This is a genomic window from Mesorhizobium sp. M1004, from assembly GCF_040318795.1.
Lineage (GTDB): Bacteria > Pseudomonadota > Alphaproteobacteria > Rhizobiales > Rhizobiaceae > Mesorhizobium.
The window spans coordinates 110796-166675 of the sequence record NZ_JAMYNB010000004.1 but is presented as its reverse complement, the minus strand read 5'-3'; the positions used below and the strand labels follow the sequence as shown (position 1 = coordinate 166675).

Here is a 55880-nt window from a genome sequence, read left to right as displayed (position 1 = left end):
AGGAACTGCATGGTTCTGAGCGCCCAGTCGGTGGGCTCTTGCGGCCAGGCGAAGATTCCGGCGGCGTCGCCGCCGAACTTCACGTCATGGCAGACGAAACCGACCTCGACCTTCCAGGATCGCAGCGTCACGCCTGGCGGCGGGTAGGGCGGGTCGGGAAGCTCGAAGTAATTGGCGACCATGAGCTTCGTCGGCTCCGCCGGCTCGATCCCCTTGGCCTTGAAGGCGGCAATGGCGTCGTCGCCAAAGCGCTCGAGCAGACCGTCTCGCGACAGCCTGAAGGTCGAGCGAAAGAAGCCGCCGGCCCAGACGGATTCGTTGTTGCCGTTGGAGATCAGCAGCGAGGCGCGGAAGCGGCGCAGCCTGGGCGCGAGAACTTGCCAGTTGCATTCGGCCGGCATCGACGGCGTCGCAATGAAATCGTCGAGTAGATCGCTGCCGCGCACTCCGGCGTTCAGCACCGAACAGTCTTCGCCATAGAGGTGCCAAAGCTGGCGTAATTCGGTGGCTGTGAGGCCAGGCTTGCGCAATTCCTCCACCGAGGCGCGAACCCGCGCAATCGCATAGGCCGTCGCCGCCCCCAGCTTCTCGAAGCCGGAAATCAGATGCTCGCCATCCGGCTCGCCGGTCTTGGCCATGTCGAAAACGACAACGGCAAAAGGCGGTTCGCCGGGATTGGACATTCAACAATTATCCTAGTCTTGCCCGCGCCTTCGCCGTCCAGGCATTGAACAGCCGGTCGGCGACGATGCCGATAAAGGCTATTGCCAGCCCGGCGACAATGCCGCGGCCGGAATCGGCTTTCGACAGCGCGATGAACACTTCCTGGCCGAGATCGCGCGTGCCGACCATGGCGCAGATGATGATCATCGCCAATGCCATCAGGATGGTCTGGTTGACGCCGAGCATGATCTCGGGGAGCGCCAGCGGCAATTGCACGCGAAAGAACGTCTGGCGCGGCGTGCAGCCGGAAACCTTCGCCGCCTCGATCAATGCCGGCGGCACCTGCCTTATGCCATGATTGGTGTAGCGGATCGCCGGCACCACGGCGAAGGCCACCGTGGCGATCATGGCGGTGACGTCGCCGACCCGGAACAGCATCACCACAGGAATGATGAAGCAGAAGGACGGCAGCACCTGCAGCGTGTCGATGATGGGCGTGACGATCTTTTCGAAGCGGTCGCTGCGCGCGGCCATCAGGCCAATCGGGATGCCGATCAGGCAAGCGATGAAGGCCGAGATGCCGCAGAGATAAACCGTCGCCATAGTCTTTTCCCAAAGGCCGGTGACGGCGCAGAAGGCGGTCAGCGCCGCGACAAGGGCGGCCAAACGCAGGCCACTGAGCTGATAGCCGGCGAGGCCGAGCAGGGCCACCGCGCCGAGCCACGGAAAGCCTTCGCAGAAGGCGCGCAGCGGGTTCAGTACATTGAGGATGAGCGCCACGCGAAACGCTTCGATCACGTCGAAGAAGTTGATCGTCACCCAGCTCACCGCCGCCTTCCACAGTGGCGCGGTGGTGAAGGTGATCTCCTTCGGCACCGCTGCGAACGCCGGTACGAACAGGCCGAGCAGCGTCGTCACGACCAGGATGGCGATGGCCAGCGACAGATTGGGATAGCGCCGCCAAACGCTCTGGTTCGCCTGCCGTTGAACGTGGCCTTTTGCCTGCTTATGCGCGATCGCCTGGCTCAGCCGGTCGAGCGCGATTGCGAGCGCCACAATGGCGAGCCCGGCTTCCATCGCTTCGCCGACCTTCAGCGCACGCAGCGCCAGCAGCACATCATAGCCGAGGCCGCCGGCGCCGATCATCGAGGCGATGATCACCATGTTCAGCGCCAGCATGATCACCTGGTTGACGCCGATCATCAGTGTCGGCCGCGCCGACGGCAGCTGCACGCGCCACAATTTCTGCCGCGCCGTGCAGCCGGCCATCTCTGAGAAATCGTCGATCTCGGAGGGCACCCGCGACAGACCCAGCATCGTTGCCCGCACCATGGGCGGCGTGGCGAAGATGGCGGTGGCGATCATCGCCGAGACCGGGCTGTTGCCGAACAGGAGCAGCATCGGGATGAGATAGGCGAAGGTCGGGATGGTCTGCATCAAATCGAGGGCAGGGGAGATGATCAGCCGCTCGGCCCATGGCTTGCGCCACGCCCAGATGCCGGCGAACAGGCCGGTGACGATGCAGAACGGCACCGCGATGGAAATCAGTGCCAGTGTCAGCATGGCGCTGGTCCACTGGCCGAACAGCGCGGTGTAGAGGAAGCAGCCGCCGACCAGCATGCCGAGTTTTCTACCGCCCACGGCGTGCCCGGCGATGAAGGCGGCTACGCAGACGCCGATCCAGGACAGGCGCGGCAGGACATAGGCATCGGCACCGTGACCAATCTTGAAATTCTTGGCCAGCAGGTCGAGCGCGAAATCGAGGGGAACGCCGAGCACCGCGGTGATCGAGCGGGTCAGCCAGGACAAGTTCGACTTGATCCAGCGCATCAGCGCACTGACCCAGTCGGCGACGGGAACGACCGCATCGGCCGGATAGTCGACCGCCCATGGCAGCCTCTCCTGCAGCAGGAATACCACCAGCACGGCGGCCAGCGCCAGCGCCCAGATCAGCAGCCAGCGCTGAACCGGTGGCCTCGTTTGGCTGGCGCTTGCAGTCACCGTCATGCGCCGGCTCTTTGCTTGTCGATGCCGGCCAGCAGTCCGATCACGGCTTGCGGCGTCACCTCGCCGATCGACTTGCCGCTGCCGTTGACCACCGCGAACGGTTTTCCCGAAGCGACGATGCTGGCCGAGAAGCTGGCGATCCTGGCGTCGGGCGAAACCGTGCCGCCATGCTCGGAGCCATCCAGGGCACGCATCAGGCTGCGCGCCGAAATCACCTTGGCGCGGTCGACATCCCGGGTGAATTCGGCGACATAGTCGGTCGCCGGATTGACCACCAGTTGCTCCGGTGTGCCGATCTGGATGACCTCGCCGTCCTTCATGATGGCGATGCGGTCGGCCAGCCTGATCGCCTCGTCGAAATCATGGGTGATGAAAACGATGGTCTTGTGCAGCATGGTCTGCAGCCGCATCAGTTCGTCCTGCATCTCGCGGCGGATCAGCGGGTCGAGCGCCGAGAACGGCTCGTCGAGGAACCAGATCTCCGGCTTGGTCGCGAGGCTGCGGGCAATGCCGACGCGCTGCTGCTGGCCGCCGGAGAGTTCGCGCGGATAGAAATGCTCGCGGCCGCGTAAGCCCACGAGATCGATCACCTCCCGCGCTCTCGCTTCGCGCGTCGGTCGGTCCTGGCCCTGGATGCTCAGGGGAAAGGCAATGTTGTCGAGCACGTTAAGATGCGGCAGCAGCGCAAAATTCTGGAACACCATACCCATGCGATGACGCCGCAGTTCGATCAGCGCCGCATCGGAAATCTTGAGCAGGTCGTTGCCTTCGAATTCGACCTTGCCGTAGGTCGGCTCGACCAGCCGCGACATGCAGCGCACCAGCGTCGACTTGCCGGAGCCGGACAGCCCCATGATGATGAAAATCTCGCCCTGGCGTATTTCGAGATCGACGGCGCGCACCGCGCCGACCAGTCCGGCCGCGGCGATGTCGGCCATGCTGGCCTTGCCGTCACGCTCGCGGATGAAGCTGGCCGCGTTCGATCCGAACAGTTTCCAGACATTACGGCAGGCAAGCTTTATCGGCCGCACATCTTTGGGCGTGCCAGCCGCCTGCGGTTCAGTCGCTTCCGTCATCCAATGGCCCTTCTGGAAAATGAAGATATGGACCCGGCCGTTACGGCCGGGTCCGGCCTTCAGTCGGAGCCATCACTGCGCCCAGGCTTTCCAGTCGGCTTCGTGGGCGGCGATCCAGGCGGCGGCGACGTCTTCCGGCGTCTTGCCGCCAAGATCGATCTCGCCGCTCATCTTGTTGAGCTCATCGGTGTCGATCGTGTAGGCCTTGGCCACCTTGTAGGCGATCGGCCATTTGTCCTTCATGCCGGACCAGGAGTATTTCCAGATCTCGCCATGCGGCTTGCCGCAATCATATTTGGCATCCGGGTTGGTGCCCCATTTCGGGTCGGTGTAGCACTCGGGCGTATACTCCGGGAATTCGACCCACTCGCCCTTGTACTTGGCCGGCGCCCAATGCGGCGAATAGATCCACAGCATGATCGGCGCCTTGCGCTGATAGGCCGAGTCCAACTCGGCGAACATCGCCGCGTCGGTGCCGGCATGGATGACGGTGAAGGGCAGCTTCAGCGCCTCGACGCGCTCGTCGTCAAAGCCTTCCCAGGTTACCGGGCCGCCGAGATAGCGGCCCTTCGGCGCCGTCTCCGCCGTCGAGAACGCCTCGGCGCATTTCGGGTCCTTCAGCGCCTCCCAATTGGGCAGGCCCGGGCATTTCTCCTTCATATATTCGGGAAACCACCACTCTTCCTTGGCCTTCGGCCCGAGCTTGCCCAGCCGCTCGGTCTGGCCGGTGGCGTCGGAGGCCTTCATCGCCTCGCCGGCCGTCGTGTCCCAGAACTCCAGGCCGACATCGAGGTCGCCATTGGTGAGACCGGTGGTCAGGCTGGAGAGGTAGTCGGCTGTCGGATATTCGACGGTATAGCCGAGCTTTTCGAGGATACCGCCAAGGATCTTGGCGTTGAGATTGACGCTGGTCCAGTCGAACAGCGCGATCTTGATCGGGTCGTTGGATTCGGGTGCTGCTGCCTGGACCGGCGATGTAAGCGAACTTGCGGTGGCAAGCGCAAAGGCTCCCATTGATAGGTTCGAAATCACACTGCGAAATGACATGCTTGTTCTCCTGTCAAACCATGTGGAAATTTCTTGATCGTTCCCTTCTTGCGTCTTTTCTTGATTGTGTTGGAAAGGCGGGTCGTTACGCAAGCTCGTTCGCACCAAGCCAGTGCCGCAGCCGCAACTTGCGCAGGCGAAATGGTTGCTCGACTTGGCGTTTATGTGATGCCGGGCGGGCCCGCGTCATGGCATCGGATGGATTGCTGCGTGAGCAATCGTCAACAGATCGATCGCCGCTCCAGCGGCGCTCTCAGACGTGCGAGCCATCAAGGTCCCATGGTCTCGGCCGGCGAGCCCCATCCCCGCCAAGGCCGTTTCATGAGATGAAATTATATATACCAACGTTCATGCGGCGCAACGGCTGATGCCCTGTGCACTGCGGAATTTCAGACTGGTCGATTGCCAACCGCCAGAGCTGACGTTCACGACATGATCAGGCCGCCATCGACATTGATGGTTTGGCCGGTGATGTAGGTGGCGTCGTCGCTGGCGAGAAAGCTGACCAGGCCGGACACGTCCTCGCCGCTGCCGGCGCGTCCCATCGGGATGTTCTTCACCCATTCGGCCATCAGCTCGCCGGGCTTGTAGTCACCCATCAGCTTGCCCCAGGCGGCGTCGTTGTAAGCCCACATGTCAGTGTCGATAATGCCGGGGCAAATCGCGTTGACGGTGATCTTTTCCTTGGCTACTTCCTTGGCCAGGCTCTGGGTGATGCCGACGACGCCGAACTTCGACGCCGCATAGTGCGGCGTGTAGATGAAACCCTGCCGCGCCTGGCCCGATGCCGTGTTGATCAGCCGGCCGCCATCGCCATGCTTGCGGATGCGCGCGATCGCTTCCTGGCAGCACAGGAACACGCCCTTGGTGTTCACTGCCAACACCTTGTCCCACTCGGCTTCGGTCATTGCCTCGATCCGGGCGATGGTGATGACGCCGGCATTCTGCACCGAAATGTCGACGCGGCCGAATTCCTTCTCGGCGAGGTCGTACAGCGCGGTGACCTCGTCCTTGTTGGTCACGTCCATGCGCATCGACGCGACCTGGGCGCCAGCCGCTTTGAGGCCGGCGGCGACCTCTTCGACGCGGGCATCGATCGCGCTGACCACGACCGCCGCACCTTCTTCGGCAAAGCGCTTCGCCATCGCCGCGCCGATGCCGCCGCTGGCTCCGGTGATCACAGCAGTCTTGCCTTCAAAACGCTTCTGCACTTTTCTTCTCCTACCAGCAGACAAAGCCGCCATCGACGATCAGGTCGATGCCGGTGACGTAACTCGCGGCGCGGCTGGCCAGGAACACGGTCGGGCCGACCATCTCTTCCGGCGTCGCCATGCGGCCCATTGGTGTGTCGCGCTCGAATATCTTGATCTGTTCCGCGACCTCAGGCCGTTTGTTCATCGGCGTCAGCGTGTAGCCGGGGCTCACCACATTGACGCGCAGGCCGCGATCGGCCCATTCCATGGCGAGGCTCTTCGACATATGGATGACGGCCGCCTTCGACGAATTGTAATGCGCCTGGGTCAGGCCGCGATTGACGATCGAACCCGACATGGAGGCGATGTTGATGATCGAGCCCTTGCGTCGTGAAAGCATGGCGCGCGCTTCGGCCTGGCAGGACAGGAACACGCCGCTGACATTGACGTCGTAGATTTTCTGCCACGTCTCCAGCGGCAGCGTCTCGGCCGGCTCGGCCCCGGCGATGCCGGCATTGTTGACGGCGATGGTCAACGCGCCGAGTTCGTTCTCGGTGCGCTCGATCGCTGACGCGAGATCGGCCTCCGACGTCACCGTGCCGGTCAGCACCAGCGCCTTGCGGCCAAGTGCCGAAATCTTGTGCGCCGTCTCGTCCAGCCCGCCCTTGGAGGTGTGGCCGAAACAGACGACATCGGCGCCGGCTTCGGCCAATCCAATGGCGATCGCTTGCCCGATGCCGCTGCCGGCGCCTGTTACCAGCGCTACGTCGCCGCTGAGATCGAATAGTTTCATGTTGTTCCCCCTCCTGAAATGAAGGGCGCCAGTCTTTGCTGGCGCCCCGCGCGGTCCGGTCCTTGGGAGGATACCACCTGCTGCGCTTTGTTCCGACTCCTGTCCTCAGCTCGTGGCAAGTTCCATCACCGCGACATTGCTCGCCTCGCTGCGGTCGAGAATGCCGCGCTGGCGGCCGCGGCTCAGCACCAGCACGCGGTGCGACAGGCCCAGCACCTCCTCGAGGTCGGAGCTGACCACTACCACCGCCATGCCGGAGCGGGCGAGGTCGGCAATGACGTCGTAGATTGCCGCACGCGCCCCGACATCGATGCCGCGCGTCGGCTCGTCGAGGATGAACACCTTCGGCGGCCGCGACACCCATTTGGCGATGATCACCTTCTGCTGGTTGCCGCCGGACAGTTTTGACACAGCCTGGTTCGGCTTGCCTTTGACGCCGAGCCTTGCGATGCCGGCCTCGGCGAATTTCTGCACCGCTTTCGGGAACACCCAGCCCTTCGGCGCGACATGGTCGAAATTGCCGAACGCCAGATTCTCGCCGATTGTCTGGTCGAGCACGACGCCTTGCGCCTTGCGGTCTTCCGGCACCAGCACGACGCCGGCCTTGATCGCCGCCGCCGGCCCGCTGAGATGCACCGGTTCGCCGGCAACACGCACCGAGCCGGACGAGATCGGATCGGCGCCGGCGATCGCCCGCACCAGTTCTGTGCGGCCGGCGCCGATCAACCCGGCAATGCCGACAATCTCGCCTGCTTTGACCGAGAAGGAGACGTTGTTGAAACTCTTCTCCGGCGAAGACAGGTTCTCGACCTCGAGCAGTGTTTCCTCGCGCGGCGGCGTCAGATGCGGGAACATCCGCTCGACCGAGCGGCCGACCATCTGCTCGACCACTGTGCGCACGGGAATATCGGCGCGCTCGTGGCGGGCGACGATGCGTCCGTCGCGCATCACCACCACGCGGTCGGCAATCTGCGCGATCTCGTCGAGACGATGGCTGATATAGATGAAGGACATGCCTTCCGCCTTGAGCTTGCGGATCTGCTGGAACAAAAGCTCCGTTTCCTCGCCGCCAAGCGCTGCGGTCGGTTCGTCGAAGATCAGCAATTCGGCATTCAGCGTCAGGGCCTTGGCGATCTCTACCTGCTGCTGGGCGGCGATGCGCAGCGTGCCCACATTGCGCTCGGGCGAGACGTCGAGGCCAAGCCGCTTCAACTGCGCCGAGGCCTTGGCGTTCATTGCTGCGCGGTCGATGCGGCCGCCGCGCATCGGCAGGCGCCCGACATAGACATTCTCCGCCACCGACAGGTCCGGCAGCAACTTCAGTTCCTGGTGGATCATGCCCACACCGGCATCGATTGCCGCGGCAGGCGAGGCGGGGGAATAGGGCTTCCCCCGCCAGATGATGGTGCCCGCGTCTGGCCGGGTCGAGCCGGCGATGATGTTGGACACCGTCGACTTGCCGGCGCCGTTTTCGCCGAGCAGCGCCACGACCTCGCCCGGCCGCACCTCGAAGCTCGCATCGGCCAGGACCTGGACCGGTCCGTAGCTCTTGCAGAGGCCGTTGACGAAAAGCCCGTTGTGCGGGCGTTCGCTGTGGCGAGGATCAGGAGACATCGTGGCGCTCTCTCTAAGCGGTGCGGGTTATTACGGGTGCTTGGCGATGAACTGTTCGACATTGTCCTTGGTGGTCAGCGTCGCATCCTGCAGCTGCTCGGCCGGAACGCTTTCGCCGGCCACCAGCTTGATCGCCGCATCGACGGCGAGCCGGCCCATGCCTTGCGTCTGCTGCGTCGCGGTGACGTCGAACACGCCGTCCTTCAGCGCCTTGAGTGCGGCCACGTCGCCATCGAAGCCGGCGACCCAGACCTTGTGGCCGGGATTGGCGACCTTGACCGCCTGTGCCGCGCCCAGCGCCAGCGCATCGGCCTGGCCGATGACGATGGAGACATCGGGATGCGACTGCAGCAGGTCCTGCGTCAGCTTGAAGCCTTCGTCCTGGTGCCAGCCTTCGCTCCACAATTCGCCGACCACCTTGATATCGGGATAGGCCTTGAGCGCTTCGCCGCAGCCCTTCGAGCGATCGACTTCCGGCGTGGTGCCCTTCTGGCCGTGGATGATGATCAGTTCGCCTTTGCCGCCGGCCTGCTTGGCGATGTAGTCGCACACCGCCTGCGCCGAGGCGACACTGTTGGTGGCGATGAAGGTGTCGCCGGGCGCGCCGTCGGCGTTGCGGTCGACATTGACCACCGGAATGCCGGCAGCCTTGGCGGTCTTGGTCGGCACGGTGGCGGCTGTGGCGCCGGCCGGAATGTAGATCAGCGCGTCGATGTTCTGCGTGATCAGATCCTGGACCTGGCTGACCTGGGTCGCTGAATCGCCCTTGGCGTCGACGGTGACGATCTCGATGCCCTTCTCCTTGCCGTAGGCTTCGACCGACTGCTTGATCTGGTTGAAGAAGTCGGCCTGCAAATTGGCCACGGCGAGGCCGAGTTTCTTGGCCTCCTTGGCCGAGGCCATGTCGGTCAGCCCGAGCATAGGAATGATGGCGGCAGCGGCGAGCAGCAGTGAACGTTTGGTCAGCATGTGTTTCCTCCGTTGATAGTCAAACTGTCCCGCCAGCGCATCGCGCCCCTTGGAACATCCCAGTTTCGGATCGACCGATCCGTCTATCGCCCGGACGCTCCGGGCGAATTCTCAATTGTGCCCCGTTCTCTATCGCGCCCTGCGCCGCCAGGTATCGCTGGCGACCGCCAGCGCGATCACCACGCCGATCACCACCTGCTGGATGAAGGGCGAGACGCCGAGCAGATTGAGCCCGTTGCGCAGCACGCCGATGATGAGTACGCCGACCGCGGTGCCGCCGATCGAGCCGATGCCGCCCGACAGGCTGGCGCCGCCGATCACCACCGCCGCGATGGTGTCGAGCTCATAGCCGAGGCCGGAACTCGGCTGCACCGAATCCAGCCGCGCGGCGAGCACGATGCCGGCAAGACCCGCAAGTACGGCGCAGATGGCGTAGACCCAGTTGGTCAGTGACTTCACCGGAATGCCGGAGAGCCGCGCCACCTCGGCGCTGCCGCCGATGGCGTAAAGGCTGCGGCCGGTGGCGCGGTAGTTGAGGAAGATGGCGAAGACGATCGCCAGCACCATCATCACCCCGACTGTGACCGACAGGAAGCCGAAATGGCGGATGATCGACAGGCTGGTGAACCAGTCGGGAAAGCCGACAATCTGCGAACCGTCTGTGATCATATTGGCAAGACCGCGCGCCACCGACATCATCGCCAGCGTCGCGATGAACGGCGGCAGCCGGGTGACGGTCACCAGCAGGCCGGACACCAGTCCGCAAAGGCCGGCGACGACCAGTGCTGCAACGACGCCGGCCGCAAGGCCGAGATTGAGATAGTCGGGGTGGGAGACAAAGCCCATCACCATGGCGGCCAGCGCCAGCACCGAGCCGACCGAGAGATCGATGCCGCCGATCAGGATCACCAGCGTCATGCCGATTGCCATGATGCCGAGCACGGTGATCTGGTCGAGTACGTTGAGGATGTTGCGCACGGTGAGGAACGTGTCGGTGGTCAACGTCAGCGCCAGGCAAAGCAGCAGCAGCCCGATCAGCGGCCCCATGGTTCCGGCAAACAGCGCCGAAAGCTTCGCGGCCGTCGCACCTTGAGTGCCGGGCGCGGCTTTCAACTCGCCAGCCTTCGACTCGCTTGCATCATTGCTCACGGCCACTTCGTCTCCTCCGTCAGCGAAACGGCGATGGCCTGCCGTCCGCTCTTGTTCACCAGGCACCTCCCTGTGAACAATTTATCTTTGATATGCAATTTTGTTCAGCTAAACTGTTCATTAGAAAATTGTCAAGAGCCGTTGCGCCATTCGGCGGTGGTTTGCGCCACCGGGCGGTTTGTCCTAGGGAAGGCCAGGGGGCGGCGCTTGCGGAAAGATTTCCGAAATTTGCCGCGGGAGGGCAAAAGATGGCGACCGTCGAAAACGAGAAGGCCTCGCGCTTCCCCGATGCCGAGCTCAAGGCCCGGGCCGCCTGGCATTACTATGTCGAAGGTCTGACGCAAGAGCGCATTTCCGAGATCCTCGGCGTCGGCCGCATCAAGGTGCACCGCATTCTCTCCGCTGCGCGAGAGGAGGGCATCGTGCAGTTCCGCATTCGCGACAGTGTCGTCGAATGCGTGCAGCTCGAGGAGAGCCTGAAGCAGCGTTTCGGGCTCAGCCAGGCGGTCGTGGTGCCATCAGCCGCTGATCGCAGCAACGCGCCGCTGATGATCGGCCACGCGGCTGCCGCCTATCTCGCCGACAATGTGAATGCCGGCGACGTCATTGCGCTGGGCTGGGGCCGCACGCTGAAATTCGCCATCAACGAATTGCCGAGGCGGCCGATCGCCAGGACGACGGTCGTCTCGATGCTCGGCGGCCTCACCCATGCGCAGCCGCTCAACCCGACCGAAAGCGCCTGGGAGTTCGCCGAAAAGATCGGCGCTGAATGTTTCCTGCTGCCGGTGCCGGTCTATGCCGACAAGCCGGAACAGCGCGATGCCTTCATGAGCCAGCGCAGCGTCCAGGATGTCGTCTTCCGCGCGCGCCGCGCCAACATCGCCGTGCTCAGCGTCGGCTCGTTTTCCAAGGACAGCCCGATCGCCAATTACGGCTTCATCAAGCCGAGCGAACTTGAGGAACTGCAGGCCGCCGGCGCGGTCGGAGACCTCTTGTGCCATTTCATCGACGCCGAGGGCCACCCGGTCGACCATGAGGTCAACCGCCGCGTCTGCGCCTATCCGCTGCAGGATTTGTCCGATATTCCGAGCATCATACTGGTTTCAGGTGGTCAGGAGAAGGTCGCTGTGATGCGCGCGGCGCTGGCCAACACCAGGATTTCGGTGCTGATCACCGATGAGGATGCGGCCAAAGGCCTGCTCAATCGTTGAGCGCTGTCCGGCGTCGGTCAGAATTCGCAGGGCTCCGGACGACTGTCGTCCGACCAGTCGGCCAGTGCGATCGGCACGAATTTTCCCGCGACCGGTTTGCCGTCGTCCAGGTCCTTTGAGGCAACGCCTCTGCCGGTGAGAAAATTGATGTCGCAGCCGCCCAGCGTCGTCTCGACCGAGCCGTCGGCTTTCTGCACATTCCAGTCCCAGTCGCGACTGTAGCCGGCGACAAGGAATTTACCGCCGCGCCAGACGATGGTCAGCGTTGTATCCCATGATTTGTTGGCGCCGCAGCCGAAGCACGAGGTGACGACAAGCGATCCCTTGCCCTTGCTTTCGAGCCCGAGAATACGGTCCTGCGTCAGCGCCTTCTTGACGAAGTCAGGCTTGCGCGAAGGATCGAGCTTTCCTTCGCCGGCAGCCAGATAGATCGAGAGATCCGCCAGCCCGCTGTCGGAATCCGCCGCGATCGCGGCCCGATCCATCCTGCCGTCATTGTCCATGTCGAGCGTGACCTCGAAGGGCGGCTCGTCCTGCGCACGCGCCGTCATTGGAGCTGCCGCAAGCGCGACAATCCAGGGCAGGGCGGCAAGGTGAAATACTGCTTTCATTAGCCCGATGAGTCTAGCATTGGCCGGGCAGGACGCAAAATCGGCAAGCTGGGCAGGTTGGGCATGGGAGCCTCACGCAGGCAAGCTGCGCTTGAACTCAGATCGCACCGAGCCGCGCGTGGATGTCGCGTGTCGCGTGATAGAGGTCGCGGTAGATCGCCTTGCGCGCCCGGTAAGCCGGCACCAGCGTCATGTCAGGATCGACACGCCTGGCCGGCGCCGCCGCCATTGCCTTGGCGGCGTCTTCCGCCGAGGCGAACCAGCCGATCGCCGAAGCCGCCAGCATCGCCGCGCCAAGGGCCGCCGCCTCGTTGACCGGCGACACGAACAGCGGCCGCTCCAGCACGCTGGCCATGATCTTCATCAGCAGCGCCGAATTGGTGCCGCCGCCGGCGGCAATCATCTCTCCCGGCTTGCCGCCGCTTTCGGCCTCCATCGCCTCGCTGGCGATGGCCTGCTCCAAAGCGATGCCTTCCAGCGTGGCGCGGAAGAGATGCCTGGGCTCATGGTCGAGCGACAGGCCAACAACGGCGCCGCGCGCCGCGCCATCCCAATAGGGGCTCATGACGCCGGCCCAATAGGGCATGACCAAAAGACCGTCGCTGCCGGCCGCAACATCGACCGCACCCTTCTCCAGTTCTGCCGCGGAAGACGCGCCGGTGGTGCGCACGATCCAGTCGACCAGTTGCATGCCCGAGCGCAGCACGGTTTCCAGCATGAAGCCCGAACCGGTGGGCGAGACCAGCGTGCGAAACGCGTCCGATGTGGTGACCGTGCCGGAATAGCAGCCGCTGACGACGCCGGAGCCGAGCGAGAGATAGCTCTTGCGGGCACCATAGACGCCCATGCCGAGACCCATGGCCTGGCCATCGCCGGCGCCGGCGACAATTGGCGTGCCCGCTTTGAGGCCAGTCAGCTGGGCAATGCTTTCGGCAAGGCCGCCGCAGATTTCGCCTGGGCCGATCAGCGCCGGCAACTGCCGTGGCTGCAGCCCTGCAGCCGCCACAAGCTCAGCGTGCCATTCGCCTGTCGCCACATCGAGCAAGCCGAGCGGGTCGGCACTTGCCGTGCTGGTTACCAGCCGTGCGGTCAGCCGGTGAACGAAGAAGCCATGAACATCGACCAGGGCGGCGGCGTTGGCCAGCACCTGCGGCTGGTGTTCCGCCAGCCAGGCGATGGCATAGAGCGCCGGCGTCGGATCCGGCGGCTTGCCGCTCCAGTCGCGGATCGTCTCGCGGCCAAGCTCGGCCGACAGCTTGGCGACTTGAGGCCGGGCGCGCTCGTCAAGCCACAGGATCGCCGGGATGAGCGGCGTGCCGGCCTGATCGATCAGGGTGAAGGTCTCGCGCTGATGGGCTATGGCAATTGCCGCCACGCGCGCGGCGCCGACCTTGTCGGCGACCTGCTTCAGCGCACTGATGAGGGCTGCCCACCAATGTTCGGCATCCTGCTCGAAATGGCCGGGCTTCGGATTGGCCAGCGGATAGGCCTCGCGCGCCTGGAACAGCTCCGCGCCGTCGCGGGTGAAGGCGATTGCCTTCACCGCCGTCGTCGAGGCATCGATCCCGATAACGACATCGTCCATCACAGGGAGATCCCGAAGGTTCAGGCGGCGTTGGTCACAAACTGTCCGTCCGACTGGTCGAGACGGCGGCGGATCTGCGTTATCACCATCGAATCGTCGGGTACACAATTTTCATAGGTGAGGAAGTCGCCGGTCTTGACCGGCTTGACCACCTTGGCGCGTTCGGCAATCCCGAGCGGCAGCGCGCCCTTGGCGCGGGCGTCCTCCCAGGTCATGGCGAAGCCGCGATAGTCGTTCTCGCCGATCATGCCGAGCGATTGGCCCGCGCCGAGATCGCTCTTGGCCACCGCCACCGCTTCGGCCACCGGGTGGTCGAGCGGCTCCATGTCGGCGCGTTTGTAGACCACGGCGCGCGCCGCCGACAGTGGCACTTCAAGGCTTGTCAGGTGATAGGGACGGTAGATCGTGAAATAGGGGCCCTTGCCGACCTTGAGGTCGACCATGCGCTCCAGCACGCGCGGATGCCTCGTTTCGATGATGCAGAACACGCCGGGCGCCACGCCCTTGCCGATGGAATAGTCGACCACGCCCTTGCGATGCAGCACGCCGCCATCCTCGCGCGGGCAAAGCACGCTGGCCAGTTCCTCCAGCGTCGCCGTCGGGCCGTGCATGCCCGGCACGTCGGGCACCAGCCCGGTGGCGTTGGCGATAGCCACCATCTCGATCGCCGTCTTGGAACCGTCGACGAACTCGACCAGCATGCGCGCATTCATGTTGCGCTCGGCCGCTTCCTTCTCGTAGTCGGCGGGCATGGCGTCGATCTTGAGCGGGTTGTTTTTGCCCTTGCCGGCGGCGATGATGTTGAAGCCGAGGCTCTTGGCGAAGCCGATGATCTCCAGCGTGCAGGCGGGTTCGTCGCCGGCCGCACCGGTGTAGACCACGCCGGCCTTGCGCGCTTCCTCCTTGAGGAAGCGGCCGATCGTAATGTCCGCCTCGACATTGAGCATAACGATGTGCTTGCCGTTCTTCATCACTTCGAGCGCAAACAGCGTGCCGATGTTGGGATTGCCTGTCGCGTCGATGATGACATCAATGCGGCCGGCCGCGGCCAGCGCATGCAGATCTTCGGTGACAGCGATCTTGCCGGCCTCGATGGCGCGGTCGATGGCAGAGGCGTTCGCAGCCTGGACGATGCCGGAGCGGTCATGGCCGGCGAGCAGTGCGGCATCGATCGCCGCTTGCGGCCGCACCTCGGAAATGGCACCGATCCGCATGCCCGGCATCAGCGCCACCTGGACGACGATGTCGGTGCCCATCTGCCCGGCGCCGGCGAGTCCGATGGTGATAGGCCCTTGGGCTTCAGCGCGCTGCAGAAGTTCCGCTGCAAATTGCGGATGGGCCATATCGCTTCCTCCAGTCATGACGCGCCGCAGCGTCAAATCATCATTTTGAACATTCCTATTTCCATTTGAAAAATATTTCAACCCGCAAATCGGAGAATGGCTGCAGGGCCAAACCTCCCACGGAGGATTCGTCGGGTGACAGCTTCATGCTGGGCTTGATCTCAGCCGATCTCTAGGAAAGGCTTGCCGAGCAGGTCGGGCACGACATCGACGCCGAGGCCGGGCCCGTCGGGAATGCCCATGTGGCTGCCGGTGACCGGTGGCGCGTTGGAGGCCGTGCGCACCGTCACCCACTCATGGAAGGCGATGGCGTGCAGCCGGCGTTCTTCCGGCGTCGACAGCGACAGATGTGCCATCGCCGCCGTGTCGATCTCGGCGCCGCCCGTATCCTCGACGGTGATCATGAAACCGAGATCGACGGCGACGTCGCGGATTTGCCTTGTCCTGGTTACGCCGCCAAGCCGCGAGATCTTCAGCGTCAGCCCGTCGGCGGCGCCCAGGCGGTGGATTTCCAGCATCGCCTCGAGCGAGATGACGCTCTCGTCCAGCACCATCGGCTTGTCGAGCATGCGGCGCACCGACATGTTCTCCTCAATCGACGTGCAGGGCTGCTCGAACGTGTAGTCGATGCCGCGCGTGGCGTCGGCGAACTGCCGCGCCTGGTAGGGTGTCCAGCCGGCATTGGCGTCGCAGAAAATCACCGTGCCTTTCGGCACGGCCGAAGCGACTGCGCTCACCCGCTCGATGTCTTCATGCACATTGCCGCCGACCTTGACCTGCAGCCGGCGGCAGCCTTCCGCGATGATCCTTTTGGCCAGTGCCGCCATCTGGTCGAGCGTGCCGTGGGTGACGACGCGGTAGGTCTCCGCCATGTCGCTCTCGCGGCCGCCAAGCATGGTCACAAGCGGCACGTCGGCGGCGCGGGCGGCCAGATCCCAGCAGGCCATGTCGAGCGCCGACTTGATGTAGGGATGGCCCTTGAACACCGTATCCATCAGCCGGCCGATGCCGGCGAGAGCACGCGGGTCCTGGCCGATCAGGTGCGGCGCGATCTCGACCACGCCCGCGCGCGTTCCCGCCGGAAACGCGGCCGAATAGAAATTGCCGAGCGGCGCCATCTCGCCCCAGCCGGTCACGCCGCTGTCGGAGGTGATGGCGACGATCACCGCGTCGAAACAGTCGGCCACACGCCCCTTGGACATGCGGTAAGGCCCGTCCACGAAGGGCTGCACGACGCGATAGGCCTTGATGGATTTGATCTGCACTTGTCTGTCCGTTGTCTCTAGGTGTTGAGGAGGGTCAGCCCTTCGATGTTCCGCTGCTCGAGGCCACGCGCATAGGCAAGCAGCTCTTCGAAATCGAGGTCGATATGCTCGCGCGCATGGCGCTGCGCAGCGCGCATGTCGGCGCCCTTCAAGAACCGCACATAGGTCTCGTGGAGATCTTCGGCCGGCACCGGCTCGTTGCGGGCCCGCTGGTGCAGGGCAAAATACATCTGCAGCCGGCTGGTCAGCCGCTGCCAGGTTTCCAGCAGCACCGAATTGTCGGCCCATTCATAGATCAGCCCGTGCAATTGCAGCGCGGCTTCGATCTGGCGGGTGGTGTCGCGCGCGCGCGTTGCCTGCTTCACCGCTTCGTGGCGGCGGTCGAGTTCATCGAAGAAGCGCTGGTCGCGCAGCTTCCATGTCCGCTCGATGGCGAATTCATCGAGCACCTTGTTCAGCGAATAGGCGTCGTCGATATCTTTGGCGGTGACATCGATGACGAAGGTGCCGGCATAGGGAATGCTGGTCAGGATGCCTTCCTGCACCAGCTCGCGCATCGCCTCGCGCAACGGCGCACGGCTGACCCGCATCTGCTCGGCGATCCTCAGCTCGTTGAGCTTTTGGCCGGGTTCCAGCTGGCCGGTCAGGATCGCGCGCCGCAACAGCGCGACGATCTCGGCCCGGCGTGTCGTATCCGCGATCGGACTGAAGTCCAGCTTGGCCATTCCGTCATTCCAGTGAGAGCCGGAAACGAGACAAGCAGATTGTCGACAATCCTACAAGATGATTGTTCCGGATTCTTGTGCCTTGCGGTTACTCCAAAAACGGCGTGCGGCGCTCCATAAAAAAACGGCGCCCTCGGCGTGGAAGCCGAAGGCGCCGCAGGACCGGGGCTGATGGGGGTTATCAGCTGGCCGGTTTCTCCTGGGGCAACGGCGAGATCGGCATTCCTGGTCCGATTTTCTGCAGATTGCCCGTTATCACCTGGTCGCCTTCGGCAACGCCGCTGAGGACCGCCACAAGGTCGCCGCTGGTCGCGCCGAGCGAGACGATGCGCTGGTCGACCGTGTTGCCCTTGCCGACTACATAGACATATTTGCCGAGCTGGCTCGAACCCAGCGCCACCTGCGGCACCATCAGCGCGTCGGGCAGCTGCTTGATGTGCAGCCGCACCCGGACATACTGGCCCGGCAGCAGCGAGAACTTCGCATTGCCGATGGTGGCGCGCGCCGTAATCGTGCCGGTCGAGTGGTCGACCGTGTTGTCGATGAAGGTGAGTTCGCCCTTCTGGCTGGCTTCGGTCTCGCCGGGCAGCAGCACCTCGACCTCGATCGGGCCGGCGGCCCGGGCCTGTTCGATTTCGGCCAGGTCCGTCTCGCTCGGATTGAAGGTGACGTAGATCGGGTCGAGCTGCACCAGCGTGTTCAGCACCGTGCCGGCGACGCTGACCAGCGTGCCGACCGAAGCCTGGTTGCGGCCGACGCGGCCGGCAAACGGAGCGTGGATTTCGGCGTAGCTCAAATTAAGCTCGGCCGTCCGCACCGCCGCCTGGTTGACGGCAAGCGACGCTTCGGCCTGACGCAAGGTGCTCGTGCGCTGGTCGAACCCATCCTTGGCCAGATAACCGCTCTTGGCGAGTTCGGAGCCGCGGCCGAGATTGGAGCGTGCATAGTCGAGGCTCGCTTGGTCGCGCTGCACTTCGGCCTTGGCCTGGTCGAGAGCCGTCTTGAAGTCGTCGGGCGAGATTTTGTAGAGCAGATCACCCTGGCGCACATCCGCGCCGTCCTCAGCCGTCTGCTCCTGCAGATAGCCGGGCACGCGGGCCTGCAAGGTGACGCTGCGGATCGCCTCGATGCGGGCGGCGTAGTCGAGATAGATCGGGATCGTCTTCTTGACCACGCTCGTCACCGGCACCGGCATGACGAATGCCGCAGGTGCTGCCGTCGCTGCCGCCGTGCCGGCATTGAGGCTGAGATTGCCCATGTCGAGGAAGTGGACGCTTGCCACCGAGATCGCTCCCAGGGCGACGGCCGTTCCCAAAGCTATTTTCCATTTACGCATTTTGGTCTCCAATTCTATTCGGCTGCTTCGGCCAGGCGCATCGGCGCTGGTTCGGCAGTCGGTTCATTATTGTCCTGGTCATGAGCAGCGTTCGGTTCGCTGCGCACGCGGCCTTCGCGCAGCTGTTCGATGACCGCGTAGAAGACTGGCACGAACACCAGCGACAGGATGGTCGCCGCGACCATGCCGCCAAACACGGTGGTGCCGATCGACTGCCGGCTTGCCGCACCCGCACCCGTCGCAAACATCAGCGGCAGCACGCCGAGGATGAAGGCGAAGGCCGTCATCAGGATCGGCCGCAGCCTCAGCCGCGCGGCTTCCATTGCCGCGTCGACAATGCTCAGTCCCTCCTCGCGCCGCCGCCTTGCAAACTCGACGATCAGGATCGCGTTCTTGGCGGCGAGGCCGATCAGCATGACGAAGCCGATCTGCGAGTAGACGTCGATCTGCATGCCGCGCAGGAACAGGGCTGCGAAGGCGCCGAACAGGGCCAGTGGCACCGCCAGCAGCACCATGAACGGCATCGCCCAGCTCTCATACTGCATCGCCAGGATCAGGAAGACGAAGACGATGGCGAGGCCGAAGACGACCGACGCTATCGATCCTGCCTTGAGCTCCTGGAAGGTGATGCCGGTCCATTCGAAACCGAAATCCCTGGGCAAAGCGGTGGCGGCGGCCCGTTCCATCGCGGCAACCGCCTGGCCCGACGAGAAGCCGGGGGCTGCGCCGCCATTGATCGTGGCCGAGGCGTTGTTGTTGTAGTGCGGCACGGTTTCCGGGCCGACGAACGGCACCAGTTTGCCAAGTGTGCTCAGCGGCACCATTCCGCCGGAGGCGTTGCGCACATAGAGCCGCGAAAGGTCGCCTGCGTCGGCACGTGCATCCTTGTCGGCCTGGATGGTCACCCGGAAGGTGCGGCCGAACAGGTTGAAGTCGTTGACGTAGAGCGAGCCGAGATAGATCTGCAGCGTGTTGAAGACGTCGGGCAGGTTGAGGCCGAGCAGTTTGGCCTTGCTGCGGTCGAGGTCGTAGTTGAACTGCGGCGTCGAGGTCGAGAACGGCGAGAACAGCTGCTGCGGGTTGATTTCCGGCTGCTTGCGCGCCTCGGCGATCACGGCTTGCGTCGCGTCGTTGAGGGCTGAACTGCCTCGCCCGGTGAGGTCCTCGACGACGAATTCGAAGCCGCCCGTGGTGCCGATACCCGGGATCGAAGGCGGATCGAAGGACAGCGCGAAGGCTTCCGGAATCTGCATCAGCTTGCCGCGCACATCGGAGACGAGCTTGGACGCGCTCTGGTCGGGGCCGCGCTCTTCCCACGGCTTCAGGATGGCGAACTCGACAGCCGAGTTCGACTGCGCCGCACTGGTCAGGAAGTTCAGGCCGCTGATCGAGCCGACAATCTCGACGCCGGGTGTTGCCTGCAATATGTCGCGCGCTTTCTGCGCCACCGCGTCGGTGCGTTCCAGCGAGGCGCCGTCAGGCAGCTGGATGACGACGAAGAAGTAACCCTGGTCCTCGACCGGAAGGAAGGTCGAGGGCAACTTCTGCCAGACGAAGTAGGTGGCCACCAGGCCGGCCGCGAACAAGCCGAGCATGATCCAGCGCAGCCGGATGAGGATACGCACGCCGTGCGCATAGGCATGCGACAGTCTGTCGAAGCCCGTGTTGAACCAGCGGAACGGGGCGAACTGCGTCTCGCCGCGATGGCGCAGGAAGGCGACGCTCAGCGCCGGGCTGAGCGTCAGCGAGTTGAAGGCGGATATGCCGACCGAAATCGCCACCGTCAGCGCGAACTGATTGTAGAGCTTGCCGGAGACGCCGGGAATGAAGGCAACGGGCACGAAGACGGCCATCAGCACTGCGGTGGTGGCGATGATCGGTCCGGTGACCTCGGCCATCGCGGCCTTGGTCGCCGCCAGCGGTTTGAGGCCCGCCTCCAATTGTCGCTCGACATTTTCGACCACCACGATGGCGTCGTCGACGACGAGGCCGATGGCCAGCACCATGCCGAGTAGGGAGAGCATGTTGAGCGAGAAGCCCATCATTTCCATGACCACCATCGTCGCCACCAGCGACACCGGAATGGCGATGGTCGGGATGATCGTCGTGCGCCAGCTCTGCAGGAAGATGAACACCACGGCCACGACCAGCACCAGCGCTTCGCCAAGCGTGATCAGCACGTCATGCATCGATGCCGACACGAAGCGCGTGGTGTCGTAGTGCATGGCGTAGCTGACGCCCTTGGGGAAACGGGCCGACAGTTCCTGCATCTTGTCCTTGACGTGCTGCTGCAGATCGAGCGCGTTGGAACCGGGCATCTGGTAGACGGCCAGCACCACCGTCGGGTCCTTGCCGAAGAAGGCCGACGACGAATATTGCAGCGCGCCGAGCTCGATGCGGGCGACGTCGCGCAGTCGCACCAGCGAGCCGGTGCCGGTGTTGGCGCGCACGACGATGTCGCCGAACTCCTTGGGGTCGCTCAGGCGGCCGACGGCGTTGACCTGCATCTCGAAGGCGGTGCCGGCGGGCGCCGGCGACTGGCCGATCTTGCCGGCCGCCACCTGGACGTTCTGTTCCGAGATGGCATTCTGGACGTCGACCGCGGTGATGCCAAGATTGGCGAGCTTGTCGGGATCAAGCCAGACGCGCATCGAATAGCGACGCTCGCCGAAAATCTGCACATCGCCGACGCCGGGCAGTCGCTTCAGCGGATCGACGACCTGCAGATAGGCGAGGTTGCTCAGCGCCACCGGATCGACCGAACTGTCGGGCGAGGTCAGGTTGACGATGAGGACGAAATTCGGGTTCTGCTTCTTGATCGTCACGCCACCCTGGTTGACGATCGCCGGCAGCGACGAGGCGGCTTGCGAAACGCGGTTCTGGACGTCGACGGCCGCGGTGCTCAAGGAATAGCCGACATCGAAGGTGATGGTGATGGTCGAGGAGCCGTCATTGGAACTCGACGACGACATGTAGGTCATGCCTTCGACGCCGTTGATCTGCTGCTCAAGCGGCGTCGTCACCGTATCGGCGACCACTTGCGCGCTGGCGCCCGGATAATGGGCGCTGACTACGACCTGCGGCGGCGTGATGTCGGGAAACTGCGAAACCGGCAAAAGGAAATAACAAATCGTCCCGGCGAGCACCATGATGATGGCGATGGCCGAGGCGAAGATCGGACGATGGATGAAATAATTTACCACGACACGCAAACCTCTTTAGAAGAACCGGCCTCTTTAAAAGAATGGGCAGACCGGGACAGCCGCCTGCCGCGCACTGAGCCCGGGTCCTGCAAAAAATACGAAGACGGCGCCGCGCCGCTGAGGCCCTGCTCATCGGCCACGGTCCTCAGCATCGCTTCGAAGGCGCGCGGGTTGACGCGGTCCGCTTTCATCACCAGCCGGATCATCGGATCCCGGATGGCTTCATCGATGGTCAAATCCTTGCGCTGCGACATTGGAGCGTCTCCATTCCAGCGATTCGCATCGGATGATCGCGAACCGGTTTTCATCTCTTCACCGGCCGGAGCCGCATGACCTGCACCTTTGTGATCTGGCAGGACCAGTTCACGGCCTTGTTATTGACTGAAGGCCACATAGGTGTTACCAGTAAGTAACATTCGGATAGTTACAGACCGGTAACACCCTAGTCAAGAGGTGAACCGAATTTTTAGGGAGACAAGGAGACTGCGATGGCAGACGGCATTACCGATCGCGTGCGCCCCCGGGACCGAATCCTGGAGACGGCGCAGGACATGTTTCACAAGCATGGCATCAAGGGCGTCGGTGTCGACGCCATCACGGAAGCCGCCGGCACCAACAAGATGACGCTCTACCGTCATTTTGAGTCCAAGGACGAACTGATCGTCCAGTGCCTGCGCGCGTCGGCGGCTAAAGGCGCCGCGATGTGGGACCAATTCGAGGCTGAGCATCCCGGCGACAAGCTCGCCCAGTTGCATGCCTGGATTCGCATGGCCGCTGCTTGCCTGGCGGCTGACGGTCGCGGCTGCGACATGGCCAATGCCGCCGCCGAATTGACCGAGCCGGACCATCCCGCCAGGAGCGTGATCAAGGAGCTCAAGAGCGCGCAGCGCGATCGCCTCGTTGCGCTGTGCCGGGATGCGGGCATCGGTCAGGCCGAGCTTCTGGCCGATACGCTGTCGCTGCTGTTCGAAGGGGCGCGCGTCAGCGTGCAGACCATGGGCTGCCAGGGCCCCAGCACGCAGTTCGTGCGCATGGCTGAAGGCCTGATCAGCTCTTTCAGGGCGCGCTGAATTCCAGCTTTCGGAGTTGAGGAGTCCCCATCCGGCGGGGTGGCTTTTGGCTATTCTCCGAACTTGCCAGTCAACTCTAATTTAGATTCATTTGAGAATGAAAAAAGCCCGCTGCCGGGAGGAGGTGGCAGCGGGCTCGATTTCGAGCGAGATGCGGGAGGAGGTGCACCGCGCTCAGCGTCGGCATCGCATCTGGGAGGAGTAGATGGCCGACACCCAGATGAGTACGGGTTGCCCAATGATTCGGCAACAATGAAAGTTGCATGGCTGCTGTGCAGATTTGCGGCATCTGCCCCGACTTGTCATACAAATCGGAAAAACCGCCACGGCGCGAAATCACTGCACCGGCACGTTTTCCTTGAAGATCAGCCGTGGCTCGATGAACTTCTTCGTCAGGTAGGGCGCGGCGGACGCGATCGAGCCGAGCAGGCGGATCACAGATTGCTCCGCGATCAGCCGCGCATTCTGGTCGATGACGACATCGGCGAGGTCGTCAACGAGATAGCCGCGCGTTTCCTTGGTCAGGTCGTGGCAGATGAAGACCGGCTTCTTCTTTGGCTTGGCCTCAAGCAGCGCTCTCGCCACACCTGAGCGCCCGGCGCCGACGCAGTAGATGCCGAGCAGTTCCGGCTCGTTGTGCAGCGCCTGCATCGTTGCGGTGTAGCTGCCCTCCGGTTCGTCATTGATCTCGACCGCACTCGAGACCGTGAGATTGGGGAATTCCTCTGTCAGCACCGACCGAAAGCCCATCTCGCGCTCCTCGTGCCCGCGATAGGAACGCGAGCCGACGACCATCGCCAGATGACCCTGGCGGCCATTGAGGAAGCGCCCCATCAACAGCGCCGCCGTGCGTCCGGCAACCCGGTTGTCGATGCCGACATAGGCCGAACGCGGGGCGGCTGGAACGTCGGAGACCAGCGTGACAAGGCGGATGCCTGCCTCGACCACATCGCGCAATATGTTGCGCGTTCGCGGATGATCGACGGCAATGACGCCGACGCCATTGGCCTTCAGCGACAGATTTTCAACCGCCGCCTGCAGCGCTGCCGGCGAGATGCCGCCGAGATTGTGGATCCGGCACGAGGCGACCAGCGGCAGGCGCCCCGCATAGTCCTCGATGTGCCCGGCGAGGTCGATCATGAAACCGTTGGCGCCGATCGGCAGGAAGAATTCAAGATGCGCCGGCCGCGACGGCAGCGTCACCTGATCGACCACCGGCAAATAGCCGAGCTGCTTGGCCGCCTCCATCACCCGTTGGCGGTTGGCGGCGCTCGCGCCGGCCCGGTTGTTCAGAACCCGGTCGACGGTCGCGGTCGACAGGCCGCAGCTCCTGGCTATGTCGGCAACGGTGGCTTTCATGGCTGTAGTCATAGAGCATGATCCCGAAAAGTGGGAACCGGTTTTCTCGGACAAACGGGAACCGTTTTGTCAAAAGGTCATGCTCTACAACGAGTTAGAGCGGATGCGTTTCCGTGCCAGACGGCGCGAAGACGGTTCAGCCGTGCGATGGCCCGCCTTCGATGATGGCGTCGCGGATCTCCTTGTCCGACATCCCGGTGATGATGCGTTCGACCTCGGCCACGCTGGTCTTCTTCGGGTCGATGTCGTCGGCCACCACCTTGCCCCGGCGCATGACGACGATGCGGTCAACCACCTGGAAGACATGGTGGATGTTGTGGGCGATGAAGATGCAGGAATGCCCGGAATCGCGCGCGTTGCGCACGAAGCTCAGCACGCCTTGCGTCTCGGCGACGCCGAGATTGTTGGTCGGCTCGTCGAGGATGATCAGGTCGCTGTCGAAGTGCATGGCGCGCGCGATGGCGACGGCCTGCCGCTCGCCGCCGGACAGGGAGCCGATCGGCGTCGTCGGCGGGATGTTCTTGGAGATGCCGACCTGTTTCAGCAGGTCGCGCGCGACATTGTTCATCGCCTCCTGGTCCATGCGGTTCAAAAAGCGCGGCGGTTTGATCGGCTCGCGGCCGAGGAACAGGTTGCGCGCGATCGACAGCTGCGTCACCAGTGCCGAATCCTGGTAGATCGTCTCGATGCCGTGCGCGATGGCGTCGCTGGTGCTGCGCAGATTGACCTTCTTGCCGCGGATGAAAATGTCGCCGCTAGTCAGCGGCACCGCCCCCGACAACACCTTGATCAGCGTCGATTTGCCGGCGCCATTGTCGCCGAGCAGGCCGACGATCTCCCTTTCGTTGACATGAAAATTGGCGTCTTCGAGCGCCTGCACGCGCCCGTAGGACTTTTTGATGTTGGACATGCGGATGAGCGGTTCAGCCATGGTTCTAGGTCCCTGCCTGATGCCGGCGTTCCAGCCATGAGTGCAGCGCCATCATGCCGAGGATGATGGCGCCGATGAAGATGTTGTAGGCCAGCCCGGGCACGCCGATCAGCACGATGCCGTTGCGCATGACGCGCAGGATGAGGATGCCGAGCACGGTGCCGATGATGGTGCCGCGCCCACCGGTCAGCGCCGTGCCGCCGATCACCACCATGGCGATGACTTCGAGCTCGTAGCCGGTGCCGCTGTTGGGGTTGGCGGCCGACGTGCGCAGCGACGAGATGACGCCGGCAAGCGAAGCCATCACCGACGACAGCACGAACAGGCCGATCTTGACGCCGCTGACGTTGACGCCGCGCGCCCTTGCGGCGCCTGGATTGCCGCCGGCTGCCTGGATCCAGTTGCCGGTCCGGCTTTGCGTCAGCACGTAGCCCAGCGCGATGGCCGCCGCGATGAACCAGAAGAGCGACATGTAGATGCGGAACGGGCCGATGAAGAAATCACCGACCAGCGCTTCGGCCAGCCAGCTGCCCTCGGCGCTCCACGTCCGCTGCGGAAAGCCGTCAGTGACGAACAGCGCGGTGCCGCGCACCACCAGCAGCATGCCGAGCGTCACCAGGAAGGATGGGATTTTCAGCTGCGTGACGAACCAGCCATTGACCAGGCCGATGAAGGCCGCGATCAGCAGCGCGGCGAGGAAGCCGACCTCCAGCGAGGTCAGGCCGCTGTTGAACAGCGTCCACATCAGCACCGGCGAAAAGCCGAACAGCGAGCCGACCGACAGATCGAATTCACCCGACGTCATCAACAGCGTCATCGCCAGCGCGATCAGCCCGAGCTCGACGGTGAAGGCCAGCGTGTTGGAGATGTTCTGCGGCGACAGGAAATCGTGGTTGATGCTCCAGAACACCGCGATTTCGACGATGAGCAGAACGAAGGGCCCGAATTCCGGCCTCGCGATCAGGCGTTGGATGAGCGAACGGTTTTCCACTGATAACCTGCGACAGGAAGGGGAAGGCTGAGCCCAGCGCGCAACGCGAAGGGCTCGGCGAAAGACAGTCGCGACCGCGGCTGCGGCCGCGACTGTTGAACGTCTGGGTTATTTGCCGGACAGGATGTCGTCGTAGACCTGCGCGGTGTCCTTTTCATAGAGCGCGCCGGTGATGACGTTGAAGCCCGGAGGAATGCCTGACGCCGCCATGTTGGCCAGCGACAGCGCGACGTAGCTGGTCGCCTGCGGGTCCTGCCACTGGCCGGCATTGACGTAGCCGGTCAGCACTTCCTGGGTGGTGTCGAGCGAGTTGCCCCAGCCGACGACCGGGATTTCGCCCGGCTTGATGCCGGCCTGGTCGAACACCCGCTTGATCGAGCCGGTGACCAGATCGCCGAGGCCGATGATTGCCTTGACCTTGGCCTTGTTGGCGGTGAGATAGTCGACCATGCGGTTGATGGCTTCGGCCTGGTCGAGCGTCGCTTCGGTGATCTCATAGGTGATCCCCAGCGGTTCGAAGACGCTCTTGATGCCTTCCTCTTCCTGGACGCCGTAGGTGGCGCCGGGGATTTCGACCGGCATCCAGACGAAGTCGCCCTTCTTCACCAGACCCTTGTCGACCAGATATTGCGCCCAGTGCTTGCCGAAGGTGACGTTGTCGCCGCCGACATAGGCGTCGAAGCTTGCCTTGGGATCGGGCGTGTTGAAGTTGATGATCGGGATCTTGGCGGTGTTGGCTTCCTTGGCGATTTCGATCAGGCTGCCCGGATCGGGGCTGGTGGTAACGATGCCGTCGGCCTTGGCCGAGATCGCGGCGCGCACGGCCTCCTGCTGCGAGGCAACGTCGCCATTGTGGAACGAAGTGTTGACGGTGTTGCCGGTGTCCTTCGCCCATTGCTTGGCGCCGGCCAGGAAGTAGGTCCATACCGGGTCGGCCGGGCCGCCATGTGAAATCCAGTAGAACGTCTTGGCCTGTGCCGCCGCCGGAACGGCCAGCGCCACAATCAAGCCAAGCACGAGTAATCGTAGCCTCGTCAGCATTTGCTTTCCTCCCATGTTGAAAAACGACCTCCACGTCCGGCGATGATCCGGGCCATGCCCTTGATCCTCTCCTCCTGCCAGCGCCGACCCGGATGCGCAGAGCATCTTCTTTTGCGGCCGATGGCAAGCCTCTATCCGCCCAATGGATGGTGGCGCGATGCAACGCGCCATCATCGATCCCATCAGATCGCATCAGTTAGAGGGCAATTCCAGGAAAAGTGTGAAACGGTTTTCCGTCCGGAATTGCGTCAACCAAGAGATAGAGATATTCCCCGGCAAGCAGGCGGGGCTTAAACTCAGGCGCGCGGATTTTCCTGGAAGCGCTCGGCCTGGCGGATGCGCAGCACCTTGTCCAGCCGGTCGAGCGCGAGCGCCAGCACCATCACCGCGCCGATCACGAAGGGGCTCCATGCGGCGTCGATGCCGAACAGGGTCACGCCGCTCAAGATGACCTGGACGATCAGCATGCCGATCACCGCACCGAAGACGGTGCCGCGCCCGCCGGAAAGCGAGGTGCCGCCGATGATCGCCGCGGCAATCGCCATCAGCACGAAACCGCCGCCTTGGTCGAAGTCGGTAACGGGAGAGCCAAGCCACAGCGCGCCCGCCAGCCCCGAGACGATGCCCATCAGCACCAGCGTCTGCAGCCGCACAGCACCTGTCGGGATGCCGGCATAGAGCGCCGCCTGCGGATTGCTGCCGACGGCCTGGATCCGGTAGCCGAAGCGGCTGCGGTGAAGCACGAGGTGCATCACCACCGCCATTGCAACGAAGACAAAGACAGCCGTCGGCACAAGGCCGAACAGCTTGCCGTGAACGATCTCAAAGAAGTCGCCGCCTGGGCTGGCCGGAGCTGTCGCTTGGATCTTGACGGCCACCGCCGCCAGGCCCCGGAACATTGCAAAGGTGCCCAGCGTAACGACGATGGCCGGCAGTCGCAGCGCCACCACCAGCAGGCCGTTGACGAGGCCGAGCCCGGCGCCGAGCAGCACGCCGGCAAGGGCGGCAAGCCACGGGTCGATGCCGGCGGCCAGAAGGAATGCGGTGAGAAGGGCCGCGAGATGGAATATCCAGCCGACGGAAAGGTCGATCTCGCGGAGTGCGAGCACGAACACCATGCCGATCGCCAGCATGCCGGGATACGCAGCGGTTTCCAGCAACGACAGCACATTGGCCTCATCGAGGAAATCCGGCCGGGCAAAGCCTGTAATCGCCACCAGGACAACGAGCCCGATGAGCGGCCTGAGTTCGACGGCCAGGCGAAGGCTGCGCTTCGGGTGGGCAGCCGAACCGGCAAGCTGCAGCGTGGGATCCAATCGTGTCATGCCATGGCTCCCACGAGTTTCTTTTTCGGCCGCTCCGCCTCCGGCATCTCGCCGGTGGTGGTCAGTTGCAGCACTGTCCTTCGCTTCATCTCGGCGCCGGACAGCTCGCCGGCGACCCGGCCTCGGTGGAAGACAAGGACGCGGTTGCTGAGGTTGGTCAGTTCGGACGGCTCGACCGAACGCAGCAAAACGATACAGCCATTGGCTGCCATCTGCCGGATCAGCGCATAGATCTTGCGCTTGGCAGCCGCCTCGATACCGCCAGCCGGATTGTCTAGGAGCAGCACTTGCGGCGCCGTCTCCAGCCATTTGGCGACTACGATCTTCTGCTGATCGCCGGCCAGCAGCGAATTCACCGGCGCGTCCGGCAGGCCCTTGATGCGCAGCGCATCGATCTGCCTTGCGGCGGCGGCGATCGCGGCCTTGGGCGAGTAGCGGCGCGACCCCCAGTTGCGGGCGCCCGTAGCGATGTTGCCTATGTTGAAGGCCAGCGATCGGTCGGGCATCAGGCCGTTGCACAGGCGGTTGGCCGGCACCAGGCCGATGCCGCGCCGCGCCGCTTCGGTCGGATTTCCAGGCAAGCCGTAGCCGTCGGGGAGCCGCACCCTGCCGCCTTGCGCCTCGCGCAGGCCAAACAGCATCTCGAACAGGTCTTCAACGCCCGACCCCTCAAGCCCGGCCAAGCCGAGGATCTCGCCGGAGCGGGCGGTGAAGCTGACGCCGGAAATCCGGCCGCCGCTCAGACCCTCCACCGTGATCCGCGGCCTTATCGTGCTGGCATTGGCCGGCAGTGCAGGCGGGAACAGGCTGCCGCGCTGCTGGCCGATCATGGCGTCGATCACATCGGCTTCGCTCAACGCCGAGCGCTCACTTGTCAGCACGTCACGGCCGTTGCGCATCACGGTGACCTGGTCTGCGATCGCAAACACGTCCTCCAGCCGGTGCGAGACATAGAGCACGCTCGTGCCCTTGGCCTTGAGGTCACTTAGTACGGTGAACAGGTGCTCGGTCTGGCGCCGGTCGAGCGCAGAATTCGGTTCATCGAGGATCAGCAGCCTCGGGCGTTCCAGAATTGCGCGGCCGAGTTCTACATATTGCCGTTCGCCCATGCCGAGTTGTCCCACAGGAGCGTGGACATCGACGTCGAGCTTGAGTTGCCGAAGCAAGGTGCGGCTGCGTGCCTCCATCTCGCGCCTGGAGACGAAGCCATTGCGCAACGGCTCGCGATTGACGAACAGATTGGCCAGCACCGAGCGGTCGGCAAACAGGCCGAGCCCCTGGTGGACGACGCCGAAGCTGTGCTTGCGTGCAGCGATCGGGCTGTCGACGGTGACGATCTGGTCGCCGACGCGGATGGTGCCGCTGTTGGGCCGGAGCACGCCGGCAAGCACCTTCACCAGCGTCGACTTTCCGGCGCCGCTTTCACCGACGACAGCATGGATGGTCCCCTGTCCGACAGACAGGTTCATATCCCTGAGCGCGACAACGCCGCCATAACGCATGGCGAGATTGCGCACCGATATCATCGGCAAACCGAGCATGCGATTCGGCCCCCACAGACCGCGCCCCGATCCTGGAGCGAATTTCCGATACAGTCACCCGGATTCCGCTAACAAACGGCTTACAGGGACCGGATACGAACGTTTATCGGCTATCCGTTCGTCCCGCTGCTCCGAAATCAGATCAGGTCGGCCTTGGCGAGGTCCCGCATGAGATGGCTGGCGCCGTAGGTCCAGTGCGGGCAATCGGGCGACAGAAGCACGCGGTTCACCAGCGCGCCGAATTTCTCCGACGAGATGGTGACGATGTCGCCGATCTTGTGGGTGAATCCCTTGCCCTTCTCGCCGCGATCCTTCGACGGCACGAACATGGTGCCGAGATAAAGCGCCAAGCCGTCGGGATACTGGTGGTGCGGCCCCATGGCGGCCGCGACCAGCTCTTCGGGCGAACGGCTGATCTCGGCCATCGAGCTCGCGCCCTCCAGCGAAAACCCGTCCTCGCCCTCGACCTTCAGCCGCACAGTGGCGCGCTTGACATCGTCGATGGAAAAGCTTGCGTCGAACAACCGGATGAAGGGCCCAAGCGAGGCCGAGGCATTGTTGTCCTTGGCCTTGCCGAGCAGCAGCGCCGAGCGTCCCTCGACGTCGCGCAGATTGACGTCGTTGCCGATGGTCGCGCCGACGATCTTGCCGGTGCTGGCGGCGATCATGGCGATCTCCGGCTCGGGGTTGTTCCAGGTGGAGACAGGATGCAGCCCGACATCGGCGCCGAAGCCGACGGACGCCATCGGCTGGCATTTGGTGAAGATCTCGGCGTCGGGGCCGATGCCGACTTCCAGATATTGCGACCAGGCGCCGCGCTGGATGAGCTTGGCCTTGATCTCCATCGCCTCAGGCGAGCCGGGCTTCAGCTTCGACAGATCGTGGCCGATCAGCCCGGCAATGTCGGCGCGGATGGCGTCGGCCTTTTCCGCCGAGCCGCGCGCCTGCTCCTCGATGACGCGTTCGAGCAGGCTGACCACGAAGGTCACGCCCGACGCCTTCACCGCCTGCAGGTCGACAGGCGAGAGCAGATAGGGTTTTGCCGGATCGCGGGTGGCCTGAAAACTGTTGGCGGCGATCGCGTCGAGCGAGCCGATCGGTTCGCCCTTGGCAGAGCGCACGTGTCCGGCCGGATCGGCCATCTCGCAGATGTCGCGCACTGTGGGTGCGGTGGTCGAGGTGACGTCGAAAACGATGCCGTCGCGCACGGTGACCACCAGCGGATGCGAGGCATCGCTTGCCCTGGCTCGGCCGATGAAGAGCCCGTCGGCGGGAAGCTGCGTTGGGTTCGTCATGGCTTACGGTCCTTTGATGATCGAGATGGCAGCTAGGCCGCTGCACTTTCACCGGATTCACGCCAAAGGTCTATCCCGTGGCGCAGGCAAGTGTCGGTTCTGACATGAGGCCCGCTCTTTCAAAAAAATGAAACTGGCACTAGAATTTTCATTTTCCGCATACTCCAGGTGAAGCCTTGCCCGCACCGTTTTCCGTTCCGATCTGGCAGAAGCCGCAGACCGCATCCGCCTTCCAGTTGCTCGTCACTGCGCCGGTCGACGTTGCCATCATCGGCGGCGGCTTCATGGGCCTGTCGACCGCCTTGCACGCAGCCCGGCTCGGTCTCGGTGTACAGGTGCTGGAGGCTGGCGAGATCGGCCAGGGCGCCTCGGGCCTCAATGGCGGCCAGGTCATTCCCGGCCTGAAATATGATCCCGAATGGCTGCTCGAGCATTTCGGCCCCGAGCGTGGCCAAGCGCTGGTCGATTTCGCCGCCTCGACGGCGGATACGGTGTTCGATCTCATCCAAGACGAAAAGCTGGCGGTGCCGTTCACCCGCAATGGCTGGATCCAGGCCGCGCATACCGAAACCGCATTGAAAGCGGCGGCGAACAGGGATCGTCAATGGCGGGCGCGTGGCGCCGATGTCCGGCTTCTGAATGAAAGCGAGATCGCCGCTATGACCGGCGCGCAAGGCTATCTCGGCGGCTGGCTCGACCGCCGCGCCGGTATCATCGATCCGCTCGCCTATACAGTGGAACTGGCGCGCATCGCCGCCGCCGCCGGCGCCAGCATTGCCGAGCGGCAGAAGGTGGTGAAACTCCGCAAGCAGGCCGGCCTTTGGCGTGTCTCAACCGAAAGCGGCGCCGAGGTGCGGGCGAAAGCGGTTGTCCTGGCGACGAACGCCTATACCGATGGACTGCTTCCGGGCCTCGCGGAAACGATCGTGCCGCTGCATTCCTTCCAGGTCGCGACCGCGCCGCTGTTATCCAACCTTGCGGCGACGATCCTGCCGGAAGGGCAGGCGGTGTCCGACTCCAGGCGCATTCTCGTCTACTACCGCAAAACAGCCGACGGCCATCTGGTGCTTGGCGGCCGCGGCGGCATGGCGCGGCCGAGGAGCGAGGCCGACTGGGCGCATCTGCAGCGCGCGCTGGTGCGGCTCTATCCGGCGCTCTCCGATGTCGTCATCGAGAAGCGCTGGTTCGGCCGCGTGGCGATGACACCGGATCACCTGCCGCACATCCATGAGCCGGAAAAGGGCCTGCTCGCCGTGGTTGGTTGCCAGGGCAGGGGCGTCGGCCTGATGACCGCGCTGGGAAAACGCATGGCGGGCTACCTCGCGGGCGGCGATGTCAATCAATTGCCGTTCCCGCTGTCGCCGGTCCGGCCGATTCCGTTCCACGCCTTCCGCCAGGTCGGCGTCGCCGCGACCATCGCCTGGTACCGGATGCTCGACGCCTTCGAGCGCTGATTGGGCGCCGGTCGCCTAGGGCTCGTGGATTCAGCTTGACAGTTTCACAAATATGAAAAAAGCTAAGCCGATTTCATATTTCCGTTGAGCAGTCCGATGTCGAGCATCGTTGCACCAGAAGCGCCGGCAGGGTCGTCCCGAGGCTTCCGCTTCGCCATGTTGCTGCCGGGCGGGCTCGTCACCTTCTTCCTGATCCTGTTTGCCCTCGGCCTGGTGCTGTTCCTCGCTTTGCGCGGCAATGACGGCTCGCTGCTCGGCGCCGGCTTCACGGCAGGCAACTTCATCACCGTGGTCTCCGATCCGCTCTACTGGACGGTGACGCTGCGCTCGCTGGTGATCGCCGGCCTGGTGACGCTGGCGACCGTCGTCACCGCCTATCCCGTCGCCTACTATCTCGCCTTCCATGCCGGCCGCCGCCGCAGCCTGCTTTTGTTTCTGGTGACCCTGCCGTTCTGGACCAGCTATCTCCTGCGCGTCTTCGCCTGGAAGATCGTGCTCGCCTACAACGGCGTCTTGAACTCGGCGCTGATCGAAAGCGGCATCTGGTCGGAGCCGACGCTGGCCTTCCTCAACACGCCGGCGGCGGTGGTCGTCACGCTGGCGCATGCCTATGCGCCCTTCGCCATCCTGCCGATCTATGTGGCGCTGGACACCATCCCGAAATCACTGCTCGAAGCCGCCTCCGATCTCGGCGCCAGACCGTTCACGGCGTTTCGCCGCGTCGTCTTGCCCAATTCGATGCCGGGCGTTCTGGCGGCCGCCCTCGTCGTCTTTGTGCCGACGGTCGGCGACTATGTCACCCCGGCCATGGTCGGCGGTCCCGCCAGCACCATGATCGGCACATTGATCCAGTCGCAGTTCGGCAAGGCCAATGACTGGCCGTTCGGGGCGGCACTTTCAGTCTGCGTGATGCTGGTCATCCTCTGCGTGGTGCTGGTCGCACGCGGCGCCGACCGCAAATTCGGCAGCCGCACATGAGCGCGGCGCGGAGAGATGATGGCCGCGGCTGGCTCGGCGTCTATGTGCTTGCCTATCTCGTCTTCCTCTATCTGCCGGTGCTGTTGATCCCGCTGTTTTCCTTCAACAACTCCATCCAGGCCGCGTTTCCGCTGCAGGGCTTCACGCTCGAATGGTATGCCACGCTCTATGGCAATCCGGCGCTGTCCGGCGCGCTTTTGAACAGTCTCGTCATTGGCGTCGTGGCCGCCGCCGGCGCCACGCTCTGCGGCATCACCGTCTCCTATATGGACCTCTACGGTCGTTCGCCGCTCGCCGCCACCATCAGCGCCATCTCCAGGCTGCCGATCCTGATCCCCGGCGTCATCGTCGGCATATCGTTGCTGATCCTCGTCAATCTCATCGGCCTCGGCCCGTCGCGCATCGCCATCGTTCTCGGCCACATACTGGTGGCGCTGCCGACCACCGTGGTGATCATGCGCAGCCGGTTTGCCGCAATTCCGAAAACCATTCGCGAGGCCGCACTCGATCTCGGCGCTTCCGACTGGACGACCTTCCGGCGGGTGATGTTGCCGCTCTCGCTGCCGGCCATCGTCTCGGCCTTCATGCTGGCCTTTCTGATTTCCTTCGACGAGTTCATCGTCGTCTTCTTCCTCGCCGGCACCGAGCCGACGCTGCCGCTCTACATCTGGAGCCAACTGCGTTTTCCTCGCTCGCTGCCGACCGTGATGGCGCTGGGGACAGCTATCCTTGCTGTGTCCGTCATCATCGCCGGCATCGCCGAAATCCTGCGCCATCGCGGGCTGAGCACAGCCCGTCGGACGGCGCCCACCAGTCCAGCCTGAACCATAACAAAAGAGGAGAACCGAAATGGCATTCGACCCGAAATCAATTACTGGGCTGAAATCGATCACTGGCCCGAAATCGATCACTGCAAAGACAGCCCGCACCGGGCTTGCCGCGCTTGCAATCGTCCTGTCGTCGACTGTCGCCTTCGCCGCCGACAAGCTGCAATATTTCACCTGGTCGGGGTACGAGCTGCCCGACTTCAACAAGAGCTTCCTGACGGCCCATCCCGATGGCGTCGAGGCCTCGATCTTCGGCGACGACGACGATGCCTTCACCAAGGTCAAGGCCGGCTTCCGCCCCGATATCGCCCATCCCTGCTACGACAAGGTGGCGCGCTGGAACAAGGAAGGCCTGCTGCAGCCGATCGATACCAAGCGCATCAAGAACTGGGATTCGATCTTCCCGGTGTTCAAGAACCTGCCCGACATCCAGGCCGGCGACGGCAAGGTCTGGATGGTGCCGTGGGATTGGGGCAACACCTCGATCCTCTACCGCACCGATCTGGTGAAGAACCCGGAAGCGAGCTGGAACCTTCTGTGGGACAAGCAATATGCCGGCCGCATGGCGACCATCGATGCCGTGCATGACACCCCGATCGTTGCCGCACTTCTGGCCGGCGTAAACCCCTTCGACATGACGCCCGAGCAGATGGACAAGGTGGCGGAAAAGTTGCGCGAGCAGCGTCCCCTCCTCTCCAACTACACCACCGACATGACCTCGGTCGAACAGGCGCTGGCCAGCGGCCAGCTGGTCGCCGCCATGACCTGGAACGCGTCGGCAACCTCGCTGAAGAAGCAGGGCGTGCCGGTCGAGTTCATGAAGCCGAAGGAGGGCATGCTGACCTGGGCCTGCGGCTTCGTCATGCTCAAGGACGCCAAAAACGTCGACCTCGCCTATGACTTCATCAACAGCCGGCTCGACGCCGACTCGGGTAAGTACCTGATCCAGGCCTACGGCTATGGCAGCTCGCTCAGCACCGCCTTCGCCGGCGTGGCGAAGGACGAACTGGACAAGCTGCAATTGCCGGCGGACCCGGAGGTGATGCTGAAGACCACCATCTTCACCGGCCCGATGAAGCAGAACGACGATGTGGCGAAGATGTTCGAGAAAGTGAAGGCGGGCGGCTGAGGGATCCATCGCCGACGGTTGCGCTGCCCCTCACCTGCCTGCCGGCATCCTCTCCCCGTATAGTGACGGGGAGAGGGGCGCTGTCACCAGCGATTTCGCAAATCGCAAACGTTGCAGAAATGGCGCCGAGTTTGCGACCAGCCGCTTTCTCCCCGTCACTATACGGGGAGAAATGTCCGGCAGGACAATGAGGGGCAGCGCCGACGGCAGGTAATTGTGACTAATCTCCTGAAGCCCGCGGGTCTTGCCGCCGCGCCAAAGACTGCAACAAGGACCAACTGATGGACATGCTTGAAGCGAAACCAAAGGCCGACGCCGACATTCGCGTCGGCCGGCGCGTGCGGGCGCTGCGGCTGGAGCGCAATTTGTCGTTGGCCGAGCTGGCAGCAAAAGCCGGCGTCTCCATCGGTGCGCTGAGCCAGATCGAGCGCGGCCTGTCTTCGCTGCGCGTCAAGGTGATCTGGCCGCTTGCGGCCGCGCTCGACATCGAGCCTTCGGCGCTGATCACCGACGGCAACGAAGCCGCCAACGATCTCTATTGCGTGCGCGCCGACAAAAGGCGGCAGCTCCCGGTCAAGTCGGAAGGCATCGCCAAGGCGCTGCTGTCGCCGCCGGGCGCGGCGCTGACCGGCCTCTTGGTGACCGTGGAAGCCGATGGCGGCACGGCGGAAGCCTATGCGCATATCGGTCACGAGTTCGGCTATGTCCTGTCGGGCGAGGTCGAACTGGTGGTGGACTCGACAAAATACGTGCTGAAGAGCGGCGACTCCTTTGCCTTCAAGAGCACGCTTCTGCACGCCTTCCGCAATCCCGGCACCGAGCCTTGCCAGATCCTCTGGGTCAACACCACCAAGCCGTCCGAGGTTCGCGATGGCGCCTGATGCGCTGGTACGCCTGGACACGGTCTCGAAGGTTTTCCCCGGCGGCATTGTCGGGCTCGACGCCGTCGATCTCGACATTATCAGCGGCGAGTTCATCACCCTGCTCGGGCCCTCGGGCTGCGGCAAGACCACCAGCCTGCGCGTCATTGCCGGTTTCGAGAGCCCGTCGAGCGGCAAGGTGCTGCTCGATGGTCGCGACATCACCGCGCTCAGGCCGTTCGACCGTCCCGTCAACACCGTGTTCCAGGATTATGCGCTGTTCCCGCATATGAACGTCGCCGAGAATGTCGGCTTCGGCCTGTCGCTGCGCAAACTGTCCGGCGCCGAGCAGGCAAAGCGCGTCCGCGAAGCCCTCGACATGGTCGGCCTCGCCGACAAGCTCGGCGCCCGCGTTTCCGAACTGTCGGGTGGCCAGCGCCAGCGCGTCGCGCTCGCCCGAGCCATAGTCTGCGAGCCGCGCGTTCTGTTGCTCGATGAACCGCTGTCGGCGCTCGATGCGCATCTGCGCGAACAGATGCAGGTCGAACTGAAGCGGCTGCAGTCGCGGCTCGGCACCACCTTCGTCATGGTCACCCACGACCAGACCGAAGCGCTGTCGATCTCCGACCGCATCGTCGTCATGAACAAGGGCCGCATCGAGCAGATCGCGCCGCCGGCTACGCTTTACGACCGGCCGGCGACGAAATTCGTCGCAAGCTTCATCGGCACCATGAACCTCTTGCAATCGCGCTTCATCGGCCGCGACGGCGACCGCCTGCGCTTCGCCGCTGGCGGGCTTTCGCTGGAAGCAACATCTGAAACCGGCGACACACCCGGCGAAGGCACTGAGCGCACCATCGGCGTTCGCCCCGAGGACTTGCTGGCCACCACCGATGCCGCCGCCGGCACCGCGCCGGCGCGCGTCAACTCCATCGTCTTCCACGGCCGCACGCTGCGGCTGCATGCTGAGCTGGGGCAGGGATTGCCGGTGGTGATCGATGCGCCGCGCCAGGCCGAGGGCTTTCAATTCAGCGTCGGCGACGTGGCGCATATCAGCCTGCGCCGTGGTGCCAACTGCCCTATGCTGCGAAGCTGATCCAACCCAATCCCTTCATCGACGGTTGGATTTAACCTGCTGTGAAGATCGCCAAGGTGGAATTAAGTGTGAATTGACTCGCAAAGGAACATATTCCTACTTTGCGGGATGCCCGAACTAAGCACCCGACCGCGCCGAAATGTGCAAACCCTCTGCTTGGCGCATGAAGTCGGGCAGCTAATTCGTGTTCGATGTCGGAACTGCAACATCACTCGACACTATCTGCCTGGCGATCTCGCAAAGCTGGTTGGTGATATCCCCTTTTGGGATGTGGAGCGGCACATGCGGTGCGAGCGCTGCAAAGGTCGTGAGCTCGATGCAGGCATCATTCTGCCAAGCGCTGCTGAACGCCTTAAAATTCGCGTCAGACGTCTTGTCGAAATCCGCATGGTTCGCCGGGTAATCTGGCGAGACGACGATTGAGGAGAGCCGATTTCGGGCTAAAACAGAGACCCTTGGGCCGGGGCCTGTGGTGGGAACTTGATCTGTGTGGCTGGCTTCTCAACGATCACCAACGCGTCGTTGGGCGCCGTCCGCTGCAAACGCCGTGCTTCCGACCATGGCGCCGTCAGCCAAGCCTCGGTTTCCTTCGGCGTGGTGAGGATCACGGGCATAGCCTTCTCATGTATCGGCGCAATGAGAGCATTAGGCTTGGTGGTCATGAAGGCGTATAGCTCGAAGTCGCCGGGACCGTCCTTGACCTTTCGCACGCCCTGCCAAGACGTCCAGAAACCAGCGAAGAAGAACAGCGGCCGGCTCTCGCCACGGGCAAACCAGTAATTTCGCTGGATTCCTGTTTCCGGGTCTTTATCGTTCGCCGCAGGGCTGGGCTCGGCAAAGCTGGTCACCGGCACGACACATCTGTGCTCGACGCCCACATATTGCTGCCAGTGCGAATATTGCGGATTGCGAACGTTGGTGGTGCCGTAGTCGGCCTTACCTTTCATGCGCTCGGGCGGCGTTGGCAACCCCCAAAGCAGTTTCGCCAGTTCACGCTCCCCATCCGTCCTGTTGCGAACGACAAGCCCAGGTTGATTGGGATAGACATCAAGCGAAGGTTCGAGGTTGCCGCTGATATCGCGCAATGTGCGGGTCCATTGGCGGACCGCCTCTTGCGTCGTCGTGATGTTGTAGAGGTTGCACATGCACCCAGCATTGCGGAATTGGCTTTTGTCTGCAACCGAAGTCGCTGTCCGACGCCGCCGCAATCGTCGTCACACAGCCGCGCTATATCATCGTCCTGACACACCTTGTCAGCTGTCGTGCGGGTAAAGGTGGCGGGCCGGCAAGCGCTTCCCTACTTCAAACCAGTCTGAACAGGAGGAACACACATGACCATCGCGGATGTTGCCAAGGATTTCACTGAAATGCTCCAGCAGGGGGATCACCTGGGTGCTGGTGAAAAGTACAATGCCGATGATATCGTCAGCCTCGAAGCCATGGAGGGGCCGATGGCCATCGCCCGTGGCAAGGAGGCTCTCAGGCAAAAGGGCGAATGGTGGCAAGAGAACCACGAAGTCCATGGCGGCTCTGTCGAAGGCCCCTATGTCAACGGCGACCAGTTCGCGGTGCGCTTCAAGTTCGACATAACGCCCAAGGCGACCGGCGAACGGGTCACCATGGACGAGGTTGGCCTGTACACGGTCAAGAACGGCAAGATCACCGAAGAGCGCTTCTACTACTGAGCCCGGGTGCCGTCGGGTTCCGGCGCGCGCTTCGCTGCACGACCCAAAAACCAGGCGGCCGGGACAAAGTCCTGGCCGCAGTGGGAAAAGCTCAAATGGTCTTCACATACTGCGCCAGCTGATCGGCCACCGTGCCCCAGCCGTCGAAGAACCCCATCCCTTCATGATTGTTGCGGGTAGCCTCGTCGCGATGGATGGCCGTTGCCGTGTAGCGCGTGCCCTTGTCATCCGACTGAAGCGAAATGACTGCGGTGATGAAGGGCTCGCCCGAGGGCCGATAGCCCGGCAGCAGCGCATCGGTCCACACCAGCCGCTCGTTCGGCACGATCTCGAGATAGCAGCAATGGCGGTCGTTGACCTCCTTGCCGTCGGGCGATTGCATGCGCGTCCGGAACAGTCCGCCCGGACGAAGGTCGATCTCGCAATCGGTGATCAGCCAGGGCTTGGGCGTGAACCATTGCTTGACATGCTCCGGCACCGTCATCGCGCTCCACAAGAGTTCGCGCGGCGCGTCGAGCATGCGCTCCAGCACAAGGTCCAGTCTGGGGTCGGGCTTGAAGGGATAGCTCACTTTTCTTGCTCCTTGAGGCTCATGACATAGGCGTCGAATTGATCGAGTCGGCGCTCCCACAGCGTGCGCTGTTCGGCCAGCCAGTTTTCGGCGAGCTGCAGCGGTTCGGGCGCCAGCTGATAGGTCCTGGTGCGGCCGATTTTTTCCGATCGCACCAGACCGCAGCCTTCCAGCACTTTCAGATGCTCGATGAACGAAGGCAGCGCCATCTTGAAAGGCTGCGCCAACTCGCTGACCGAGGCGGGACTGCGGTTCAGCCGCTCGACCACGCGCCGCCGCGTCGGGTCAGCCAGCGCGCGGAAGATGCCGTCGACCGGCGGGAGACTTGTAGCTGGGGCGTGGAGGCTTGGCATGGGCGATTCTGAGGTCCGTCGACGCGGTGCAGACAGATACTTAGGAAATTTCCTTAGTATTGGCAACCTCTAAAAAAAGCGCCGCTAGCGATTGGGACGCTGGCAAAGCGGGGAGGGCGGTTTTAGGCTGTCTGAGGATTCGACTGTCAGTCAAGGGAAGCGCGTTTTGACGATCACCATGTACGGCATCACCACCTGCGACACGATCCGCAAGGCGCGCACCTGGCTGGAGGGCCATGCTGTGCCCTACCGCTTTCACGACTACCGGGCCGAGGGGATAGAGGCGGGCAGACTGGACGGGTGGGTCGGCAAGGTTGGCTGGGAAAAGCTGCTCAACAAGGGCAGCACCACATTTCGCGAACTGCCGGACAAGGACAAGCAAGGGCTCGACGAGAAGAAGGCCAGGAAGCTGATGCTGGCCAACCCGACGATGATCAAGCGCCCGGTGCTCGAGGTCGGGGATGAGATTTTGGTTGGCTTCAAGCCGGAGGCTTATGAAGGGGTGGTGAAGTAGCGTAGCCTCGCTTCGTCATCCTATGGCGAAGCAAGGAGCGAAGCGACCCGCGCAGACCCGAGGATGGACGAACACGTGGAGGGCGATCGCTAATTGTGAAGGCTTTCGCTTGCGGCGTATGCAGCGGTTCGCTGTCTCTCAACCCGTCCCGCGCAAATACCCCGCCAACGCCACCGCATTGTTATGCGCCTCGTCATGTGCGCCATAAAGCAGCGTCACCTTGGCCTTGCCAAGCAAGCCACGCAGTTGCGCCACCGCTTCGCTATTCCCATCCAGTTCGACCGAATACCGCACCTGAAACTCCGCCCACCGCGCCGGCTCATGTCCGAACCACTTCCGCAATTCATCGCTCGGCGCGATGTCCTTCAGCCACAGCGTCAGCGCGGCATCCTCCTTGCTGACGCCGCGCGGCCAGATGCGATCGACCAGCACCCGCTGCCCGTCATCGGGCGCGGGTGCTTCGTAAATTCGCTTGACCGTCAGGTCGAAGGCCATCCGCCCTCCGCGAGCTTACGCCCACTCACCCTTGCGCATCACCGGCACCTTGCGGCCATCCTTGTGCACGCCGTCTATGTCGATCTTGTCGGAGCCGATCATCCAGTCGATGTGGATAAAACTCTTGTTGCCGCCGCGCTGGGCGATTTCGTCCTGGGTGAGCGAGGCGCCGTCGACGAAGCATTTTGAATAGCACTGCCCGAGCGCGATGTGGCAGGCGGCGTTCTCGTCGAACAGCGTGTTGAAGAACAGCAGGCCGCTGGCCGAGATCGGCGAGGAATGCGGCACCAGCGCCACCTCGCCGAGCCGGCGCGAACCCTCGTCGGTGTCGAGCACTTTCTTCAGCACGTCCTCGCCCTTCGAAGCCTTGGCCTCGACGATCCTGCCCTCTTCGAAACGCACCGAGATATCGTCGATCAGCGTGCCTTGGTAGGACAGCGGCTTGGTCGAGGATACATGGCCGGAGACGCGCCGTGCATGCGGCGTGGTGAAGACCTCCTCGGTCGGGATGTTCGGATTGCAGGTGACGCCGTTCTTGGCAGTCGAGGCGCCGCCCATCCATTCATGGCCATCGGCCAGCCCGACGGTGAGGTCGGTGCCCGGGCCGCTGAAATGCAGATCATGGAAATTGTGCTCGTTCAGCCACTTTGTGCGGCCGCGCAGCGCTGCATTGTGCGCCGTCCAGTTTGCGATCGGGTCTTCCACATCGACCCGTGATGCCGAAAAGATCGCATCGGCGAGCTTCACCACGGCGACATCGTCGGCATCGCCGGGGAAGACCTGTTTTGCCCAGGCGAGATCCGGGTAGGCGACGATGTTCCAGTTGATGTCGAAGCCGGTGATCTTTTCCAGCGCCGGCTGGTAGGCCATCGAGTTCGCCTTGTTGGCGCGCGCCACTTTCGCCGGGTCCTGCGCCGACAACAGCGACGGGTCCTCGCCGCGCACGGCAAGCCGCGCCGCATTGTTGGAAAAGGCCTTCGCCATGCCTTCATACATCCAGCCGGCGGCGCGGTCGAAGCCGGCATCCTCGCCGTAGCGGAAGCGCGCCAGCGTGATCTCGTCATCGTTGAAGATAGGCGTCACCAGGCCGGCGCCCGCTTTATAAGCGTGCTCAACGATGCGCCTGGTCAGCGGCAGTGCGGCGATCGACGACGTCAGCACCAGATCCTGCCCCGGCTGCAATTGCAGCCCGACCTTGATGGCGACTTCCGCCAGCCTGTCGAGCTTCACCGGGTCGATCGTTGCGGAAACGCCGCGCGAATGTGTGGTCATGATCCTGCCTGCCTTGGTCCGGGAGTGAGAGTTTCAACATAGGCCGGCGCGGCTGTCCTTTCCAGCACCGTCGCGACGGACAGCCCTAGGCAGCGCTTTCCAGCGCGCTGAACTGCGCCACGGTCGCCGCGATCTCTTCGCGGATCCAGATCTTGAAATCGCGCACCTTGCGGCTTTCGGTCTTGGTGGCCGAGGTCACCAGCCAGTAGCCGAGGCCGCTCTGCGCCCGCACGCCGAAAGGCGCGACGAGGCGGCCGTCGGCCAGCGCATCGGCGGCCAGCAATTGCCAGCCGAGCATGACGCCGTGGCCGGCGATTGCCGATTCCAGGCACAGCATCGGGTCGGTGAAGCGCGCGCCCTTGCGGAAGCTGACCGGCTCGGCCCCGGCAGCCTTGAACCAGCTCTCCCAGTTGATCATCGCCCGCTCGTCGGTGATGGCGCAGGTCTGCGCCAGGTCTTCGATCGACTTCAGTTTCTTGGCGATCACCGGCGCGCAGACCGGAAAGACTTCCTGCGCCAACAAAAGTTCCGCCCGGCCGCCCGGCCATTTGCCGTCGCCAAGCCGGATGGCGATGTCGATGTCGGAACGTTCGAGATCGGCGAGGCGCACCGAGGCGTCGATGCGCAGCAGCACGTTGGGATGGCGGTCGAAATGCCGCGACAATCGCGGCAGCAGCCATTTCGAGGCGAAGGCCGGCGCCACCGAAACCACCAGCGTGCATTGGCTTGCCTCATCGGCCAGCGCCACCGCCTGCGCCAGCTCGCGAAAACCGGCGCCCAGCCGGGCGGAAAAAACCGTTCCGAATTCGGTCAGCACCAGCCCGCTTGCGGTGCGTTCGAACAGCGCCTGTCCGAGCTGCTTTTCAGTGCGGTTGATCTGCTGGCTGACGGCGCTGACCGAGACGTTGAGTTCGCCGGCCGCCGCCGCGAGCGAGCCGAGGCGGGCGACGGTTTCGACGGCGCGCAGGCCGTTGAGATGGACGCGGTTCAGCATAGCCATTTCAGTTTTTCTAAACCGGCGCGGCTGAAATCTCAATTGAAAGACAGCCCGACAAGGCAGATTTTAGTGGGACAGTCAGACCGAGGAGGCGAGGATGACGATCGTATCATTGTTCAAGATCTTAGCCGCTGCCGGCCTCCGGCCGGACCGCTATGATGGGATGCACGGCGGCGATGTCATCGACTGGGTTACCGACCCATTGTCGCATCCGGTGCTGGACACCATGTCGGAACGCGAACTCGGAGATATCCCGTTCCGGCTGACGGCGCGCCGCACCGCCTACGAGACCGGGGCGGTCGGCTGCGGCTGAGATGCGGGGGCGTTAGTCGCGCCCGCTGGCCCAACACAAAGCGGATTGTTTCATCGGTCGCCAATTCTATGGTGCGCTGCAATGAACGCCGCTCCATCACCCTTGCGCCAAGCTCTCGCTGGCATGATCGCCATGGCCGTTGCCATGGGCATTGGCCGTTTCGTCTACACGCCGATCCTGCCCGGAATGATGGAAGAACTGCATCTGTCGCCGGCCGATGCCGGCTGGATCGCGTCGGCCAATTATCTCGGCTACCTCGTCGGCGCGCTTGCGGCGGCAGGCGGCTGGGCGCATGGGCGCGAGCGCCTGCTGATGTTTGGCGGCCTTGCCGCCAGTGCTGCGCTCGCCGCCCTGATGGGGCTGAGCGAGACGATGACCGCCTTTGTCGTCCTCCGCTTCCTTGCCGGTCTCGCCAGCGCCTTCGTCATGGTGTTCATGGCCTCGATCGTCTTCGGTCACCTGGCAGCCGCCAACAGAAGCGACCTGCAGGCGCTGCATTTTGGCGGCGTCGGCCTCGGCATCGCGGCATCCTCAGCGCTGATGGCGGTTCTGGTCACCGAACATGCCGGCTGGGCTTCGGGCTGGCTGTGGTCGGCAGCGATTTCCGCCGGCGGCCTTGCGATGGTCGCCTTGCTCGCCGGCAGCACCGCACCTGGCCGCGGCGTGGCCGACCGCGAACCGGCACTGCCGAGGGACCGGTCGTTGGCAAAAGTCATCGTTGCCTACGGCCTGTTCGGCTTCGGCTATGTGGTGACGGCGACCTTCCTGGTCGCCATCGTGCGCCAGGGCGGCGGCGGCCGCGTCTTCGAGGCAAGCGTCTGGATGGTCACCGGCCTTGCCGGCTTTCCCTCGGTCTGGCTGTGGCAGAAGGTAGCGGCACGGATCGGGCTTTATACCGCCTATGCCGTGGGCTGCCTGGTCGAGGTGGTCGGCGTCACCGCCAGCGTCGCCATCGGCGGCACCGCCGGGCCGCTGCTGGCGGGCGTCCTGCTCGGCGGCACCTTCATCGCCATCACCGCGCTCGGCCTGCAGACGGCAAGGCAGCTCGTGCCGGAGGCGCCGCGCCGGATTTTTGCGCTGATGACCGCTTCCTTCGGCATCGGCCAGATCGTCGGCCCGATCGTCGCCGGACTGCTGGCGCAAGCCTCGGGCAACTTCTTCCTGGCCTCGATCGTCGCTGCTGGCGTATTGCTGGTATCTGCTGGGATCACCTGGTCGGCCGCGCCAAAATCGCCATGATTGTGGTCTTGCTCGATGCCGGGCATCGGGTACGGGCATTTGCTTTCCACCTAATGTGTGACTTTATGCCCGCTGAACCCCGCTGATTTGCGCACCGACCGAGGATTTCACCACAGTGTTCGTATCCTTCTTCCCGCAGCCGAAGCTGTTTTTCACCTCGGCCGCCGTCTGGAGCCTTTTGCTCATCATAATTTGGTTTTTCGGCGGCCAAGAGCTGGGTGCCCTGATTGGGCTTGCTCCGGTGGCAGCCGACACGCCCGTTGGCGTTGAAGTCTTTTGGTCTGACCCGTTCGTCTGGTTCTACCTATACTACGGCACGGGCGTAGCGCTTTTCGCTGGCTTTTGGAGGTGGTATTCACCCCATCCTTGGCAGAACTGGTCGATCCTTGGGTCCGCGCTCATTCTCTTCGTGATCTATTTCCAGGTTCAAGTGGATGTAGCCTTTAACGCTTGGTACGGACCGTTCTACGATCTCATACAGCGGGCGCTCGGCAAGGCGTATTCGACAACGCCGTGGGATTTCTACAGCCAACTGCTGACCATCTCCTGGGTCGCTGGATTGGCCGTTGCCGTGGGTGTCCTTAACCTATTTTTTGTGAGCCATTGGATCTTCCGCTGGCGCACGGCGATGAATGAATACTACATGTTCTATTGGGACAGGCTTCGCACTATCGAAGGAGCGTCGCAGCGTGTCCAGGACGACACCATGCGCTTTTCCACGACGATGGAAGCACTCGGTGTGAATTTGGTCCGCTCGGTAATGACGCTGATCGCATTCTTGCCCGTTCTCCTCGTTCTGTCGAAAAATGTAACTGAATTGCCAATCGTCGGAGAGGTCCCTTACTCCCTAGTGGTGGTAGCGATTGTTTGGTCGATTTTTGGGACTACTTTCTTGGCGCTCGTCGGCATCAAGTTGCCAGGCCTCGAATTCCGTAACCAGCGCGTCGAGGCTGCCTATCGAAAAGAACTTGTTTATGGTGAAGATGATCCGAATCGTGCTCGGCCGCCCACTGTCGCCGAACTATTTAACAACGTGCGGCGAAATTACTTTAGGCTTTACTTCCACTACATGTATTTCAATGTGGCTCGCATATTCTATCTTCAGATAGATAATATATTCCCTTATATAGTATTGGTCCCAACGATGGTGGCCGCCAAAATCAGTTTGGGTCTATTGAACCGAATTCTCGATGCCTTCGGGCAAGTGCGCTCCTCGTTCCAATATCTCGTCAATGCGTGGACAACGATTGTCGAGCTTCTGTCCATTTACAAGCGCCTGCGTGCCTTCGAGGCAATTATCCACGGCGAGCCGCTTCCCGATATCGATCGTCGTTTCCTCGCGCGCCAGGCAAAGGAACCCGACCCGGCTTGATCCTATCTGCATAGACGGTTGGCGGCTCAGCCGCCCACCGCCGCCTGCCTCTCGCTACCACGTTGCCGCTGCACATAATCGCGAAAACTGATGCACTCGACATCTGATTTGACGCAGTTTTCGCCGGCAAAGCGCTCCAGCGCGTCCCAGTAGGCGCCGTTGTTCATCGGCGTGAAGTGGAAGCTGAGCACCAGCGGGATGCGCTTGCCCTGATATTGCCTGTCGAAGGCGGCGCGGAACGCCTGGTACGTCCGCTCGGTGAAGTCTGCCGCCTGGCTTGGCCGCTCGAAGCCGCCGGAATGCCTGACATAGAGATTGTAGTCCATGGCGATCACCAGCCTACCATCAGGGCCTTCCGGGATCTGCGGCAGCGAAAAGCGGGTCAAGCCGCCGCCGGTCGGCGGCTCGACCGGGCCTTTCGAAACGCCGCTGGCATCATAGTGGTAGCCGGCTTCAGGCAGGGCCTCATAGAGCCCTTTGCTGGTCGAGAGGTACGGCGCGCGAAAGCCGACAACGGCATGGGCAATATCGCGCCATCCCTTGGGCTCGGGTTCAATACCGTTGATCGCATAGGCGTTTTCCAGAATGCGCTCGAACGAGGCGAATTCCTTCAGCCAGTCGGCCTTGCTCCAGTCCTTGCCGTCGAAATGGCCGCAGCCATGGCTGGCGATGTCGTGGCCTTCCGAAGCGGCGAGCCCGATCTGATCGAGCCGATCGGCGACGTCCTGCTTCGAAGCGGCAAAGCCGATGTTGGATTTGCCCGCGGACTTGGCCGGAGCTGTGTAGTCGGCCCGCGTCTGCGGCGACAGCAGGAAGACGCAGGACAAAAAGTAGGTGAAATGCGCGCCGGTGCGCTTGGCCAGCGCCCGGCTGCGCTGCCATTGCGAGATCTCCCGGGCGCTATCGAACGAGATGATGACGATTTGCTTCGGCTTTGCCGGGGCAGGCGGCGCCGGCGGGTCGGCGAAAGCCGCACCAGCCATGGCAAGCACGGCTGAGGAAAACGCAACAACGCGGGACAAACGTGGCATCGGCAATCTGGGCTTGATCTGGAGGCAGTCCAAGCCGGCTATCGGCAAAATGTGGCGTGGGTGCGATCAACGTCGGCAGCTATGCGCCCGGCGATTAGCCGATTTTCCTGCCGAGCCCCTTCCATGCCCGCGAAATTTCGCTAAAACGCGGGCTCAAGAAGCGCCCCTGTTAGGGCAGCAATGGTTTTGATTGATGTCCGACGACAGTTTTATCCGCGAAGTCAACGACGAGATCCGTCGCGAGCAGGCGCAGGCGCTATGGGACCGCTTTGGTCCGGCGATCCTTGGCCTCGCCATCCTGGTGGTGCTTGGCACCGCCGCCTTCGTCGGCTACCGCTATTGGGACGAGACGCGCGCCAACCGCTCCGGCGATGCCTTCTCGCAGGCGCTGAAGCTTGCCAATGACGGCAAGAGCGACGAGGCGCTGACCGCCCTCGAACAGCTGGAAAAGGACGGCTACGGCGCCTATCCGCTGCTCGCCCGCATGCGCGCGGCGACCGTCAAGGCCGACAAGGGCGACTTTGCCGCCGCCGTCGCCGATTTCGATGGCGTCGCCGCCGACAACGCCATTCCCCAGGGCATTCGCGACATGGCGCGCCTGCGGGCCGCCCTGCTGCTCGTCGATCACGGCTCCTTCGCCGACGTCTCCAGCCGCGTCGAGGCGCTGACCGCCGACAACAACACGCTGCGCCACACAGCGCGCGAAGCGCTCGGCCTTGCCGCCTGGAAGGAAGGCAAGACCCAGGATGCGCTGAAACTGTTCGACCAGATCGCCGCCGATGACGGCGCCCCGCGCAACGCGCGCCAGCGGGCGACGCTGATGTCGGAATTGATCCGCGGCTCGGGCGCGTCATGATACGCATCGCCCAAAGCCTGCCCTCGGGCCTGACCCAAGGGCGCGCTGCGGTTTGGGCGATGATATGGATAGCCGGATGAGCTTCAAAGTCGCCATTATCGGCCGGCCCAATGTCGGCAAATCGACGCTTTTCAACCGATTGGTGGGACGGAAGCTGGCGCTTGTCGACGACACGCCGGGCGTCACCCGCGACCGTCGCGTCCACGCGGCCAAACTCTACGATCTGCATTTCGATGTCATCGACACCGCCGGTTTCGAAGACGCCGCCGCCTCGACGTTGCCCGGCCGCATGCGCGCGCAGACCGAGATCGCGATCCGCGAAGCCGACCTGATCTTCTTCACCATCGACGCCAAATCAGGCCTTTTGCCCGACGACCGCACCTTTGCCGAGATCGTGCGCAAATCCGGCAAGCCGGTCGTGCTGGTCGCCAACAAGGCCGAGGCCAAGGGCGCCCAGGGCGGCATGCTGGAGGCCTGGGAACTCGGCCTCGGCGAGCCGATCCCGGTCTCGGCCGAGCACGGCCAGGGCATGCCCGATCTGCGCGACGCGGTGATCGAGGCGCTGGGCAAAGACCGCGCCTTCGGCGAGGAAGAAGACGAGGCCGAGGACGTCGCCGCCAGCGAGGTGCTGATCGGCGAGGACATCACCGATCCCGACGCCGAACCTGCCTATGACGACACCAAGCCGATGCGCATCGCCGTCGTCGGCCGTCCCAATGCCGGCAAGTCGACGCTGATCAACGCGCTGATCGGCGAGGAGCGGCTTTTGACCGGCCCGGAAGCCGGCATCACCCGCGATTCCATCTCGGTCGACTGGGACTGGCATGGCCGTCGCCTAAAACTGTTCGACACTGCCGGCATGCGCCGCAAGGCCAGGATCCACGAAAAGCTGGAAGTGATGTCGGTGCAGGACGGTCTGCGCGCCATCCGCTTTGCCGAGATCGTCATCATCGTGCTCGACGCCACCATCCCATTCGAGAAGCAGGACCTCCAGATCGCCGACCTGATCATCCGCGAGGGCAGGGCGCCGGTCATCGCCTTCAACAAATGGGACCTGATCGACAATCCGCAGGAACTGCTGGCCGAATTGCGCGAAAAGACCACACGGCTTTTGCCGCAAGTGCGCGGCATCCAGGCGGTGACGGTTTCGGCCGAGACCGGGCGCAGCCTCGACAAGCTGATGGATGCCGTCATCAAGACGCACAAGGTGTGGAACAGCCGCGTTTCCACCGGCAAGCTCAACCGCTGGCTGGAAAGCATTCTTGCGCATCATCCGCCGCCCGCCGTCGCCGGACGCCGGCTCAAGGTCAAATACGTCACCCAGGCCAAGACCCGGCCGCCGGGTTTCGTCGTCCAGTGCTCGCGGCCCGACGCGATGCCGCAATCCTATGTCCGCTACCTCTCCAACAGCCTGCGCGAAGCCTTCGACATGCCCGGCGTGCCGATCAGGATAGCGCTGCGGACTTCGGACAACCCGTTCGCGGGGAGAGCGAACAAGCGCAAGTGAGCGGTGACGGTTGCGAAATTCTCCGCAAGATTGGCGGGGCAGCACCCCCCTCTGCCCTGCCGGGCATCCCCCTCAAGGGGGGAGATCAGCAGCCGCTGCGGCCGTTCTCACCTTGCAAGATCAAAAATTGGCGAAAGCGTTGATGACAGCAATCTCCCCCCTTGAGGGCCCTTGAGGGGGAGATGTCCGGCAGGACAGAGGGGGGTGTGACGGAACGCGACACCGGGTGATCACCGCGTCTAAGCGACCTCTCTCAACCGCTCGTCCTGCGGCAGCGCCGCCACCGCCGCCTGCCACAAAATATCCGCCAGCCGCGTCGCCACCGGGTCCAGTTCGGCGTCTTTCTGGTGCATCACCAGCGCCATGGTTGGCAGCGCGGGTAAGCCCAACGTTTGCGGTGCCATCGTCCTGACATTGGCCGGCAGGCCGATATCCGTGCGGATGGTCAGGCCGAGGCCGGCGGCGACCGCCGCCCAGATGCCGCCAAGGCTGGGGCTGGAGAAGGCCATCCGCCATGGCAGGCCGGCGCGGTCGAGCGTTTCCGTCGTCACTGTGCGCAGCAGGCATGGCGCTTCCAGCGCCACCAGCGGCAGTGCCTCGCCCTCGCGTAGCCTGGTCTCGATCAGCTTTGCCGGCCCGATCCAGCGCAATTGCGCGTCGCCGACATGCCGGCTGTAAGGCAGCGCCTGGCCGCTGTCCCAGGCCAGCGCAATGTCGAGATTGCCTGATGTGATCCGCTCGGCGAGTTCATAGCTGCGCCCGATCCGCGCCTCGATCTTGACCTTGGGGTGCGCGCGGGCGAAGCGTCCGAGCACCTCCGGCAGCACCGCCTCGCCGAAATCCTCCTGCAAGCCGAGCCTGACCCAGCCTTCCAGTTCCACGTCGTGGATGGCCGAGGCCGCCTCGTCGTTCAACTCGAGCAGCCGCCTGGCATAGCCGAGCATGGTTTCGCCGGCTTCGGTCAACGCCAGTCCGCGGCCCGACTTGCGGAAGATCGGCGTCGCCGCCTGGTCCTCCAACTTCTTCAGTTGCGCGCTCACCGCCGAGGTCGAGCGGCCAAGCCGGTCGGCGGCCTTGGCGAAGCTGCCGAGTTCCATGCCGGTGACGAAGCTTCGGAGGACATCGAGGTCGAAGGTTACGCGGCGCATCACAACGATCCTGTTTTTCGGGAACAATTGTCAAAAACTTCCCGATATTCGGGATGAAGTTATGGCGGTAAAGACGAGGCGTCAAGGTCCCGAAAGGGCATCAACAGGAGTCCCGCCATGTCGATCGCCGACGCAAATTGTGAGCCAGGCCGGGTTGGCCGAGCCGCCGCCGTCACGTCGAAGGCTGAACGATTTCGCGCCAATCATCGCTGGAAGGTGCTTGGCATCGGCGTTGCCGCCAATGCCAGTTTCTCCGCCACCTTCGCCGGCATACCGGCGGCGGCGGTGTTTCTGCGGTCGGGCTATCACTTGAGCAATGGCAATCTCGGCCTGGTCCTCGGTCTTCTCGGACTGGGCGTTGCCTTGAGCGAACTGCCCTGGGGTCTGCTCACCGACCGCTGGGGCGATCGCGGCGTGCTATTGACCGGCCTTGGTGCGACCGCGGCGTGGCTCGCCCTGATGGCGTTGTTCATCGTGCCCTCAGTGACCTATGTGCCTGGCGTCGCAATGCTGGCCGCATGCCTTCTGGTCACCGGCCTGCTCGGCGGCAGCGTCAACGGTTCCAGCGGCCGCGCCATCATGGCCTGGTTCCACGAAGGCGAACGTGGCTTTGCCATGAGCATCAGGCAGACCGCGGTGCCGCTCGGCGGCGGGCTCGGCGCGCTGGTCCTGCCGTCGCTGGCATCGGTGCACGGTTTCGCGGCGGTCTTCGGGCTGCTGGCCGCCATGAACGCCGTCTCTGCGCTGTTTGCCTGGCGATGGCTGCACCAGCCGCCGGAACTGGACAATGCCGGCAGCATGGCCGTGGCAAAGTCGGGCGGTCCGGCGCCGCTGCGCAATGTCGAGGTCTGGCGCATCGCCACCGCCATCGGCCTGCTCTGCTTTCCGCAAGTGGCGGTGCTCACCTTCGCCTCCGTCTTCCTGCACGATTTCGCCGGCATGGCCACGCTCACGATCAGCGCCAGCCTTGCCGCGGTGCAGACCGGCGCGATGGTGATGCGCGTCTGGAGCGGCCGCTTCACCGACCGCCATGGCAACCGCCGCTGGTTCCTGCGCCTCTGCAGCATGACGAGCGCGCTTGGCTTCGCGGCCGTCGGCCTGCTGGTCCTGGCGGCAGGAGCCACGCCAGACGCCCATGCCGCGTTGATCCCGGCGATCGACGTGCTGCTGGTCGTTGCCGGCATTTCGGTCTCCGCCTGGCATGGCGTCGCCTACACCGAACTCGCCACGCTTGCCGGCGCCAGCCGCGCCGGAACCGCGCTCGGTCTTGCCAACAGCTTCGTCTTCATCGCCTTCTTCGTGGTGCCGACCGCCATTCCGGCTTTGCTGCTCATCTGGTCGTGGCCTGGCGTCTGGCTGGTGGGCGCGCTCTGCGCCATGATTGCATGGCCAATTTTCCTGCGGCCGAACTGACGGGTTGCCGGTCGGCAAACGGCGTCCCATTTCGGGCCGCTTCGGAAAAACACGATCAACCGCGTTAACCCCGCATCAAGGTTAATGCTTCACTTTGTCTCTCCAGTGGCTCAGTGGCGTTTCTGGAGAGTTCCCCGTGCATCGACGTGTCCTGAAGCGGCTGGCCGCCGCCGCCGGTGAGAAAAAACGTTCCTTCGTATCGCCATTGGTCATCGGGCTCGGCATCTGGATCGGCTTTCCAACTGTCGTCGCCTACCAGGACATGGGCAGCTTGATTTCCGGCCTCGAAGCTTCGGGCACCCGCTGGAACTCTTATGTCGAGCGCTCCGTCGCCGGCTCGGTTCATGCCGCCGAAATGCCTTTCATCGATTCCGTCACCACCGGTTCGCTCTCGGGCTCGGGCGTGCGCCTGCCCGGCGTCGGCAAGGTCTCGTTTCGCGGCAAGGGCAATGTCGCCGGCATCACGCCCGACGAGGACCGCATCATGCGCGCCGACAAGAAGGGCCGCATCATCCAGGTCTCGCCGGTGGCGCCGCCGAAGAACTTCAATGCCGGCTCAATCTTTCAGCGCACGTCCTCGCTGCTGCGGCCGAGCATGGACAGCGGCCTGAAGCTCGCCTTCGCCAAGCCCGGCATCAAGGGCAAGGAAATCCAGATCGCCCAGGCCTTCCATACCAATGTGGACAAGAAGCCCGATCCCGGCGTGCCGGCCATGCTTGCCGCGTTGGTCAACAATGACAGACCGGACGTGCTGGCCACCGCCTATGCCCAGGCCGAACCCGATTACGCCAAGGCCTCACCCTTCGAAGCGCTGCTGCAGGACGAGGAGCCGAGCAGCGGGCGCTTCATTCCGCCGATGGCCAAGGGTGACCACTCGTGGATCCAGAACCCGCTGCCGGCCAGCGTCTTCTCCACGAAGGAGCAGGCCTGCCTCGCCAACGGCATCTATTTCGAGGCGCGCGGCGAATCCGTGCGCGGCCAGGCCGCCGTCGCGCAGGTCATTCTCAACCGCGTCCGCAATCCGGCCTATCCGAACTCGATTTGCGGCGTCGTCTACCAGAACGACAACTGGCTGAACCGCTGCCAGTTCTCCTTCGCCTGCGACGGCCGCAAGAAGCGCATCGAGAGCCCCGCCCATTACAAGACCGCGCAGGACGTCGCGATGGCGGTCACCGCCGGCAAGATATTCATTCCCGAAGTCGGCTCATCGACCCACTACTACGCCAACTACGTCCATCCGGGCTGGGCGCGCACGATGCAGAAGATGACCAAGATCGGCCTGCATATCTTCTACCGCACCTATGGCGGCGGCTGGAGCTGAGCCCTTCGGCTTGCCTGTCGCAAACGAACCGCAAAGGCCCTGGAAGCCGAAATCGGACAACGGTCGCCGGACGGATTCGGGGCATGTGCCGACCCGATAGTGCCGGGCACGATGTCGCACCTCGCCAAGTGATTGATTCCAATAGAAAAAATACATGGCTTTGAAGTCCCGCCCGTGGCTTGACGGGCGCAAACCCTCTAACTATGTTGCCGGCGACTTTAGAAGCGGACGGACGGTGACGGTCTGACCGGGCAGGGGGGTTACGATGGCCGACAAGAACGGGCCAGACGGAACCGGAGAAACCGGCCGCGGCAGCAAGCACGAGGCCGACATCCGCGACGAAGATCTCGAACGCCGCCGGCGTGAGCTTGGAGCATCGCTTGCGACAAGACGGCCGGATCAGCTCGAGGGGAATGACGGCGCGAAGGCGACGGCCGGATATGGCCAGGCGCTCAAGCTGTCCAGCGAGTTCATCGCCGGGATAGTGGTGGGTGTGGGCCTTGGCTGGTTTCTGGATCGCGTGGCGGGAACCTCGCCATGGGGTCTGGTCGTCGGCTTGTTGCTGGGCTTTGGCGCCGGCGTGCTCAATGTCCTGCGTTCGTCAGGTGTTGTGGCGGAATTCGGAAAAAGCGAGAAGTCGCACGATCCGAAAGAATGAAATGGCGCGCCGCCAATGGCGCACAAGGACACTTAAGGCCGCTCGCGGTTTTGACGGGGATGTAAATGGCTGCTGACAAGGTCGATCCGATCCACCAGTTCCATATCGTCAAGCTGATTCCGATCAATATCGGCGGCTATGACCTGTCCTTCACCAATTCGGCTCTGTTCATGGTCGCGACCGTGCTCGTCGCATCGGCGTTTCTGTACCTCTCGACCTCCAGCCGCAGCCTTGTTCCCGGGCGCCTGCAGTCGGTTTCGGAAATGGGCTATGAGTTCGTCTCCAACATGCTGCGCGACGCCGCCGGAACGCAGGGCATGAAGTTCTTCCCCTTCGTGTTCTCGCTGTTCATGTTCGTGCTGGTCGCCAACCTGCTTGGCCTTTTCCCTTACTTCTTCACCGTCACCAGCCACATCATCGTCACCTTCGGCCTCGCAGCCCTGGTGATCGGAACCGTCGTTGTCTACGGCTTCACGAAGCACGGTCTGGGCTTCCTCAAGCTCTTCGTGCCGCACGGCGTTCCGGTGTTCCTGTTACCGCTGGTGGTGCTGATCGAGGTGATCTCCTTCGTGTCGCGCCCGGTCAGCCTCTCGGTTCGTCTGTTCGCCAACATGCTGGCCGGCCACATCACCCTGAAGGTGTTTTCGGGCTTCGTCGTCAGCCTGAGCGCGCTCGGCGCCGTCGGCGTTGCCGGTTCGGTGTTGCCGCTGGCCATGGCAGTCGCGCTGACCGCGCTGGAATTGCTGGTCGCTTTCCTGCAGGCCTACGTCTTTGCGGTGCTGACCTGCATGTATCTGAACGACGCCCTGCATCCCGGGCACTGACCTTAGAATTTCCGGCATCTTTCGCCGGATGGAATTGCAACGGAATTACAGATCCAAAGGAGTTCAAAATGGACGCAGAAGCAGCAAAGTACATCGGCGCCGGTATCGCTTGCCTGGGCATGGGCGGCGCGGGCATTGGCCTCGGCAACATCTTCGGCAGCTACCTGGCGGGCGCCCTGCGCAATCCGTCGGCCGCCGATGGCCAGTTCGGCCGCCTGATTTTCGGCTTCGCCGTGACCGAAGCTCTGGGCATTTTCTCGCTTCTCATCGCGCTTCTCGCCCTGTTCGGCTGAGCCCCTGTTCGGCCAATTATCGGTCGGACGAGCATTGGGAAGAATTGGCTGGCCGCATTCCTGCGGCCATGCCTGATATGAGGGGATAGTCCATGTTCGTGACATCTGCGTTTGCGCAAGAGTCCGCACCCGCCGCTGAAGGCGCCCACACCGGTACGGAAGGCGACACGCATTCCGGCACCGGCGTGCCTGCCGAGGCGCACGGCACGTTCCCGCCATTCGATCCGGCGACGTTTCCGTCCCAGCTTCTGTGGCTGGCGATCACGTTCGGGCTGTTCTATTTGTTCCTGAAGAAGGTGGTGATGCCGCGCCTTGGCGGCATCATCGACGT

General features: G+C 63.5%; 53 protein-coding genes (2 of these 53 cut by a window edge). 21 read left to right on the top strand and 32 right to left on the bottom strand.

Annotation, left to right across the window (positions count from 1 at the left end):
• The 9 genes from NKH54_RS10135 to NKH54_RS10095 all read right to left on the bottom strand — a co-directional run.
• Positions 1-683 carry the 5' portion of a hypothetical protein gene (locus tag NKH54_RS10135; RefSeq protein ID WP_023729279.1) on the bottom strand. The gene continues 118 nt to the left of window position 1, outside the view, so the window shows 683 of its 801 coding nt (coding positions 1-683); the start codon lies at positions 681-683; its stop codon lies off the left edge, out of view.
• Between the two features lie 7 nt (positions 684-690).
• Positions 691-2670, bottom strand: a complete 1980-nt coding sequence (locus tag NKH54_RS10130; protein ID WP_353028137.1) for an ABC transporter permease — start codon at positions 2668-2670, stop codon at positions 691-693.
• On the bottom strand, positions 2667-3746 hold the full coding sequence (locus NKH54_RS10125) for a quaternary amine ABC transporter ATP-binding protein (RefSeq protein ID WP_353028136.1): 1080 nt from the start codon (positions 3744-3746) through the stop codon (positions 2667-2669). The genes NKH54_RS10130 and NKH54_RS10125 overlap by 4 nt, the downstream gene beginning before the upstream one ends.
• A gap of 72 nt (positions 3747-3818) precedes the next feature.
• Positions 3819-4793: an ABC transporter substrate-binding protein gene (locus NKH54_RS10120; RefSeq protein ID WP_023692144.1), complete on the bottom strand. Its 975-nt coding sequence runs from the start codon at positions 4791-4793 to the stop codon at positions 3819-3821.
• 425 nt (positions 4794-5218) lie between these two features.
• On the bottom strand, positions 5219-6037 hold the full coding sequence (locus NKH54_RS10115) for an SDR family oxidoreductase (RefSeq protein ID WP_050589717.1): 819 nt from the start codon (positions 6035-6037) through the stop codon (positions 5219-5221).
• Positions 6015-6779 (bottom strand): SDR family oxidoreductase, encoded by a 765-nt coding sequence (locus tag NKH54_RS10110; RefSeq protein ID WP_023754060.1) that lies wholly within the window; start codon positions 6777-6779, stop codon positions 6015-6017. Before NKH54_RS10110 ends, NKH54_RS10115 begins: the two co-directional genes overlap by 23 nt.
• Before the next feature lie 105 nt (positions 6780-6884).
• On the bottom strand, positions 6885-8393 hold the full coding sequence (locus NKH54_RS10105; protein ID WP_353028135.1) for a sugar ABC transporter ATP-binding protein: 1509 nt from the start codon (positions 8391-8393) through the stop codon (positions 6885-6887).
• Positions 8394-8423: 30 nt separating this feature from the next.
• The gene (locus NKH54_RS10100) at positions 8424-9362 is read right to left on the bottom strand and encodes a sugar ABC transporter substrate-binding protein (protein WP_023668529.1); all 939 of its coding nucleotides are present in this window, start codon (positions 9360-9362) and stop codon (positions 8424-8426) included.
• A gap of 129 nt (positions 9363-9491) precedes the next feature.
• Positions 9492-10475, bottom strand: a complete 984-nt coding sequence (locus NKH54_RS10095; RefSeq protein WP_050587411.1) for an ABC transporter permease — start codon at positions 10473-10475, stop codon at positions 9492-9494.
• Between the two features lie 284 nt (positions 10476-10759).
• Here NKH54_RS10095 and NKH54_RS10090 point away from each other — a divergent pair, with 284 nt between their 5' ends.
• The gene (locus NKH54_RS10090; protein ID WP_023668527.1) at positions 10760-11722 is read left to right on the top strand and encodes a sugar-binding transcriptional regulator; all 963 of its coding nucleotides are present in this window, start codon (positions 10760-10762) and stop codon (positions 11720-11722) included.
• 17 nt (positions 11723-11739) lie between these two features.
• On the opposite strand, the gene NKH54_RS10085 is transcribed toward NKH54_RS10090, so the two are convergent.
• From NKH54_RS10085 to NKH54_RS10050, 8 genes are all read right to left on the bottom strand, one after another.
• Positions 11740-12273: a hypothetical protein gene (locus tag NKH54_RS10085; protein WP_023709920.1), complete on the bottom strand. Its 534-nt coding sequence runs from the start codon at positions 12271-12273 to the stop codon at positions 11740-11742.
• A 157-nt stretch (positions 12274-12430) separates the two neighbouring features.
• Positions 12431-13918, bottom strand: coding sequence for a xylulokinase (locus NKH54_RS10080; RefSeq protein WP_023709919.1), 1488 nt, complete (start codon positions 13916-13918; stop codon positions 12431-12433).
• Positions 13919-13938: 20 nt separating this feature from the next.
• Entirely contained in the window at positions 13939-15261 is a 1323-nt protein-coding gene (locus tag NKH54_RS10075; protein WP_023709918.1) for an NAD(P)H-dependent oxidoreductase, read from the bottom strand.
• A 161-nt stretch (positions 15262-15422) separates the two neighbouring features.
• Positions 15423-16526 carry a mandelate racemase/muconate lactonizing enzyme family protein gene (locus NKH54_RS10070; RefSeq protein WP_023754063.1) on the bottom strand — a complete coding sequence of 368 codons (1104 nt, stop codon included), beginning with the start codon at positions 16524-16526 and terminating at the stop codon, positions 15423-15425.
• A gap of 17 nt (positions 16527-16543) precedes the next feature.
• Complete coding sequence (locus tag NKH54_RS10065; protein ID WP_353028134.1) at positions 16544-17251, bottom strand: GntR family transcriptional regulator; 708 nt, start codon at positions 17249-17251, stop codon at positions 16544-16546.
• 181 nt (positions 17252-17432) lie between these two features.
• Complete coding sequence (locus NKH54_RS10060; protein ID WP_023735606.1) at positions 17433-18587, bottom strand: efflux RND transporter periplasmic adaptor subunit; 1155 nt, start codon at positions 18585-18587, stop codon at positions 17433-17435.
• Between the two features lie 14 nt (positions 18588-18601).
• Positions 18602-21790: an efflux RND transporter permease subunit gene (locus NKH54_RS10055; protein ID WP_353028132.1), complete on the bottom strand. Its 3189-nt coding sequence runs from the start codon at positions 21788-21790 to the stop codon at positions 18602-18604.
• Complete coding sequence (locus tag NKH54_RS10050; protein WP_023704858.1) at positions 21784-22044, bottom strand: hypothetical protein; 261 nt, start codon at positions 22042-22044, stop codon at positions 21784-21786. Before NKH54_RS10050 ends, NKH54_RS10055 begins: the two co-directional genes overlap by 7 nt.
• Before the next feature lie 234 nt (positions 22045-22278).
• Between NKH54_RS10050 and NKH54_RS10045 the strand changes: the two genes are divergently transcribed.
• Positions 22279-22860, top strand: a complete 582-nt coding sequence (locus NKH54_RS10045; protein ID WP_023668517.1) for a TetR/AcrR family transcriptional regulator — start codon at positions 22279-22281, stop codon at positions 22858-22860.
• Between the two features lie 336 nt (positions 22861-23196).
• Here NKH54_RS10045 and NKH54_RS10040 read toward each other — a convergent pair whose 3' ends face one another.
• From NKH54_RS10040 to NKH54_RS10010, 7 genes are all read right to left on the bottom strand, one after another.
• Entirely contained in the window at positions 23197-24219 is a 1023-nt protein-coding gene (locus tag NKH54_RS10040) for a LacI family DNA-binding transcriptional regulator (protein WP_023668516.1), read from the bottom strand.
• Between the two features lie 136 nt (positions 24220-24355).
• A complete protein-coding gene (locus NKH54_RS10035) occupies positions 24356-25150 on the bottom strand; it encodes an ATP-binding cassette domain-containing protein (RefSeq protein WP_023668515.1) in 795 nt (264 codons plus the stop codon).
• Between the two features lie 4 nt (positions 25151-25154).
• On the bottom strand, positions 25155-26141 hold the full coding sequence (locus tag NKH54_RS10030; protein ID WP_023668514.1) for an ABC transporter permease: 987 nt from the start codon (positions 26139-26141) through the stop codon (positions 25155-25157).
• A 108-nt stretch (positions 26142-26249) separates the two neighbouring features.
• A complete protein-coding gene (locus NKH54_RS10025; RefSeq protein WP_023687083.1) occupies positions 26250-27182 on the bottom strand; it encodes a substrate-binding domain-containing protein in 933 nt (310 codons plus the stop codon).
• 296 nt (positions 27183-27478) lie between these two features.
• A complete protein-coding gene (locus NKH54_RS10020) occupies positions 27479-28507 on the bottom strand; it encodes an ABC transporter permease (RefSeq protein WP_353028131.1) in 1029 nt (342 codons plus the stop codon).
• Positions 28504-30048: a sugar ABC transporter ATP-binding protein gene (locus NKH54_RS10015; RefSeq protein WP_353028130.1), complete on the bottom strand. Its 1545-nt coding sequence runs from the start codon at positions 30046-30048 to the stop codon at positions 28504-28506. The genes NKH54_RS10020 and NKH54_RS10015 overlap by 4 nt, the downstream gene beginning before the upstream one ends.
• 137 nt (positions 30049-30185) lie before the next feature.
• Complete coding sequence (locus NKH54_RS10010) at positions 30186-31343, bottom strand: fumarylacetoacetate hydrolase family protein (RefSeq protein ID WP_023668510.1); 1158 nt, start codon at positions 31341-31343, stop codon at positions 30186-30188.
• A gap of 176 nt (positions 31344-31519) precedes the next feature.
• Between NKH54_RS10010 and NKH54_RS10005 the strand changes: the two genes are divergently transcribed.
• From NKH54_RS10005 to NKH54_RS09980, 6 genes are all read left to right on the top strand, one after another.
• Entirely contained in the window at positions 31520-32797 is a 1278-nt protein-coding gene (locus tag NKH54_RS10005) for an NAD(P)/FAD-dependent oxidoreductase (RefSeq protein ID WP_353028129.1), read from the top strand.
• A gap of 96 nt (positions 32798-32893) precedes the next feature.
• A complete protein-coding gene (locus NKH54_RS10000) occupies positions 32894-33775 on the top strand; it encodes an ABC transporter permease (protein WP_352519957.1) in 882 nt (293 codons plus the stop codon).
• Positions 33772-34599: an ABC transporter permease gene (locus NKH54_RS09995; RefSeq protein ID WP_023709184.1), complete on the top strand. Its 828-nt coding sequence runs from the start codon at positions 33772-33774 to the stop codon at positions 34597-34599. Before NKH54_RS10000 ends, NKH54_RS09995 begins: the two co-directional genes overlap by 4 nt.
• 25 nt (positions 34600-34624) lie before the next feature.
• Positions 34625-35731: an ABC transporter substrate-binding protein gene (locus NKH54_RS09990; RefSeq protein ID WP_023668506.1), complete on the top strand. Its 1107-nt coding sequence runs from the start codon at positions 34625-34627 to the stop codon at positions 35729-35731.
• A 281-nt stretch (positions 35732-36012) separates the two neighbouring features.
• Positions 36013-36612 carry a helix-turn-helix domain-containing protein gene (locus NKH54_RS09985; protein WP_023684396.1) on the top strand — a complete coding sequence of 200 codons (600 nt, stop codon included), beginning with the start codon at positions 36013-36015 and terminating at the stop codon, positions 36610-36612.
• On the top strand, positions 36602-37687 hold the full coding sequence (locus tag NKH54_RS09980; protein WP_023684395.1) for an ABC transporter ATP-binding protein: 1086 nt from the start codon (positions 36602-36604) through the stop codon (positions 37685-37687). Before NKH54_RS09985 ends, NKH54_RS09980 begins: the two co-directional genes overlap by 11 nt.
• Before the next feature lie 440 nt (positions 37688-38127).
• Here NKH54_RS09980 and NKH54_RS09975 read toward each other — a convergent pair whose 3' ends face one another.
• Positions 38128-38832 (bottom strand): SOS response-associated peptidase, encoded by a 705-nt coding sequence (locus NKH54_RS09975; protein WP_353028128.1) that lies wholly within the window; start codon positions 38830-38832, stop codon positions 38128-38130.
• Between the two features lie 186 nt (positions 38833-39018).
• On the opposite strand from NKH54_RS09975, the gene NKH54_RS09970 reads away from it, so the two are divergent.
• Positions 39019-39372, top strand: coding sequence for a nuclear transport factor 2 family protein (locus tag NKH54_RS09970; protein ID WP_023684393.1), 354 nt, complete (start codon positions 39019-39021; stop codon positions 39370-39372).
• 91 nt (positions 39373-39463) lie between these two features.
• Here NKH54_RS09970 and NKH54_RS09965 read toward each other — a convergent pair whose 3' ends face one another.
• Together NKH54_RS09965 and NKH54_RS09960 are read right to left on the bottom strand one after the other, a co-directional pair.
• Positions 39464-39943: an SRPBCC family protein gene (locus NKH54_RS09965; protein ID WP_353028127.1), complete on the bottom strand. Its 480-nt coding sequence runs from the start codon at positions 39941-39943 to the stop codon at positions 39464-39466.
• A complete protein-coding gene (locus NKH54_RS09960; protein ID WP_353028126.1) occupies positions 39940-40296 on the bottom strand; it encodes an ArsR/SmtB family transcription factor in 357 nt (118 codons plus the stop codon). Before NKH54_RS09960 ends, NKH54_RS09965 begins: the two co-directional genes overlap by 4 nt.
• Before the next feature lie 166 nt (positions 40297-40462).
• Between NKH54_RS09960 and NKH54_RS09955 the strand changes: the two genes are divergently transcribed.
• A complete protein-coding gene (locus NKH54_RS09955; protein ID WP_023709906.1) occupies positions 40463-40810 on the top strand; it encodes an ArsC family reductase in 348 nt (115 codons plus the stop codon).
• Between the two features lie 138 nt (positions 40811-40948).
• Here the strand turns inward: NKH54_RS09955 and NKH54_RS09950 are convergent, their stop codons facing one another.
• The 3 genes from NKH54_RS09950 to NKH54_RS09940 form a co-directional block, all read right to left on the bottom strand.
• On the bottom strand, positions 40949-41305 hold the full coding sequence (locus NKH54_RS09950) for a DUF488 domain-containing protein (protein ID WP_023716129.1): 357 nt from the start codon (positions 41303-41305) through the stop codon (positions 40949-40951).
• A 15-nt stretch (positions 41306-41320) separates the two neighbouring features.
• Positions 41321-42577: an aminopeptidase gene (locus tag NKH54_RS09945; RefSeq protein WP_353028125.1), complete on the bottom strand. Its 1257-nt coding sequence runs from the start codon at positions 42575-42577 to the stop codon at positions 41321-41323.
• An 85-nt stretch (positions 42578-42662) separates the two neighbouring features.
• Complete coding sequence (locus tag NKH54_RS09940) at positions 42663-43577, bottom strand: LysR substrate-binding domain-containing protein (RefSeq protein WP_023687096.1); 915 nt, start codon at positions 43575-43577, stop codon at positions 42663-42665.
• 94 nt (positions 43578-43671) lie between these two features.
• Here NKH54_RS09940 and NKH54_RS09935 point away from each other — a divergent pair, with 94 nt between their 5' ends.
• The 3 genes from NKH54_RS09935 (at position 43672) to sbmA (ending at position 46498) form a co-directional block, all read left to right on the top strand.
• Positions 43672-43887 (top strand): hypothetical protein, encoded by a 216-nt coding sequence (locus NKH54_RS09935; RefSeq protein WP_023668495.1) that lies wholly within the window; start codon positions 43672-43674, stop codon positions 43885-43887.
• 81 nt (positions 43888-43968) lie between these two features.
• Complete coding sequence (locus tag NKH54_RS09930; protein ID WP_023738455.1) at positions 43969-45126, top strand: YbfB/YjiJ family MFS transporter; 1158 nt, start codon at positions 43969-43971, stop codon at positions 45124-45126.
• A 115-nt stretch (positions 45127-45241) separates the two neighbouring features.
• Positions 45242-46498, top strand: coding sequence for a peptide antibiotic transporter SbmA (gene sbmA / locus NKH54_RS09925; protein ID WP_353028124.1), 1257 nt, complete (start codon positions 45242-45244; stop codon positions 46496-46498).
• 26 nt (positions 46499-46524) lie between these two features.
• On the opposite strand, the gene NKH54_RS09920 is transcribed toward sbmA, so the two are convergent.
• Entirely contained in the window at positions 46525-47529 is a 1005-nt protein-coding gene (locus NKH54_RS09920) for a polysaccharide deacetylase family protein (RefSeq protein WP_023834492.1), read from the bottom strand.
• Between the two features lie 193 nt (positions 47530-47722).
• On the opposite strand from NKH54_RS09920, the gene NKH54_RS09915 reads away from it, so the two are divergent.
• Both NKH54_RS09915 and der read left to right on the top strand, forming a co-directional pair.
• On the top strand, positions 47723-48385 hold the full coding sequence (locus NKH54_RS09915; RefSeq protein ID WP_023729304.1) for a tetratricopeptide repeat protein: 663 nt from the start codon (positions 47723-47725) through the stop codon (positions 48383-48385).
• A gap of 76 nt (positions 48386-48461) precedes the next feature.
• Positions 48462-49892 carry a ribosome biogenesis GTPase Der gene (der, locus tag NKH54_RS09910; RefSeq protein WP_023692116.1) on the top strand — a complete coding sequence of 477 codons (1431 nt, stop codon included), beginning with the start codon at positions 48462-48464 and terminating at the stop codon, positions 49890-49892.
• Between the two features lie 239 nt (positions 49893-50131).
• Here the strand turns inward: der and NKH54_RS09905 are convergent, their stop codons facing one another.
• Positions 50132-51040 (bottom strand): LysR substrate-binding domain-containing protein, encoded by a 909-nt coding sequence (locus tag NKH54_RS09905; RefSeq protein ID WP_023738457.1) that lies wholly within the window; start codon positions 51038-51040, stop codon positions 50132-50134.
• Between the two features lie 117 nt (positions 51041-51157).
• Between NKH54_RS09905 and NKH54_RS09900 the strand changes: the two genes are divergently transcribed.
• From NKH54_RS09900 to NKH54_RS09875, 6 genes are all read left to right on the top strand, one after another.
• Positions 51158-52453, top strand: a complete 1296-nt coding sequence (locus tag NKH54_RS09900) for an MFS transporter (RefSeq protein WP_023745507.1) — start codon at positions 51158-51160, stop codon at positions 52451-52453.
• Between the two features lie 136 nt (positions 52454-52589).
• Entirely contained in the window at positions 52590-53774 is a 1185-nt protein-coding gene (locus NKH54_RS09895) for a cell wall hydrolase (RefSeq protein ID WP_023668487.1), read from the top strand.
• 265 nt (positions 53775-54039) lie between these two features.
• Positions 54040-54432, top strand: coding sequence for an AtpZ/AtpI family protein (locus NKH54_RS09890; RefSeq protein WP_023668486.1), 393 nt, complete (start codon positions 54040-54042; stop codon positions 54430-54432).
• 65 nt (positions 54433-54497) lie between these two features.
• On the top strand, positions 54498-55256 hold the full coding sequence (locus NKH54_RS09885) for a F0F1 ATP synthase subunit A (RefSeq protein ID WP_023745505.1): 759 nt from the start codon (positions 54498-54500) through the stop codon (positions 55254-55256).
• 68 nt (positions 55257-55324) lie between these two features.
• Positions 55325-55549, top strand: coding sequence for a F0F1 ATP synthase subunit C (locus NKH54_RS09880; protein ID WP_006206606.1), 225 nt, complete (start codon positions 55325-55327; stop codon positions 55547-55549).
• A 92-nt stretch (positions 55550-55641) separates the two neighbouring features.
• Positions 55642-55880, top strand: the 5' end (the start) of a protein-coding gene (locus tag NKH54_RS09875; RefSeq protein ID WP_352512927.1) for a F0F1 ATP synthase subunit B. The gene runs 361 nt beyond the window's last position; 239 of the gene's 600 nt are visible here — the first part of the coding sequence; its start codon is at positions 55642-55644; its stop codon lies off the right edge, out of view.

What these genes read in the sequence shown, in the direction of transcription:
- der (WP_023692116.1), top strand. Translation starts at nt 48,462, where the DNA reads ATGAGCTTCAAAGTCGCCATTATCGGCCGGCCCAATGTCGGCAAATCG.
- NKH54_RS09885 (WP_023745505.1), top strand. Translation starts at nt 54,498, where the DNA reads ATGGCTGCTGACAAGGTCGATCCGATCCACCAGTTCCATATCGTCAAG.
- NKH54_RS09945 (WP_353028125.1), bottom strand. Translation starts at nt 42,577, where the DNA reads ATGACCACACATTCGCGCGGCGTTTCCGCAACGATCGACCCGGTGAAG.
- NKH54_RS10080 (WP_023709919.1), bottom strand. Translation starts at nt 13,918, where the DNA reads ATGGACGATGTCGTTATCGGGATCGATGCCTCGACGACGGCGGTGAAG.
- NKH54_RS09890 (WP_023668486.1), top strand. Translation starts at nt 54,040, where the DNA reads ATGGCCGACAAGAACGGGCCAGACGGAACCGGAGAAACCGGCCGCGGC.
- NKH54_RS09930 (WP_023738455.1), top strand. Translation starts at nt 43,969, where the DNA reads ATGAACGCCGCTCCATCACCCTTGCGCCAAGCTCTCGCTGGCATGATC.
- NKH54_RS09880 (WP_006206606.1), top strand. Translation starts at nt 55,325, where the DNA reads ATGGACGCAGAAGCAGCAAAGTACATCGGCGCCGGTATCGCTTGCCTG.
- NKH54_RS10020 (WP_353028131.1), bottom strand. Translation starts at nt 28,507, where the DNA reads ATGACACGATTGGATCCCACGCTGCAGCTTGCCGGTTCGGCTGCCCAC.
- NKH54_RS09900 (WP_023745507.1), top strand. Translation starts at nt 51,158, where the DNA reads ATGTCGATCGCCGACGCAAATTGTGAGCCAGGCCGGGTTGGCCGAGCC.
- NKH54_RS10115 (WP_050589717.1), bottom strand. Translation starts at nt 6,037, where the DNA reads ATGGCGGCTTTGTCTGCTGGTAGGAGAAGAAAAGTGCAGAAGCGTTTT.
- NKH54_RS10105 (WP_353028135.1), bottom strand. Translation starts at nt 8,393, where the DNA reads ATGTCTCCTGATCCTCGCCACAGCGAACGCCCGCACAACGGGCTTTTC.
- NKH54_RS10035 (WP_023668515.1), bottom strand. Translation starts at nt 25,150, where the DNA reads ATGGCTGAACCGCTCATCCGCATGTCCAACATCAAAAAGTCCTACGGG.
- NKH54_RS10085 (WP_023709920.1), bottom strand. Translation starts at nt 12,273, where the DNA reads ATGACGGCGCGTGCGCAGGACGAGCCGCCCTTCGAGGTCACGCTCGAC.
- NKH54_RS10000 (WP_352519957.1), top strand. Translation starts at nt 32,894, where the DNA reads ATGTCGAGCATCGTTGCACCAGAAGCGCCGGCAGGGTCGTCCCGAGGC.
- NKH54_RS09995 (WP_023709184.1), top strand. Translation starts at nt 33,772, where the DNA reads ATGAGCGCGGCGCGGAGAGATGATGGCCGCGGCTGGCTCGGCGTCTAT.
- NKH54_RS09960 (WP_353028126.1), bottom strand. Translation starts at nt 40,296, where the DNA reads ATGCCAAGCCTCCACGCCCCAGCTACAAGTCTCCCGCCGGTCGACGGC.
- NKH54_RS09970 (WP_023684393.1), top strand. Translation starts at nt 39,019, where the DNA reads ATGACCATCGCGGATGTTGCCAAGGATTTCACTGAAATGCTCCAGCAG.
- NKH54_RS10010 (WP_023668510.1), bottom strand. Translation starts at nt 31,343, where the DNA reads ATGACGAACCCAACGCAGCTTCCCGCCGACGGGCTCTTCATCGGCCGA.
- NKH54_RS10075 (WP_023709918.1), bottom strand. Translation starts at nt 15,261, where the DNA reads ATGGCCCATCCGCAATTTGCAGCGGAACTTCTGCAGCGCGCTGAAGCC.
- NKH54_RS10025 (WP_023687083.1), bottom strand. Translation starts at nt 27,182, where the DNA reads ATGCTGACGAGGCTACGATTACTCGTGCTTGGCTTGATTGTGGCGCTG.
- NKH54_RS10060 (WP_023735606.1), bottom strand. Translation starts at nt 18,587, where the DNA reads ATGCGTAAATGGAAAATAGCTTTGGGAACGGCCGTCGCCCTGGGAGCG.
- NKH54_RS10015 (WP_353028130.1), bottom strand. Translation starts at nt 30,048, where the DNA reads ATGCTCGGTTTGCCGATGATATCGGTGCGCAATCTCGCCATGCGTTAT.
- NKH54_RS09905 (WP_023738457.1), bottom strand. Translation starts at nt 51,040, where the DNA reads ATGCGCCGCGTAACCTTCGACCTCGATGTCCTCCGAAGCTTCGTCACC.
- NKH54_RS10050 (WP_023704858.1), bottom strand. Translation starts at nt 22,044, where the DNA reads ATGTCGCAGCGCAAGGATTTGACCATCGATGAAGCCATCCGGGATCCG.
- NKH54_RS09915 (WP_023729304.1), top strand. Translation starts at nt 47,723, where the DNA reads ATGTCCGACGACAGTTTTATCCGCGAAGTCAACGACGAGATCCGTCGC.
- NKH54_RS09990 (WP_023668506.1), top strand. Translation starts at nt 34,625, where the DNA reads ATGGCATTCGACCCGAAATCAATTACTGGGCTGAAATCGATCACTGGC.
- NKH54_RS10090 (WP_023668527.1), top strand. Translation starts at nt 10,760, where the DNA reads ATGGCGACCGTCGAAAACGAGAAGGCCTCGCGCTTCCCCGATGCCGAG.
- NKH54_RS09935 (WP_023668495.1), top strand. Translation starts at nt 43,672, where the DNA reads ATGACGATCGTATCATTGTTCAAGATCTTAGCCGCTGCCGGCCTCCGG.
- NKH54_RS10110 (WP_023754060.1), bottom strand. Translation starts at nt 6,779, where the DNA reads ATGAAACTATTCGATCTCAGCGGCGACGTAGCGCTGGTAACAGGCGCC.
- NKH54_RS10130 (WP_353028137.1), bottom strand. Translation starts at nt 2,670, where the DNA reads ATGACGGTGACTGCAAGCGCCAGCCAAACGAGGCCACCGGTTCAGCGC.
- NKH54_RS09950 (WP_023716129.1), bottom strand. Translation starts at nt 41,305, where the DNA reads ATGGCCTTCGACCTGACGGTCAAGCGAATTTACGAAGCACCCGCGCCC.
- NKH54_RS10045 (WP_023668517.1), top strand. Translation starts at nt 22,279, where the DNA reads ATGGCAGACGGCATTACCGATCGCGTGCGCCCCCGGGACCGAATCCTG.
- NKH54_RS10100 (WP_023668529.1), bottom strand. Translation starts at nt 9,362, where the DNA reads ATGCTGACCAAACGTTCACTGCTGCTCGCCGCTGCCGCCATCATTCCT.
- NKH54_RS09940 (WP_023687096.1), bottom strand. Translation starts at nt 43,577, where the DNA reads ATGGCTATGCTGAACCGCGTCCATCTCAACGGCCTGCGCGCCGTCGAA.
- NKH54_RS10120 (WP_023692144.1), bottom strand. Translation starts at nt 4,793, where the DNA reads ATGTCATTTCGCAGTGTGATTTCGAACCTATCAATGGGAGCCTTTGCG.
- NKH54_RS09985 (WP_023684396.1), top strand. Translation starts at nt 36,013, where the DNA reads ATGGACATGCTTGAAGCGAAACCAAAGGCCGACGCCGACATTCGCGTC.
- NKH54_RS09980 (WP_023684395.1), top strand. Translation starts at nt 36,602, where the DNA reads ATGGCGCCTGATGCGCTGGTACGCCTGGACACGGTCTCGAAGGTTTTC.
- NKH54_RS10040 (WP_023668516.1), bottom strand. Translation starts at nt 24,219, where the DNA reads ATGAAAGCCACCGTTGCCGACATAGCCAGGAGCTGCGGCCTGTCGACC.
- NKH54_RS10125 (WP_353028136.1), bottom strand. Translation starts at nt 3,746, where the DNA reads ATGACGGAAGCGACTGAACCGCAGGCGGCTGGCACGCCCAAAGATGTG.
- NKH54_RS09975 (WP_353028128.1), bottom strand. Translation starts at nt 38,832, where the DNA reads ATGTGCAACCTCTACAACATCACGACGACGCAAGAGGCGGTCCGCCAA.
- NKH54_RS09920 (WP_023834492.1), bottom strand. Translation starts at nt 47,529, where the DNA reads ATGCCACGTTTGTCCCGCGTTGTTGCGTTTTCCTCAGCCGTGCTTGCC.
- NKH54_RS10065 (WP_353028134.1), bottom strand. Translation starts at nt 17,251, where the DNA reads ATGGCCAAGCTGGACTTCAGTCCGATCGCGGATACGACACGCCGGGCC.